Source organism: Rhodanobacter sp. FW021-MT20 (assembly GCF_041107475.1).
Classification (GTDB): Bacteria; Pseudomonadota; Gammaproteobacteria; order Xanthomonadales; family Rhodanobacteraceae; genus Rhodanobacter_A; species Rhodanobacter_A glycinis.
On sequence record NZ_JBGBPX010000016.1, the window covers coordinates 1 to 55,216 of the forward strand.

Annotated in this window: 60 protein-coding genes (1 of these 60 cut by a window edge); 37 read left to right on the forward strand and 23 right to left on the reverse strand. The window is 61.5% G+C overall.

The window, feature by feature from the left end:
- Positions 1 to 60: 60 nt before the first annotated feature.
- Complete coding sequence (locus AB7849_RS15120; RefSeq protein WP_369501249.1) at positions 61 to 432, reverse strand: single-stranded DNA-binding protein; 372 nt, start codon at positions 430 to 432, stop codon at positions 61 to 63.
- A gap of 203 nt (positions 433 to 635) precedes the next feature.
- Here AB7849_RS15120 and AB7849_RS15125 point away from each other — a divergent pair, with 203 nt between their 5' ends.
- Entirely contained in the window at positions 636 to 1,010 is a 375-nt protein-coding gene (locus AB7849_RS15125; RefSeq protein WP_369501250.1) for a single-stranded DNA-binding protein, read from the forward strand.
- 95 nt (positions 1,011 to 1,105) lie between these two features.
- On the opposite strand, the gene AB7849_RS15130 is transcribed toward AB7849_RS15125, so the two are convergent.
- The 8 genes from AB7849_RS15130 to AB7849_RS15165 all read right to left on the reverse strand — a co-directional run bounded on the left by AB7849_RS15130 (position 1,106) and on the right by AB7849_RS15165 (position 11,008).
- A complete protein-coding gene (locus AB7849_RS15130; RefSeq protein ID WP_369501251.1) occupies positions 1,106 to 2,509 on the reverse strand; it encodes an ISL3 family transposase in 1,404 nt (467 codons plus the stop codon).
- Positions 2,510 to 2,514: 5 nt separating this feature from the next.
- Positions 2,515 to 2,748 (reverse strand): hypothetical protein, encoded by a 234-nt coding sequence (locus AB7849_RS15135; protein ID WP_369501252.1) that lies wholly within the window; start codon positions 2,746 to 2,748, stop codon positions 2,515 to 2,517.
- Positions 2,749 to 2,825: 77 nt separating this feature from the next.
- Complete coding sequence (locus AB7849_RS15140; RefSeq protein WP_369501253.1) at positions 2,826 to 3,419, reverse strand: hypothetical protein; 594 nt, start codon at positions 3,417 to 3,419, stop codon at positions 2,826 to 2,828.
- Positions 3,420 to 3,515: 96 nt separating this feature from the next.
- Positions 3,516 to 3,905 carry a HepT-like ribonuclease domain-containing protein gene (locus tag AB7849_RS15145; protein ID WP_369501254.1) on the reverse strand — a complete coding sequence of 130 codons (390 nt, stop codon included), beginning with the start codon at positions 3,903 to 3,905 and terminating at the stop codon, positions 3,516 to 3,518.
- Entirely contained in the window at positions 3,902 to 4,192 is a 291-nt protein-coding gene (locus AB7849_RS15150) for a nucleotidyltransferase family protein (protein WP_369501255.1), read from the reverse strand. The genes AB7849_RS15145 and AB7849_RS15150 overlap by 4 nt, the downstream gene beginning before the upstream one ends.
- A 146-nt stretch (positions 4,193 to 4,338) precedes the next feature.
- Positions 4,339 to 4,800 (reverse strand): hypothetical protein, encoded by a 462-nt coding sequence (locus AB7849_RS15155; RefSeq protein WP_369501256.1) that lies wholly within the window; start codon positions 4,798 to 4,800, stop codon positions 4,339 to 4,341.
- A gap of 337 nt (positions 4,801 to 5,137) precedes the next feature.
- Complete coding sequence (locus tag AB7849_RS15160; protein WP_369501257.1) at positions 5,138 to 5,776, reverse strand: hypothetical protein; 639 nt, start codon at positions 5,774 to 5,776, stop codon at positions 5,138 to 5,140.
- A 297-nt stretch (positions 5,777 to 6,073) separates the two neighbouring features.
- Positions 6,074 to 11,008: a hypothetical protein gene (locus tag AB7849_RS15165; RefSeq protein ID WP_369501258.1), complete on the reverse strand. Its 4,935-nt coding sequence runs from the start codon at positions 11,006 to 11,008 to the stop codon at positions 6,074 to 6,076.
- Positions 11,009 to 11,202: 194 nt separating this feature from the next.
- Here AB7849_RS15165 and AB7849_RS15170 point away from each other — a divergent pair, with 194 nt between their 5' ends.
- The 6 genes from AB7849_RS15170 to AB7849_RS15195 all read left to right on the forward strand — a co-directional run bounded on the left by AB7849_RS15170 (position 11,203) and on the right by AB7849_RS15195 (position 14,742).
- On the forward strand, positions 11,203 to 11,484 hold the full coding sequence (locus AB7849_RS15170) for a hypothetical protein (RefSeq protein ID WP_369501259.1): 282 nt from the start codon (positions 11,203 to 11,205) through the stop codon (positions 11,482 to 11,484).
- Positions 11,485 to 11,577: 93 nt separating this feature from the next.
- Entirely contained in the window at positions 11,578 to 12,045 is a 468-nt protein-coding gene (locus AB7849_RS15175) for a hypothetical protein (RefSeq protein ID WP_369501260.1), read from the forward strand.
- 162 nt (positions 12,046 to 12,207) lie between these two features.
- The gene (locus tag AB7849_RS15180; RefSeq protein ID WP_369501262.1) at positions 12,208 to 12,387 is read left to right on the forward strand and encodes a hypothetical protein; all 180 of its coding nucleotides are present in this window, start codon (positions 12,208 to 12,210) and stop codon (positions 12,385 to 12,387) included.
- Between the two features lie 507 nt (positions 12,388 to 12,894).
- Positions 12,895 to 13,521: an antitoxin of toxin-antitoxin stability system gene (locus AB7849_RS15185; RefSeq protein WP_369501263.1), complete on the forward strand. Its 627-nt coding sequence runs from the start codon at positions 12,895 to 12,897 to the stop codon at positions 13,519 to 13,521.
- Positions 13,522 to 13,685: 164 nt separating this feature from the next.
- Complete coding sequence (locus tag AB7849_RS15190) at positions 13,686 to 14,198, forward strand: hypothetical protein (protein WP_369501264.1); 513 nt, start codon at positions 13,686 to 13,688, stop codon at positions 14,196 to 14,198.
- 157 nt (positions 14,199 to 14,355) lie between these two features.
- Positions 14,356 to 14,742, forward strand: a complete 387-nt coding sequence (locus tag AB7849_RS15195) for a hypothetical protein (protein WP_369501265.1) — start codon at positions 14,356 to 14,358, stop codon at positions 14,740 to 14,742.
- A 54-nt stretch (positions 14,743 to 14,796) separates the two neighbouring features.
- On the opposite strand, the gene AB7849_RS15200 is transcribed toward AB7849_RS15195, so the two are convergent.
- From AB7849_RS15200 to AB7849_RS15245, 10 genes are all read right to left on the reverse strand, one after another.
- The gene (locus AB7849_RS15200) at positions 14,797 to 14,943 is read right to left on the reverse strand and encodes a hypothetical protein (RefSeq protein WP_369501266.1); all 147 of its coding nucleotides are present in this window, start codon (positions 14,941 to 14,943) and stop codon (positions 14,797 to 14,799) included.
- A gap of 439 nt (positions 14,944 to 15,382) precedes the next feature.
- Entirely contained in the window at positions 15,383 to 15,523 is a 141-nt protein-coding gene (locus AB7849_RS15205; RefSeq protein WP_369501267.1) for a hypothetical protein, read from the reverse strand.
- A 121-nt stretch (positions 15,524 to 15,644) separates the two neighbouring features.
- Positions 15,645 to 15,845, reverse strand: a complete 201-nt coding sequence (locus AB7849_RS15210) for a hypothetical protein (RefSeq protein WP_369501268.1) — start codon at positions 15,843 to 15,845, stop codon at positions 15,645 to 15,647.
- Positions 15,846 to 15,855: 10 nt separating this feature from the next.
- A complete protein-coding gene (locus tag AB7849_RS15215; RefSeq protein WP_369501269.1) occupies positions 15,856 to 16,404 on the reverse strand; it encodes a hypothetical protein in 549 nt (182 codons plus the stop codon).
- Positions 16,405 to 16,592: 188 nt separating this feature from the next.
- A complete protein-coding gene (locus tag AB7849_RS15220; RefSeq protein WP_369501270.1) occupies positions 16,593 to 16,784 on the reverse strand; it encodes a hypothetical protein in 192 nt (63 codons plus the stop codon).
- Positions 16,777 to 17,061, reverse strand: coding sequence for a hypothetical protein (locus AB7849_RS15225; protein WP_369501271.1), 285 nt, complete (start codon positions 17,059 to 17,061; stop codon positions 16,777 to 16,779). Before AB7849_RS15225 ends, AB7849_RS15220 begins: the two co-directional genes overlap by 8 nt.
- Before the next feature lie 136 nt (positions 17,062 to 17,197).
- Positions 17,198 to 17,887, reverse strand: a complete 690-nt coding sequence (locus tag AB7849_RS15230; protein WP_369501272.1) for a hypothetical protein — start codon at positions 17,885 to 17,887, stop codon at positions 17,198 to 17,200.
- A gap of 180 nt (positions 17,888 to 18,067) precedes the next feature.
- On the reverse strand, positions 18,068 to 18,940 hold the full coding sequence (locus tag AB7849_RS15235) for a hypothetical protein (RefSeq protein ID WP_369501273.1): 873 nt from the start codon (positions 18,938 to 18,940) through the stop codon (positions 18,068 to 18,070).
- Positions 18,941 to 18,948: 8 nt separating this feature from the next.
- On the reverse strand, positions 18,949 to 19,167 hold the full coding sequence (locus AB7849_RS15240; protein WP_369501274.1) for a hypothetical protein: 219 nt from the start codon (positions 19,165 to 19,167) through the stop codon (positions 18,949 to 18,951).
- A gap of 2 nt (positions 19,168 to 19,169) precedes the next feature.
- Positions 19,170 to 20,126 (reverse strand): hypothetical protein, encoded by a 957-nt coding sequence (locus AB7849_RS15245; RefSeq protein ID WP_369501275.1) that lies wholly within the window; start codon positions 20,124 to 20,126, stop codon positions 19,170 to 19,172.
- Between the two features lie 461 nt (positions 20,127 to 20,587).
- Between AB7849_RS15245 and AB7849_RS15250 the strand changes: the two genes are divergently transcribed.
- Positions 20,588 to 21,301, forward strand: a complete 714-nt coding sequence (locus AB7849_RS15250) for a hypothetical protein (RefSeq protein ID WP_369501276.1) — start codon at positions 20,588 to 20,590, stop codon at positions 21,299 to 21,301.
- Between the two features lie 475 nt (positions 21,302 to 21,776).
- Positions 21,777 to 22,130 carry a hypothetical protein gene (locus AB7849_RS15255; protein ID WP_369501277.1) on the forward strand — a complete coding sequence of 118 codons (354 nt, stop codon included), beginning with the start codon at positions 21,777 to 21,779 and terminating at the stop codon, positions 22,128 to 22,130.
- Here AB7849_RS15255 and AB7849_RS15260 read toward each other — a convergent pair.
- On the reverse strand, positions 22,101 to 22,574 hold the full coding sequence (locus tag AB7849_RS15260; protein ID WP_369501278.1) for a hypothetical protein: 474 nt from the start codon (positions 22,572 to 22,574) through the stop codon (positions 22,101 to 22,103). The two genes, AB7849_RS15255 and AB7849_RS15260, sit on opposite strands and share 30 nt — an antisense overlap.
- 507 nt (positions 22,575 to 23,081) lie before the next feature.
- Here AB7849_RS15260 and AB7849_RS15265 point away from each other — a divergent pair.
- The 7 genes from AB7849_RS15265 (at position 23,082) to AB7849_RS15295 (ending at position 28,969) form a co-directional block, all read left to right on the forward strand.
- Positions 23,082 to 23,387: a hypothetical protein gene (locus tag AB7849_RS15265; protein ID WP_369501279.1), complete on the forward strand. Its 306-nt coding sequence runs from the start codon at positions 23,082 to 23,084 to the stop codon at positions 23,385 to 23,387.
- A 1,688-nt stretch (positions 23,388 to 25,075) separates the two neighbouring features.
- Positions 25,076 to 25,213: a hypothetical protein gene (locus tag AB7849_RS15270; RefSeq protein ID WP_369501281.1), complete on the forward strand. Its 138-nt coding sequence runs from the start codon at positions 25,076 to 25,078 to the stop codon at positions 25,211 to 25,213.
- Positions 25,214 to 25,377: 164 nt separating this feature from the next.
- Positions 25,378 to 26,289, forward strand: coding sequence for a hypothetical protein (locus AB7849_RS15275; RefSeq protein ID WP_369501283.1), 912 nt, complete (start codon positions 25,378 to 25,380; stop codon positions 26,287 to 26,289).
- A 14-nt stretch (positions 26,290 to 26,303) separates the two neighbouring features.
- The gene (locus tag AB7849_RS15280) at positions 26,304 to 27,146 is read left to right on the forward strand and encodes a hypothetical protein (RefSeq protein WP_369501284.1); all 843 of its coding nucleotides are present in this window, start codon (positions 26,304 to 26,306) and stop codon (positions 27,144 to 27,146) included.
- Positions 27,143 to 28,096 carry a hypothetical protein gene (locus AB7849_RS15285; RefSeq protein WP_369501285.1) on the forward strand — a complete coding sequence of 318 codons (954 nt, stop codon included), beginning with the start codon at positions 27,143 to 27,145 and terminating at the stop codon, positions 28,094 to 28,096. The genes AB7849_RS15280 and AB7849_RS15285 overlap by 4 nt, the downstream gene beginning before the upstream one ends.
- Positions 28,093 to 28,698, forward strand: a complete 606-nt coding sequence (locus tag AB7849_RS15290) for a hypothetical protein (protein ID WP_369501286.1) — start codon at positions 28,093 to 28,095, stop codon at positions 28,696 to 28,698. Before AB7849_RS15285 ends, AB7849_RS15290 begins: the two co-directional genes overlap by 4 nt.
- A 10-nt stretch (positions 28,699 to 28,708) precedes the next feature.
- A complete protein-coding gene (locus AB7849_RS15295) occupies positions 28,709 to 28,969 on the forward strand; it encodes a hypothetical protein (RefSeq protein WP_369501287.1) in 261 nt (86 codons plus the stop codon).
- Positions 28,970 to 29,010: 41 nt separating this feature from the next.
- On the opposite strand, the gene AB7849_RS15300 is transcribed toward AB7849_RS15295, so the two are convergent.
- Positions 29,011 to 30,009: a hypothetical protein gene (locus AB7849_RS15300; RefSeq protein WP_369501288.1), complete on the reverse strand. Its 999-nt coding sequence runs from the start codon at positions 30,007 to 30,009 to the stop codon at positions 29,011 to 29,013.
- Between the two features lie 136 nt (positions 30,010 to 30,145).
- On the opposite strand from AB7849_RS15300, the gene AB7849_RS15305 reads away from it, so the two are divergent.
- The gene (locus AB7849_RS15305; RefSeq protein ID WP_369501289.1) at positions 30,146 to 31,012 is read left to right on the forward strand and encodes a hypothetical protein; all 867 of its coding nucleotides are present in this window, start codon (positions 30,146 to 30,148) and stop codon (positions 31,010 to 31,012) included.
- 639 nt (positions 31,013 to 31,651) lie between these two features.
- A complete protein-coding gene (locus AB7849_RS15310) occupies positions 31,652 to 32,272 on the forward strand; it encodes a bactofilin family protein (RefSeq protein ID WP_369501290.1) in 621 nt (206 codons plus the stop codon).
- A 57-nt stretch (positions 32,273 to 32,329) separates the two neighbouring features.
- Here AB7849_RS15310 and AB7849_RS15315 read toward each other — a convergent pair whose 3' ends face one another.
- Positions 32,330 to 34,408, reverse strand: a complete 2,079-nt coding sequence (locus tag AB7849_RS15315; RefSeq protein WP_369501291.1) for a hypothetical protein — start codon at positions 34,406 to 34,408, stop codon at positions 32,330 to 32,332.
- A 44-nt stretch (positions 34,409 to 34,452) separates the two neighbouring features.
- Entirely contained in the window at positions 34,453 to 36,192 is a 1,740-nt protein-coding gene (locus tag AB7849_RS15320) for a type IV secretory system conjugative DNA transfer family protein (RefSeq protein ID WP_369501292.1), read from the reverse strand.
- An 87-nt stretch (positions 36,193 to 36,279) separates the two neighbouring features.
- Here AB7849_RS15320 and AB7849_RS15325 point away from each other — a divergent pair, with 87 nt between their 5' ends.
- The 19 genes in view from AB7849_RS15325 to AB7849_RS15415 are tightly spaced (at most 34 nt apart) and all read left to right on the forward strand, a layout consistent with a single transcriptional unit that may run on beyond the window.
- The gene (locus tag AB7849_RS15325) at positions 36,280 to 36,618 is read left to right on the forward strand and encodes a hypothetical protein (protein WP_369501293.1); all 339 of its coding nucleotides are present in this window, start codon (positions 36,280 to 36,282) and stop codon (positions 36,616 to 36,618) included.
- A 17-nt stretch (positions 36,619 to 36,635) separates the two neighbouring features.
- A complete protein-coding gene (locus AB7849_RS15330; RefSeq protein ID WP_369501294.1) occupies positions 36,636 to 37,115 on the forward strand; it encodes a lytic transglycosylase domain-containing protein in 480 nt (159 codons plus the stop codon).
- Positions 37,115 to 38,170 (forward strand): CpaF family protein, encoded by a 1,056-nt coding sequence (locus AB7849_RS15335; protein ID WP_369501295.1) that lies wholly within the window; start codon positions 37,115 to 37,117, stop codon positions 38,168 to 38,170. The genes AB7849_RS15330 and AB7849_RS15335 overlap by 1 nt, the downstream gene beginning before the upstream one ends.
- A complete protein-coding gene (locus tag AB7849_RS15340) occupies positions 38,170 to 38,526 on the forward strand; it encodes a hypothetical protein (RefSeq protein WP_369501296.1) in 357 nt (118 codons plus the stop codon). The genes AB7849_RS15335 and AB7849_RS15340 overlap by 1 nt, the downstream gene beginning before the upstream one ends.
- A gap of 2 nt (positions 38,527 to 38,528) precedes the next feature.
- On the forward strand, positions 38,529 to 38,846 hold the full coding sequence (locus tag AB7849_RS15345) for a VirB3 family type IV secretion system protein (RefSeq protein WP_369501297.1): 318 nt from the start codon (positions 38,529 to 38,531) through the stop codon (positions 38,844 to 38,846).
- On the forward strand, positions 38,843 to 41,377 hold the full coding sequence (locus AB7849_RS15350) for a VirB4 family type IV secretion system protein (protein WP_369501299.1): 2,535 nt from the start codon (positions 38,843 to 38,845) through the stop codon (positions 41,375 to 41,377). Before AB7849_RS15345 ends, AB7849_RS15350 begins: the two co-directional genes overlap by 4 nt.
- A 34-nt stretch (positions 41,378 to 41,411) precedes the next feature.
- Positions 41,412 to 42,260: a hypothetical protein gene (locus tag AB7849_RS15355; protein ID WP_369501300.1), complete on the forward strand. Its 849-nt coding sequence runs from the start codon at positions 41,412 to 41,414 to the stop codon at positions 42,258 to 42,260.
- The gene (locus AB7849_RS15360; protein WP_369501301.1) at positions 42,257 to 42,589 is read left to right on the forward strand and encodes a hypothetical protein; all 333 of its coding nucleotides are present in this window, start codon (positions 42,257 to 42,259) and stop codon (positions 42,587 to 42,589) included. The genes AB7849_RS15355 and AB7849_RS15360 overlap by 4 nt, the downstream gene beginning before the upstream one ends.
- 13 nt (positions 42,590 to 42,602) lie before the next feature.
- Positions 42,603 to 43,967, forward strand: coding sequence for a hypothetical protein (locus AB7849_RS15365; RefSeq protein WP_369501302.1), 1,365 nt, complete (start codon positions 42,603 to 42,605; stop codon positions 43,965 to 43,967).
- A 28-nt stretch (positions 43,968 to 43,995) separates the two neighbouring features.
- The gene (locus AB7849_RS15370; RefSeq protein WP_369501303.1) at positions 43,996 to 44,694 is read left to right on the forward strand and encodes a VirB8/TrbF family protein; all 699 of its coding nucleotides are present in this window, start codon (positions 43,996 to 43,998) and stop codon (positions 44,692 to 44,694) included.
- Positions 44,675 to 45,577, forward strand: coding sequence for a TrbG/VirB9 family P-type conjugative transfer protein (locus AB7849_RS15375; protein WP_369501304.1), 903 nt, complete (start codon positions 44,675 to 44,677; stop codon positions 45,575 to 45,577). The genes AB7849_RS15370 and AB7849_RS15375 overlap by 20 nt, the downstream gene beginning before the upstream one ends.
- Entirely contained in the window at positions 45,574 to 46,899 is a 1,326-nt protein-coding gene (locus AB7849_RS15380; RefSeq protein WP_369501305.1) for a TrbI/VirB10 family protein, read from the forward strand. The genes AB7849_RS15375 and AB7849_RS15380 overlap by 4 nt, the downstream gene beginning before the upstream one ends.
- Positions 46,896 to 47,711, forward strand: coding sequence for a hypothetical protein (locus AB7849_RS15385; RefSeq protein WP_369501306.1), 816 nt, complete (start codon positions 46,896 to 46,898; stop codon positions 47,709 to 47,711). Before AB7849_RS15380 ends, AB7849_RS15385 begins: the two co-directional genes overlap by 4 nt.
- Positions 47,708 to 48,454 (forward strand): hypothetical protein, encoded by a 747-nt coding sequence (locus AB7849_RS15390; protein WP_369501307.1) that lies wholly within the window; start codon positions 47,708 to 47,710, stop codon positions 48,452 to 48,454. Before AB7849_RS15385 ends, AB7849_RS15390 begins: the two co-directional genes overlap by 4 nt.
- Positions 48,454 to 50,187, forward strand: coding sequence for a hypothetical protein (locus AB7849_RS15395; RefSeq protein ID WP_369501308.1), 1,734 nt, complete (start codon positions 48,454 to 48,456; stop codon positions 50,185 to 50,187). The genes AB7849_RS15390 and AB7849_RS15395 overlap by 1 nt, the downstream gene beginning before the upstream one ends.
- 13 nt (positions 50,188 to 50,200) lie before the next feature.
- Positions 50,201 to 50,890, forward strand: a complete 690-nt coding sequence (locus tag AB7849_RS15400; RefSeq protein ID WP_369501309.1) for a hypothetical protein — start codon at positions 50,201 to 50,203, stop codon at positions 50,888 to 50,890.
- 3 nt (positions 50,891 to 50,893) lie between these two features.
- Positions 50,894 to 52,174, forward strand: coding sequence for a type 4b pilus protein PilO2 (pilO2, locus tag AB7849_RS15405; RefSeq protein ID WP_369501310.1), 1,281 nt, complete (start codon positions 50,894 to 50,896; stop codon positions 52,172 to 52,174).
- Positions 52,175 to 52,181: 7 nt separating this feature from the next.
- Positions 52,182 to 54,167, forward strand: a complete 1,986-nt coding sequence (locus AB7849_RS15410) for a GspE/PulE family protein (protein WP_369501311.1) — start codon at positions 52,182 to 52,184, stop codon at positions 54,165 to 54,167.
- Between the two features lie 3 nt (positions 54,168 to 54,170).
- Positions 54,171 to 55,216 carry the 5' portion of a type II secretion system F family protein gene (locus AB7849_RS15415; protein ID WP_369501312.1) on the forward strand. The gene runs 97 nt beyond the window's last position, so the window shows 1,046 of its 1,143 coding nt (coding positions 1–1,046); the start codon lies at positions 54,171 to 54,173; the stop codon falls past the right edge of the window.

Here is a 55,216-nt window from a genome sequence, read left to right on the forward strand (position 1 = left end):
AGGGTGAGCCAATGGCTCACCCTTTTTTGCATGCACGACGAATCGTGCTAACCCCTTGATTTAGAAGGGATCGCGTTCACTTTGACCGCTCGGCAGATCCTCGCCGCCTTCGGCCGGCTTGCCGCTGCCGCCCAGGAACTCGAACTCGTCGCAGACGACTTCGGAGAAGTAGCGGGTCTCGCCGTCCTTGTCGTAGGAGCCGTTGTTGATGCGGCCGGTGATCGCGAGGCTCTTGCCCTTCTTGCCGTGCTCGGCCAGCACCTCGGCGGCCTTGCCGAACGCCTTCACGGTGTGCCAGGTCGGCGGCTGCTTCTCGCCCTTGACGGGGCGGTTCGCCGTGGCCAGGCGCATCGTGGCGATCGCCGAACCACCTTCGGTGTAGCGCACTTCGACGTCGGCGCCCAGGTTGCCCACGAGATTGACCTTGTTCATTGTCTTGCTCCACATATCCCCAGGCCGAAATGGCGGGGTTCGTGGGAGAGTGCGGCCACCGCACAGGCACCGTTGTTGCGCCGTCGTAGTACGCACGTTCCACGGTAACGACACGTTACCGTGCCCCCTATGTACCGTTACCGTGTTTCGCTGGCACAATGGGATGCCGGACTCCCCCGGTCAAGCCAAGGACAATCCAACCCATGAGTGCCTCCCTTTTCGGCTCCTTCCGCCTCGGCCGCGACGCCCGCATGGTCGAAGGCCAGAACGGCAAGTTCGCGAGCCTGTCGCTTGCCTACGACACCTACGACAGCAGCAAGGGCGAACGCGTCCCGCAATGGATCGGCGCGACCCTCAACGGCACGCGTGCCGAGAACCTGATGGAGTACCTGAAGAAGGGCACCCTGGTCGAGGCGGTGATCGCCGATCCGCGTCTCGAAAGCTACACCAAGGATGGCAAGGAGACGTGGCAGCTGCAGGGCCACATCATCAAGATCGAACTCCTCGGCGGCAAGCGCGAGGACGATAAGCCGGCCGAAGGCGGCGATGCCGGCGGAGATGGAGACCGGCCGCTCTAGCGAACGACTGCATCACCAGGCGCTTTACAAGAAAGCCCGCACCAAAGGTGCGGGCTTTGCTTTTCGAGTATCCGGATTTGGCTGTGTTTGAAGCTTCACAGCCGCCCGGACTCCAGTAGCTCGATCAGTGTGGCAATGTCGGCTCCGTAGTTCTTCGGCGGGCCGGGCGGTTCCTGTGGGCGAGCGTCCCCAGGGACACCCCTGCGTGGAAAGGGAATCGCCTTTCCAAACGGCATCACACCATCCACCAAGGCGTACCCAATCATGGTCGGTTCCGCGACCTTCTGCACAGGCTCGCGTCGGCGCTCGAACTTCGGCCGGCTCAACGTGTGCTTGTGCGCGCCTTCGGTGAACAGGATCTTCGCGCGCAGCGCCTCGAAGCTGTAACCGCGGCCCAGGCGGTTCATCACCCGGATCAAGCTGTTTAGGCTCTCCGTGTAGGCATTGGTCACCGGGTGCTCGAAGTAGTTGAGGATGAAGTGGTGCCAGTTCTGGAAGGCCCGGATCAGGTCGGCATAGTAGGGGCGGATCTCGGCCGGAATGCCGTCACGCCACGCCTCGAAGCGCCGCGCGGCGTCCTCGGGCGACTTGGCCTCGTAGACCTCGAAGAAGTCCTCCTTGAGCCGGTACGCCTCGCCCAATGCCGGGTAGTTCTTCGTCCAGCCGTCGAGGTTGAGGCGTTCTTCGTCGCTCAGGTCGCGCTTGCGCTTGAGCATGACGAAACGGTCGTGCATCAGCCCGCGCCGCTGCTTCAGGGTCAGCGCGGCCCGCAGCCCTTTGCGGGCGCGCTCCATCGCATCGTTGGCCATCCGGACGACGTGGAACTTATCGATCACGATGGTGGCGTCGGGCAGCACCGCCTGCACCGCGTCGCGGTAGGGCAGCCACATGTCCATCGCCACGTACTGCACCTTGTCCCGGTTCGGCATCCGGGTCAGGTACTTCGACACCGTGTCCTTGTTGCGGTTGTGGAGCATGTCCACAATGGTGTTGTTCTGGATGTTCGACACCACGCAGCGCGGCTTGTTGATGATGTGGATTTCGTCTATCCCCATCCACTTCGGTGTCTCGAAGCGGAACCGCGCCTCCAGCTCGTTGATGTAGTCGCGGAAGATGTTCCGGATGGTCTTCTCGTCCAGGCCGGTTTCGTCGGCGATGCCGGCGAAGGTGCGCTTCAAGCTCTGCTGACCGATCCAGCGGACGAGCCGGTCGGTCATTTCGCGCTTGGCGTTGACGGCGGGCAGCGTCTCCATGAAGGTCTTGCCGCAGGACTGGCACCGCCACCGGCGCGTGTCCACGTAGATCGCCAAGCGCTTGCCGTGCGTCGGCAGGTCGCGGATGACCTGCTCGTTGCGGCCGTGGCCAGTGAGGCGATCCGCGCCGCACGCCGTGCAGGTGCTGGGCGCGTTCGAGACTTCAGCGTAGACGTGGTAGTCGTGCCCGGCTTCCTCGACCCGCCGCACGGTGAAGGCGGGGAGGTTCAGGATGTTCGTGGGCATCGGCGTCAGTGCTGTGCCGAGCGGCCCGCCTCAGCAGCCTCGTCTTCTATGAGATCAATCGCACCTTCCAATGCCTCGCGCATCGCCAGCGCTTGCGCGTAGGTCAGGGTCAGCACGAACGCGAAGCCAGCAGGCGATGGAAGCAACCCTTGCACGCTGACTTGCGGAAGTTGTCGAGGGCTGCGACAAGCAGCTGCTTGAAAGGCAATGTCGTCACGCTGCGAGCAATCGAAGTTCATGTTCAGTGCCTACAAGAAATCGCGGTGGCAGCGCCGGAAGTCGGTCATGGTTCCAGTCCTTCTTCAGTGATCGCCTTCTAGGGCACCGGCGACATCTCAAGGCGCGGTTCTGAGAGATCCAGGTAGCCAAGGTCGCCCCGGCAGACCCATTCGAGCATCACACCAGGAGGCTCGGGGCGCATGCGGAACTGAGCCAGTGCATTGTCGTATTGCGCCTCGGTCGTTGCTGAGTTCGCGAGACGTGGCTGATGGTCGATCAACCCTGCAAGGTTTGCCTCGCCCACGTCGGCAAGGAACGCGGTGACGGCGTTGCTCGGATCGATGGCTAGAACGAAAACCGACCCCAAGCCCACCATGCGTGCCAATACATCACGCACGATGGGATCGCTTGGGTTGAGCAGGACGTTGAAGTTGCCGACGTTCCGGAAGGTGAAGGCGAAGTGCACCACCTCGTAGGTGGAGGTGCCGAGCACGGAATGCCCAAACGTGAAACCGTGTTCCGTGACGGCCAGTGGCAGTGAGCATTGAGGGCGAATGGCAAGCAAGGGCAGGACGCGCCTTCGCTCCTCGATCACACCGACTGCGCAACATGCCTCAGGGTGCGCCATGAATTCGTCGACAAAGCCTTGGTTCAAGGCCAGCTTGGGGAGCAGTTTTCGAACCTTACTCATACTTGCGACGCAGGAATTCCTGCACTTTTGAAGGCATTGGCGAGTAAAGACTTACCGCTCCAGATTTGGCCCAGCGCAAGCGAGGGACGAGTCTATTCATGGTTCCATTCCTCCAACGTCGGGTTCGCTACGAAGGTTGGCTAGCGCGTCCTGAACCTGCGCGTGCAAGCCCGGAAGATCGCTCTGGATCGTCTTCCAGACGATCTCCAGATTCACCTTGAAATAGCCGTGCGCCAGGGCGTTGCGCATGTCGTTGGCCAGCGCCAATGGAAGCTCAGGGTGGGCGGCTGCAAAATCCGGGTGGACGCGTTCGATGTTGCGAGCAGCTTCGCCGATCACTTCCAGGTTGCGGATCACGGCGTCCTGAAGAAGACTGCTGGCCAAGAAGCCTACTTCGTCAACATCGTCCACGTAGGAGTGGATGCGTTCGATGGCTTCAAGGATGTGCTCCAGATAGTCGGGCAATCGCTGCGGATCGCGACTCATACGGGACTGGCCTCCGCGAGCACGGCAGCCCGGAACTTGTCCGGCAACCCATTGGGCGTCAGCACATCCACCGGCACGCCGAGCAACTTGCGCAGCTCGATGCGAATGGCGCTGATGTCAAACAGCGTCGTATCGGGTGTCGGGTCGATCAGGAGGTCGAGGTCGCTGCTGTCGGTGTCCTGGCCGCGTAGCACGGAGCCGAACACCCGCGCGTTGCGGCCACGGTGCGACTCGACCACCTGCCGGATCGCGGCTCGGTTCGAGGCCAAGGCTTCCGAGGGCTTCATCCGATCTTCTCCCACAACGAAATCCGGGTTCACTGTAGATCAACGCGCAAAAGGAAGCAACACGATAATCCGGTTTTACAGTGACGTGACGCGGGCCGGCTCAGGTGCCGGAAACACACTCAAATCCGGATACCCTGCTTTTCATATCAGGCGACGATGACCTCCATCAGGTTCGCAGTGAGTTCGACGGCGAGCAGAGTAGGCATCGAGGCCGGCATACCAGGCTGTTTGCGAGCGTCCTTGAATCCTTCCACCATGCGCTCGATCGCGTCGACCTCGATTGTCTCAGCGAAGTCGTCACCGTCCGCACCACCCTCCTCCGCCGTGTAGCCCTTCGCGTAGACGACATTGCAGCGCCCCTCGGCATCCAGAAGCTCCGGCTCCGTCGAGCACATCAGGTACACGCCGGCATCGTTGACCAGCACGAGGCGCGCCGGGATCTTCGTCGTGTCCACGTCCTCCGCCTTCGCATAGCCAGCGGCACCGAACGAACATCCAGGCTTGAGCAGCCTGGCGTCGAACAGGTCATTGACTATCGCTGCTGGCTTCGTCGCCTTGGCGTGCTCCATCATCGGAAGCACTTTCTGCAGATCGAAATTGAAACGCATGCCACTCTCCATTCCCGGCACCGTGCCGGGTTCGTCGTGGAGAAGCCCGCGGCCTATGCGCGGCTTGTTGCGCGCCTTTGCCGGCAACAGAAAACCCCGGCGCTAGAGCGCCGGGGTTGAGTACATCACCTTGCGGTGGAATCACCATCTGCCGCAGATCTGCTTGCGAGGGCTTCGCGGATCTCCCTGTGCGTCCAGTCACCCTGGTAACGACGATCCGTGGTGGTGCAGCTGTTACGCCCGAAGGGCAGCTTTTCAACGATCTGCCATTCACGCCCCCTGGCATCGCGCCATCGCGTCGCCATCGTCACAGGAACCACCTTTCCCCGGGCCACCATCAGGCCCAGCTCGTCCAGTGGGCGACCGGATAGACCTTGACGCCACCCACCTCGCGAAAGGGCACACGCGAAGCCGAGCGCACGCTGTCGATCTTGACGTAATCCCCGTTGACAACGTGGCGAGTTTCCTTGCTATTCTTCAGGAACACGTCAGGCCGCGGCACACAGTCGCCTTGCATCGAACCCGTGCTACTACTCTCCGCCGCAATTGCACGAACCCACACGCAACGCGCGGTTACCCGAGTCACTTGGTAGTAGTCGACGTTAGTCTGATCGTAGCCCCATGAAGCCTTGAGCACGTCGCCGACCACGAGCGAATGCGGCTTCTTTCGCTCGGCCGCACGGGCTGTCTTACGCTCCTCGTGCTGCTGGAGATTGGCGGCGAAGCTTGCCATCTTCTCGTCCAGCCGATCCTTCGAGCGAAAGCCGATATACCAGCTGTGCTTTGCCGAACGGCCGCAGTAGGCAATGGCCTCCCACGATCCTTCTTGCTTACTGGTGCCGAAGTAGATCTCGCCCAGCTCCTTGCCACTGCCGTTCAGCACCTTCTGCGTCTCGGTGCAACGAGACGGACGCCAGCGGTAGGGCAACTCGTTCTTCGTGTCGCTCTCGCGCTCACCCAAAACTGCACTTGCCATATCTGTCTCCTACGTTCCAGCCGGACGGCCGGATTCGGTAAGAAGTGATCCGCAGCTGCTCGGAGCGCGTTGCGCGTCCGTCGTGGATATAAGAAAACGCCCAGCTTTTCAGCCGGGCGTTTGGGGGTCAGCTTCAGCGCGACGCCTCACGGCGGGACGATCAAGCCTGGCAAGGATGCAGTTCACCAGGGGAGTGAATGAATTGCGTCCTTACGTGCGTATAACGGTAACGCATGCTTTTGGCTCGGTCAATACAAAAAGAACCCCGCCAGCATTACGCTGGCGGGGTCGGTTTCATCATGCAGCCAAGGGCTGAGCCTCGTCCTGATCCTGGTCGTCGCCGAGTCCACCTGCGGCGGACTCGAAGATGCCAAGCGCCTTGTTGACCGCCGCCTGCTGTTGCAGCAGAGCGTCCAACTTTGCGGCCCCCTCGAAGGGAGCATCCAACTGCGTGCGCAGACCAGCCAAACGCGCTTCGTCTTCGACGACATAGCCGGCGTAGTTTCGAGCAGCCTCCTCGAAGTCCGCGCCCATTCCTTCCATGGCGGCAAGGATGTATCCGCCGGTTCGGGGGATATCCCGCTTCACCGTCATCTTGCCCGCCAGCTTCAGGACGACTGCAACACCCTCGCCAGTGGATCGGCTGACCATGCTGACGCCGAAGGCGCCCCATGCACCCACCTCGGCCGAGTGACCGAGCGCGTAATGCACGGCCTTCGTTTCGACGTCAGCCCTGGCCACGGCCAAAGCCTCAGCCTTCGCTTCGCGGGTCGTCAGTGACCGCCCATCGGCCAACAACAAAGGCAACCGCATCGCATCCTGCGCTGCTGCCGCCTCCGACCGATACAGCTCCGCCAACCGTCGATTCTCATCGATGGCGTTCGGAAGCGATGCCACCTCTCTACGGACACCAGCAAGCCTTCGCTCGTGCTGGGTTCGCAGGATGGTCAACTTCGCCACTTCTGCATCCACGCCCGCCTTTTCCAGCACCAGCGGATTGCCCGACGCCAAGGCTTTCACCTCGGCATAGGACAACGCGTTCAGCTCCAGATCTTCCGCCGAACGCATGGCCCGGTCGCCGCTCATCACCTGGGCGATGAACTTCGCCTTCGTCTCCAGCGTCTGCCACATATAGGCATCGAAACTACCCTCTGTGACATAGCGGAAGATCCGCACGCCGGCGTTGGTGTTGCCACGTCGAACTATACGGCCGTCGCGTTGCTCAACATCTGCTGGGCGCCACGGGGCGTCGAGATGATGCAGTGCCACCAGCCTGGTCTGAACGTTGGTTCCCAGGCCAAGCTTCGACGTGCTGCCCAGCAATACCCGGACAACACCCTGTCGCACCGACTCGTACAGTCGCTCCTTGGCAGCATCGGTTTCATAGTCGTGAATGAACGCGATTTCGGCAGCCGGTACTCCACGCTTAACGAGCTTGGCCTTGATGTCGTCGTAGACATTGAAGCCTTTTCCCTTCGGCGTGGAAAGGTCGCAAAACACCAGCTGCGTTCCGCGATCCTTCGCCGAGTCCACCCATACCTCGTGGACTCGCTCGACACACAGGTTCACCTTGCTTCCTGTGAAGTCGCGGTACTTCGCCGAGACCAGCCGCATGTCCAACGCAGCCTTGCGGCCATCGTTGGTCACCAACAGCATGTTGTCCTCCTGCGGCTTCACCCTTCCTTCGTGGATCTTGTCGGAACGCTTGACCAGGCTCTCTACGTACTCCTTGAGCGCTGGGCTGGCTTGGGCAACCACCGCGATTAGCTCGGAACTCGGAACCGGCAGCTTCAACATCGCCGCCGTCTTCACGTCTGCCACTTCGCCAAACATGCCCAACAACTCAGGCAGATTCACGAAGCGCGCAAAGCGCTGGTTCGTCCGATACCGCGAGCCATCCGGTGCCAACTCGATCGATGTAACCACCTGGCCGAAATTGCTGGCCCACGCATCAAAGAAGGCGACGCCCGTTTCTTCCAGCGCCCGCGGCTGCAGGTAATGCTGCATGACCCACATTTCGGCCATGCTGTTCGCCACCGGTGTACCTGTGGCGAACACGACGCCGTTGTCGCATCCATGCAGCTCCTCGATGTTGCGAACCTTGAGGAGCATGTCGAAGGCGCGTTCCGCATTGCTATTCGGCAGCCCTGCCACACGCGTCATCTTCGTGACCCTGAACAGATTTTTGAACAGGTTCGCCTCATCGACGAACAAGCGATCAACCCCAAGTTGATCGAACGTCAGCACGTCGTCCTTCTTCTTGCCCTCGGCCAACCTGTTCAATCGCGCTTCCCATTGCTTCTTCGCCTTCACGAGATCCTTGTAGACCAGTCCCTCGCGCTCCGAGCCCACCATCTCCGCGACGATCTCGGCGATCTTTGCCTCGATGTAGTCTTCGATGAACTCCGGCGCGAGCTTGATCCGCTCGAACATCGCGTGCGTCACAATCACCGCATCCCAGTCCCCCGTCGCAATCCGCGACATCAATGTCCTGCGCTTATCACCCTGGAAATCAGCCTTCCCGGCCACGAGGATGTTTGCGCTCGGATACGAACAAAGGAACTCGGTACCGAACTGCTCCAGCATGTGGTTTGGCACCACATACATCGGCTTGCGGGCCTTTCCCAGTCGACGAAGCTCCATGCCTGCACAGACCATGGTCAGTGTCTTGCCGGCCCCAACAACATGCCCAAGCAACGTGTTGCGTTCCCCTGCAACGATCCGCCAGATGCCATTCAATTGATGCGCGCTGGGCTTATGCCAGTACGAATACCCTGGCAGCGTCAGGTGCGATCCATCCGGCTCCCACGTCACGTGGCAGTTGAAGGTATCGTTGTAGATGCGCACCAGGCGATCCGCACGATCCCTGTCCTGCCACAACCATTCAAGGAACGCTGCCTTCAAGGCTTCCTGCCGCTCACGCGCCTCGATGGTTGCCTCGGTGTTGGTGACGTACTTTCCATCGTCCGTCTTGTCCCTGATCGTCGGCGCCTGCTGATTCATCGCCTGCTCCACAAGGGTGAAGGCGTCGATCCGCTTTGTGCCGTATTTCAGAGCACCCACACCCGATGGCCGGGCACGGACATACCGGTTTATCGTTACCTCGAAGCTCCCCGAATTGGCAGAGCGGATTACCTTTGCTTGGCTCTCCCCCAGGCACTCCTGTATCCATGCCTCGTAGTCCGCCAGGGGAATCCATGGCGATCCAAGGGTTGCGCCGATTTCACTGGGAACCAGATCCACCGGAAGCACAGCCTGGAGCGCAGCCACATTCGCTGCGTATTCCTGACCGGCGGCCTCGGCCGCCAACAGCTTCATTCGCACATTGCCCGAAAGGTAACGATCCTTCGTCACGAGGCTCCCTGTTTCCGGGTCATCAAACGCCAACCCTTCCGCAAGCAACGCCTCCCGCGCACCATGTGCATCCTTTCCAACCAGCTCGCCGATCGCTTCCAGATTCAGACCACCGTAGCGATTGCTCACCACAGCCACTGCATCTGCCAGCGACTCGCACTTGCCCGCCGGCGGCAGACCGCCCGCCGTGCGTCGCGAGAACAGCGCCGCCTTCTCGACCACGCCCGTCTTGTGGTCAACCACTTCCAGTGAACGCAGAAGCGGCATGGACGGGTCATCCGCGAACGCCTGGACGTTTGCCTTGTCGCTGATCGGGCCGAACTGCCGAACGAATGCGTCATAGGCATCGTTGAGCTTGCCTCGCATACGTATCAGAGCTGCCTCGGGCACATCCTCCTGCACCTGAGCTGCAACCAGCTCCCTTGCTACATCACGCACTCCAATCAGACCAATGATGCGCTCCAGCTTCCTGCCGGAAACCTCGATCTTGCACGCCGCAGTCGCCGACGTGCGCACCCATAGCGCACCTTCCTTGGTGAGGTAGCTGCCAAGAGGCACTGCCAGATCCGGCGACACCATCATCGTCGGCTTGCTGTTGTAGCTATGCAGCTCGCCGGATGCGGTGCGGGCCTTGTAGATGTCCGAAGGGAACGCTTCCGCCTGCTTGCGGATCGCGGCCCTCAAGTCACCCGCGAAGTTCACGGTAAGTTGCCGCGTTCCCCGCATGCCACTTGTCGTGCCGAACGTACCAATCACCTTCTCTGGGTACTTGGCGAACCAGGAGTTGCACCGAAAACCCTGCGCCGTGTAACCCACGGCCGGGCCTTCAAGCCGCTCTGTCTCCATCCATCCTTGCGGGTTGGGCTCGATGCCCTGCCCAAGGCGCTGCAGCACAATGACGTCGGTAACCACCTCCGTACCGGCCACCTGGCCGAATGTAGAGCTGGGAAGGCGGAACGCACCGACCAACCTTGCCTTCCTGGCCAGGTACTGCCGCACCGTCGTGTTGACCGCATCCATGGTGTACGCGCTGGTGACGAAAGCCACCAGGCCGCCCGGACGCACCACTTCCAGCGCTTTCGCGAAGAAGTAATTGTGGATCGAGAAGCGCGAGTACGTTTTGGCTTTGGACTCCACGACCCGATAGTCACCGAAAGGCACGTTGCTGATCGCAAGGTCGTAGAACCCGTCGACCAGTGGGGCCGCCTCGAAGCCACAAGCATGCACCTGCACACCGAACTCGCCGTAAAGCTTGTCCGTGATGCCCGCCGAAACCGAATCGATCTCGATGGCGGTGATTGCAGACTCCTTGGCGATCTCCTCCGGCATGCCGCCGATGAAGAACCCCGTGCCTGCCGATGGCTCAATGATGCGACCACCCTTGAAGCCCACGTGACGCAGCAACTCCCACATGACATCGATCACTTCGCTAGGCGTGTAGTGAGCGTTGTTCACGCTGTTTCGCACGCTCTCCCGTTCGCCGTCGTTCAACAGCGCATCCAGCTTCTCGATGCGCCGCACCCAGTCTTTGTCCTGGCTGGCGAACTTCTGACCGAGCGATCCCCAGCCCGAGTAGGCGTTGAGTACCGCACGCTCATCAAGGGAAGGATTGCGACCTTCCGCCTGAAGCGCCTTCAACAATTCGATGGCCTTCACGTTGGCATCGAATTTCGCGACCTCGCCACTCGGAACCGAGACTGCGAGACGCGGCCACACAGCCCTTTCCAACCCATGCCTGGAAGGTGCCACGACTTCGATCACCGCACGCGCCAGGGGCGCCTGCGGCAGCTCGATGATCTCCGCCGGCACTACCGGCGTGGTCATCGAAAACAGCTCGAACTGCAGCGGCGCCTCTGCCGCACGTACACGGTGTGCCATGAATATCTCCACGATTAGCTGCCAATGGGCAAGCCTTCGTGGAGAGGCGCTCTTTCCGTAGGGTCAATGGCGTTGCGCTCCCGTGCCAGCAGCGGCCTGACGCCCGGCACGAGCGCGCAACGAGCCTGGCTCCTCCTTGGTCGCGCTCCTCGCATGAAGGACGGCCGGCGCCGTCCATTGCTGGGAGCACTACCATGAGCAAACCTCAGTTTTTCGTCGGGCGGTTCAAAGAAGTGCAGGAAAAGCACGTCGCGCATGGCGACGTGACCTTCCGTGTGGAGAATCAGCCGAATCCGGTGCACCTGCGCCGCGGCACCTGGCGCTCCAACCGTGGCTACACGATGGAGCCCATCCCCGATGGCTTCGGACTGGTTCCGAGCGCGGACGATGCCATCAAGGCCGTTGCCGGGTGGATCAACGAGCACCCCGAGGCCGGCCGCGTGTCGAACCTCACCGTGCACGCCGTCACGAGCTGACGACCGATCTACAAATCACGTCGGCTTGGGTAACATTCCAGGCCGATCCCGTTCTGCACGTAGCCGGCCAGCAGCCGGCAACAGGAAACCATCATGCCCAAGCTCACGAGCTTTGCCGACGCATTCTCCGACTGGAGTAGCGCAATCAAGCCCGGCGTCATTGCCACCTACGGCGACAACGACCAGCCCGCCCTGGACGAATCGTGGAACGACTACACCGATTCCCTCACCCGCGATCGCAGGTTCAACGGCCTGCAGTACCACTACTGTCCGTCGCTCGATGACGATATGCCGGATGACGACAAGGAGTTCCTGCTGGAACGCATGAATATCCAAGTCAGCTCCGATGGCACACAAGTCACCATCAAGCGGGGAAGCGAGTCGGTGACCTTGCCGGTGCAGATCGAAGGGCCGCTGTCCTCGGAAGACATCTTCCAGGAAGTCATCGATATCCTGGACGACGACGACGATCCCCGACACGAGGAAATCACCAACAAGATCGGCACGGTGATCTCGCGCAAAGACCTCGACGACCTCATCGAGGTTTTCAACGACCTCTGACGCCTCCGCATCGGGGCCGACATACCGAACCCAGCTTCCATCAAGGAGGCTGGGTTTTCTTTTGCCATGCTCACCTGAGAAAGCCGCGCAACAGCCGAATGTGGCGCGGCACGCACTTCTTCCACGAAGTCAGCGTGGTGCTGACACTGTGTGGAGAACGCCATGTTCTATCGGATCTCGAAAGCCTTCGTCAATGTGGGCTTCGCCCTCCTGAAAGCAACGTTCTTGGGCACCGCAGGTGCTCTTGCTGGGTTCTCCAGCGCTTTCGCGTCCTCCATCAAGGAGGATTTCGAGCCGGCCCAACAGCCTGCTCGCAAGAACGCCTCGCCGCGCAAGCGGTAAGGCTCATCGCATCGGAGTGAGCACTGCTCACTCACGGATTCTTCGGAATCCAATGCCGAAACCCCCGATCATTCGATCGGGGGTTTTCCTTTTTCAGCAAGAAAGGTGACACCAGCGCGCAACAACCGCGCGGCAGGGCCGCTTCCACCTACCTCACGAAGGTGCTGCTGCGATTCGCGCACCCCTCCCGGCGCTCGGCGCCCACCACCAGCATCGCGACTGAGCGAGCTGTGTGTCGACGAAGGTGGCCACCGCAAGGCGGTCACCCTGGCAGAGACAACCGCATCTATCGCTCCTGATGGGCATTTGCCCCGGACGATTCGATCGGCCCTGTGCCGTTACTGCGGAGGCGCCTCTGGCGACCCCGGTAACCCCATGTCCTAAGCCCCGACCAGACGGCCGGGGCTTTCCTTTTGCCCGCCACCAATCCAGCGCAACACGATCGCTCGTGACGCAACGCCACCTCTCCACGAAGCCGGCACGTCTGCCGGCACCATGGAGTTGAACATGCGTACTCTGACCATCGAGAAAACTGTCTACCCCTTCGAGGAACTCAGCAGCAAGGCGAAGGCCCGGGTGTGTGACTGGTACAGGGAAGGTCTCGACGACTTCGCTGACTTCACCATCGAAGACTTTCGCCAGGTGTGCGAGCTGATCGGCATCGATCTCCGCACGCGCAACGTGAAGCTCATGAACGGCAGCACGCGTCCCGAGCCGTGTGTTTACTGGCAGCTCGCCTACTCGCAGGGCGATGGCGCGAGCTTCGAGGGCACTTACACCTACCGCAAGGGCGCATCCAAGGCAATCCGGCAACATGCCCCACAGGACACCCGGCTCCATGCCATCGTGGACGCTCTGCAGGCCGTACAGGCCCGCTGGTTCTACAAGCTGTCCGCTAACTGCCGGGATTCCCGCTGCTGCCTGCTTGTCGACGTCGAGCACGCCGACGACCAATACCGTTCGATCGACAGGAACACCGAGCGGGAAATCAGCGACCAGCTGGATCGCCTTGCAAGCTGGCTGTATGAGCAGCTGCGCTCAGAGTACGAGCACCAGACCAGCGAGGAGACCGTCGCCGAGATGTGCGAGTCCAACGACTGGGAGTTCGATGAGTCCGGGCGGATTCATCGCTGACGCCAGCACACGGGCTCACCTTCACTGCACCAACCCCGACCAGCGCAAGCTGGCCGGGGTTTCACTTTTGCACCATGCCACTGCGGTGCAACGTTCCGATGCGTCGCCGGCGGACTCCTTTCCGGCGAAGTCGGCACGTCTGCCGTCATGGGATGCAGAAACCAATGAACGCCCAAGCCACAAACCACAATGACCGTGTGCAGTCGATCGAACAGGAACGCCTGGCCAATATCGCCATCGCGAACCACAATAGCTTCGCGCAGCGCCTCGAACGCATAGCGAGGGGCCATGCCTACTATGAAACCGTCCTTCGGATCGCTCTCGCGGCACCGGGCCTGGACGATGCCGAACGCGCAGCTCTGCAGCGCCGCCTGGATGGTCTGAGCTGCAGTACCGACCATCTCCGACTCCAAGACGTTGCATTCAAGCTCCGAGCCTACAAGCCCCGTCTTGGTGATCTGGCCACCGCAATCGTGAGCGGCGGTGGAGAGTACGAACACGATGAGCCCGGCTTTGAAGCCTACGATGCCCAATTCGCCGGCTCTTACACCAACTACCACATCTGCCCGCCCGGACTGACCTTGGAGATGGTCGATTTCGAGTACCTGGATGCTGCCAATGTCCAGATCGAGCATGCAGACAACGCATGCACCATCTTCGCCGAGCAGCACTTCTAGGACATACCACCAGCCGCGCCGCGGCATACACCCACCAACCCCGACCAGCGCAAGCTGGCCGGGGTTTTCCTTCTGGTGACAGCACGCAACGCGCTTTCGTCGTCTCGGGTTCCGCCTCCGAACAAAGGCTGGTGGTCAGCCTACGGCGGAGTGGAAGATGGAAACTGGAAGCATCGTTTTCGGCCCCCTCCCCTGCGGAGACGGGCGCGGCCTGGCCACCCATCCCGGGTTGGTTGTGGCGATCGTAGGAAAAGTTGCCCTGGTTGTTGTGGGCACCTCACAACATCTGCCCACCCATCCTCTGGAGGGGCAGCTTGTTGTTGGGCCTGACCGCGCAACGGCAGAGGAATGGGCGGCAACAGGACTGGATAAGCCCACGCAGTTCGACGGCATTGGCGGCACCGTTGCTGTCGTGCGCATTGATCGCGCTCGCATCATAGGCACCGTGAACGCGAAACAGGCGTGGTGGCGTGCGGCTCGCGCGGTTGGGCGTGCCGCCATGATGACCTGGGCCAAGAAGGCCGCAGCCAAGATGCCTCACTAAGGCGTCCATGCAAAAACCCCGACGTGCGCAAGCAGGTCGGGGTTCCTTTATGCCTCAGTCGGCGCGGAACCCTTGTTCCGCTTCCATTCTCACGAGGCGGAGTGTCATTTCCACCTCCGCCGCGGCAAAGGCCATGCCGATCACCTCGTCCGCCTGGTCACCCAGCTCGTCCATCAGATCCAGCACACTTTGATCGAGCATCTCGCCTCTCCTGCAGTTCATCGTCACCACTCCTGCGGCCACGCCGCGGGTGGATCATGAAGAAGGCACCTTGTGGCTGCATTGTACCCCCCTTTATTCATGCCGCCATACAACTGCAATAGGTGTATACGTTATACTTGTCGAATCGACTCTATACCGGCATGGCGACCCAAGGAAGTTCATACATGGGGCAACCCGCTCTGTCGATCGACGAAGCTGTGCGCACACTCACCAGCCGCGGCTACCACAACCTATCGGCACGCCAGGTGGCCTCGATCCTCTGGCCCGGCACCAGGCGGGACGCACAAGTCACCGCCCTCGCGTCCGCGATCGCCAGTCGCCTGGCCAGGCCCCGCAGCCCGCGTAGATCCGCGCTCAACCCGTAGCCCATACGACAAAGCCCCGACCAGTTGGTCGGGGCTTCACTATGCATGCTGGCTCAGTTGAGCAGGTAAGGCGGCAGGGCTTGTTCGGCGGCTTCCTTGTCCGGGAAGTAGCCGGACAATCGCGAGCCTGGCTCCTCGAATCCGTCCTCCACCCACATCGTGCCGATGTAGTAGCCGGCGGCCGAGCGGAGCACGCGGGGCTCCGTGTAGTGACCTTCCATTTTCCGAACCTCTCTCGGTACCCATCACAGGATGGGCTTCATGCGAAAGAGTGATCGGAACCCGATCCACGCCCGTTGCGCGTGCGTGTCTGCCTCAGTCCTCAGCCGGCGCCTGGTTCACCCGCACGTACCGATCCCCTTGCCGCTCTGCGACGAAACAGCCGTCGCCGGTGGTGCGCTGGTAATGCTGTCGCGCCGCCGACAGTGTGTTGTGCGTCTTCAGGATGGTGTAGCCAGTTCGGCACGAGAGCGCCTTGGGATCTGTCCAGCAGACCGCGAATTTACGCATCCTCATCACGCTCTCCTTACCCGTTCCAGGTTGCGACATCAGCGTCGCCACGCAGCATGCCGAGAAGGGTCAGCTCCTCGATCGCACACCCCCATTCTTCGGCACACTCCCTCATAGCCGCTTGCTCCGCTTCTTCCTCCGTGTCGCAGGCAATCGACGTCACGAAGGTCGCCCCCCTGCCACTAGCGTTCTGCACGAACACGAGGAACCGTTCAGTTGTGCCCTCCGGCTTCGTGGTCAGTCCACGCGTGGCCACTTCGGCACCGATGACGTCGTAGTCGTCGCCGGCGGCGTAGAGTTCCATGCCCAGCTTGTACCCCTCGGGCGTCGGATCGCCATGCGCGTGCGATGCCACGAACTCGGCGAACTGCACCGGACAGAACGCCGCTCGCAGCGCGCCGTCTATCACGGCACCGCGCTCCACCATCTCGTCGACGAACGCCTGCGGCGCCATCAGACCATACCTGGCCATCAGCCTGCCGAGATCCTCGGCGGCAATGTCCCCTGATTCCACTCGCCCCTCGATGTAGCTCCGAAGCGATTGTTCCAACCCAAGCGTATCCATCAAGCTCTCCTGCACGTGAGCAGTACAGCACTGCCCTTCAAGGAGGAGTGCCTTTTGGCTCCACCCATTCTTGTTGCGCGAGCGTGTGCAAGAGCCGTGGTCGCGGCATAGTCGATGCGCAATGAAAGACCCCGGCACTTTCGTGCCGGGGTCTTCGTGTTCTCTATCTTCGCTTCCGCTTGGGGAGCTTACTTGTGCGCGACGGGCCGGTCAGCTTTTGCACGGGCCTCGGTCATTGCATCGTCGAGGCTTTTGGTGACTTTCCGGGCGACGGCACGGCCGCCGCGGGCGGCGACCAAGAGAGGCGCGACGAACTCGTAGGGGGCTTCGCGGAGCCCCTTGACGAACCGCTGCTTGATGATGGTCAGGGTTTTAGCCATTGCTGTTCTCCTTGATCTCCTTGACCGCACGTACAACGGAGACCCAAAGCAGGTACATGAACAATACCACGTCCGTCAAGAGGAGGATATCCCCGAACCCTTCCAGCGCGTAAACCAGCAACACGCTGGGGGCAAACGGACGCACCCAGCCGATCAGCAACTCGACCAGCCATTCGATGCCCAGAATCGCCAGCCCGCCCAGCACGAACACAATCACGTGAGCGATCAGCTCCACCATCGGCCCGATGGTCTTTTGAAATGCAGTCTTGAACGACATGGAACTCCTCTCATCCGTACATGGGAAGCACCGCACTTCCCTTCCCTGCTGAGCGCAGAAGCACTGTAGCTCCCGTTGTTGCGCGAGCGTATAAAAAAAGACCCGCATGTGCGGGTCTTTTGTTCATTGCTGCCGATCAGCCCTTGGGAGTGCAGGGCTCGACCAACTCCGCCTCACCCCTGCCGCACACCTTGCAGAGGCCAAGCGTGATGTCGCCGTTGCGATCCTTGATGCTGTCTGGGGCGTCCTTATCACCTTTCTCGTAGAGCACATGCGTCTGTGTCGCTCTCACGATGCTCTCTGCGGCCTTCATCACCTTCCAAACCTCTGACCACCGCCACTGAGCCGGCAACGGATGGGCTCGCGAGAAGCTCGCATGGTACAGATTCGCCGCGGCCCCCATTTCGGATGTGTACTCATCCGCCCGAGTGAACAGTGGCGTGCTCGCGAGCAACGTGTGCAGCGCATCCAGTTTCTTCGCCTGGAAATCACGCTCACCACCCTTGAGGTAGTGGAACGCATCGGAGAGCGCAGCGAGGTAGCCGGGACAAACGAAATCCACCGCCATCGCCTCGTTGGTGACAACGCTTTCGCCCTGCGAGGAAGGCAACATTTCGAGCACCCACTGCAGGGCAGATGCTTGACCAGCATGCCAAGCTTTCGCGTTTTCGGTAGTCAACGGAAACGGAGCTTCATTCGGATCTGCCTCAACTGCCCTGGCAAGCGCGGCCTCGAACAGCTCCCTGGACGAATCAAGATTCCACTCACCCTTCATCGTGCGCTGAGCTGCGATCTCGATTGCAGCCTTAAAGTTGCTCGCCTTCATATCCCACTCCATCGCATAGGCAGCACAACGCCGCCTTTCGAGGCCGGGTGCCGCGACAAGCCGACCTCTCGTGTTGCGTGGACGTATAACACAAGGCCCGCGTATAGCGGGCCTTGGTCGTGAGGGTATGGCGATAACGCCACCGTACCTATCTGTCTTCTGCTTTTCCCCCACACAGAACTACTGTTTCTGCCAGTTCCTCGCCTGCTGGATGATGCGCTTCACGTCCGCGCGCTTCATGCCGCCTTCGCCTGATGTCCCACTATCGGCCAAAGGAGCTGAGGGGCTCGCCGCATCCACTTTCAACCCGGCCGGCTCGCCCGCCTGGTGATCCCGCTCCGCCATCACCGCCGCCGGCGCCGTCGATGCCGGTTCGCTAGACGGTGCTGGAGCAGCAGCTGGAGCTTGTGTCGCCGCGGCTACAGGTTCCGGCCTCTCTGCTGGTGTCGACGTCGCCTGCGCGGCACCAGCTCGTTCTGATTCAGCGGGCAACGGCATTGCTGCAGGCGCTGCAGGCACGACCACCACCGGTGCCGCCGGCGGCACCGGTACCGGAACGACCGGCATTGCCTCCACCTGCGCCACCGCCGGCGGCGCTTCTGCCTGCGCTGCAGGTGCTGCCGCGGGTTCCGCGGTGCGGCCACCCCCAGGCATCTCTCCCGCCCCCGTCGAGGCTGCCACTTTCGCCGGGAAGGCCGGTGTCCTTGCGTCGACCGCTGGCCTGGTCAACGTCGCGCCGGTCGCGGCCGGCAGATCACCGCCGGCGCCGTCATACGCACCAGGTTCCCGATGTACGGGCTTGATGGGGTGTTCCGCGTGCCCAGCGCCCCGCGCCGGCGCTTCGGCATCGCTCACCAAGTCGTGCTTCCAGTACCCCGGAACCACCTCGCCGCGTGCCACCGCGGCGACGTATTCGCTTGCCATTTCAGCCACTGCACCGAGGCGTTGATTCCAGACCCATTCCCGCACGTCGGCGTCTTTGGCCGAGTACGAGAATCGGACGTTCACACGATCCGGCATTGCCTTCGGCGATCGCACGAGTCCTCGCGCCATGGCGACTCCTAACCGTTCTTCGGGTTGACGGCGGAGGCGATGCTATCCAGCGCCCCGGCGCGCCGCAGTTGTTCCAGCCCGCGCCGGATGATCTCCGGCATGTCGTTGGGGTGCTCCCACAGCCACTTGGCCAGCTCGCGGTACTCACGACCTTCCCGCGAGTCGATCACCACGGTGAAGCGGAAGCTATCCGGCACAGGGCCGGTGCGTGCATAGGTCAGGGCCATCGTCAGTCCCCCGCCTCCTGCCCGAACAGGAACAGGCCGTTGGCCACCACGTAACGCGGATCGGCCGGGATCTTCGCCATCTTCCAGCGCTTGCGCAGCGCGTCGGACACCAGTGAGGCGCCGCCACCCACCACCAGCAGGTCATCGGCCGTGTGGATCACGGTGCCGAATACGCGCATCGCACCATCCACGATGGAGTCGGTCATGGCCTCGATCGCGATAGCCACCTGCTTGGTCACATCCCGCACCTGGCCGTCGTACTTGATGGAGCCGGTGCTGAGGATGGCATTGCACTGGCGCATGTCCAAGTCCATGCCCATCACGGACAACTCGCGCTTCAGGACTTCCGCGGCCAACGACACGCCCTGGATCGACTGCGATCCGGTTTCCGACCACTGGCCACTCTCGATGGCACCGAAGTCGGTCGTGTAATAGCCGATGTCCACGATGGCTGCCGTGTTGCCCAAGGACTCGCCCCCGTTCGCGACGGCGGCGTCCAGCCAGGCACCCATAGGCTGCGGCAAGACGCTGATCCTTTCCTCCGGGATCTGCAGGGTCAGCGCAGCGATCTCGCGCAGGCGCTTCCACTGGCGACCGTACAGGCGGCTCGGCAGGCCCAGCGTCAGCACGGGTTCGATCTCGCCAGTGGCCTTCACTGCCTTGTCGTAGCCCGCCTTCAGCAGCGCCTTGTGCTCGGCCGTCTCGATCCAGTCGTCACGCAAGCCATCGGTCACGCGACCCATGCTCTGGGTCAGGGCCGTATTGCCCACGAACCACTGCTGACCGCCCAGCGACACCGTGTCCGCAGCTGCTCGCTCGGAGGCGCCTGGCGCCGACAGCGCGATGGCGGGCATGACCGCCGCTGGGAAAATCTCGCGGTAATCACCGGCCACGACCTTCACGGCCGAGTGGCCAATGTCCTGCCCGATCGCCGCCCTCTTACTCACGTTCTTTGCCATGGAGTCCTCTCGTTGTGGTGGGTGGTTGGAACGCCGCCGAAGCCGCGCACTCACGCGTTTTCGGCACCGTCCACACTGCAGAGGCTTCATGCATACATCAGAGCCCCTGATGCGCACATTAGCGCCCCTACATCACAATGTAAAGCCACTACATCAGAGCCTCCACATTGCGCATCAAAGCCTTTAATGCGCACATTAGAGCCTCTGCGCTACGCATCAGCGGCGCTACATCAGCGCCTCCGCGCTACACATCAGCGCCGCTAATGCACACATTAGCGCCTCTACATTACACATCAGAGCCTCCAAATAGGCGTTTCGCCCCGTCGATTGTTCTCCCAGCACCCCCATTGACCATCCCAACCCCGACTTTCGCCGCGAAATCGTTCCAATCCCGATAACCTCTTTGTAGTATCTTTCCCACCGACTTTCGGGCCTTAACGTTTTACGAGCTGGAGATTTCCATGTCGCAGATCGAACCCCGCCAAGAGCTTGCTGAGGGGGGCGTTACTGGGCGAAAGCCGCGAAAGGCTCGCCGGCCGAAGCGTGGTCTGGCCAAGGAGATGCCCGGGCGGGCGGAGGCGTACACCCCCGTCGCGAACCTGGCCTTGTTGGCGAAAGCCGCGCAGAGCGGCGTATTGCCTCGCGACCTGTTCGCCGGGTTCGAGCGCATCGAGTGGGCTTTGCACCAGGTGGCGTTGGCGCTATGCATCTGCCAGCCCCGCAACTCGGTGGGCACGTTCTCGGTGCGCTGGTGGCGAACGGACGGGCAGCACAGCTGGCTGCGGCGGCCGGTGCTCGTGCGGCTCCACATGCACGGGGGCGCCCTCGTGCCTCGGAAGGTGGTTGGCCGAATGCCGAAGCTGCGCGTGGATGGAGCGTTCTCGACGAATGCCGACCTGGTGCCCTCGCTGCTCGCGGAGTACAAGTCCCTCTACAATCAGTGGCTTAGCCTGCGCGATCTGGTCGCGAAGTGCATGGCGTTCGATCGCGGCATGCGGCGTTACCTGGCGAAGGCCGACCAGGCGGTGGCGCACCAGGCGGGTCTCGTGCCGGCGTTGATGCGAGCCGGCCGTGGCCGCGCCGAGGCAGCTGGCTACGACATGGCCTGGGTAGACAGGCTGCAGGAGGACGCCCTGGCTGAGGCGGCCTCATCGGCGAATGCCGTAAATGGTTAAGACGTGATCGCTGCAACAGGCGTGCTGAGGCGGCCTCATCGGCGAATGCCGTAAATGGTTATCGCATCCTCACGAGCGGGCGGCCCGTTGCCCCGGGCCGCCCGCTGCCGGCGTTCTCGCCATCACTGCGTAAATGGTTGCGAGGTCATCGCCAGGCGGCGGGGTCGCGCTTTTCGTAAATGGTTGCAGACGCGCAACCATCGGATTTGCCTATGTGACTGCGGATTCACCCCCCTTCCGCCGTCTCGATCCCTAAATGGTTGCGCCTACCTGCGTAAATGGTTGGGGCCGCGCTGCGAGCGCCCGGCCCGGGGCGACGGGCCGGGCGCGGTGGACGTATCGCCCTCGCAGCGTAAATGGTTGACCTTCTTGGCTACGTCCCCTGCGTAAATGGTTGTTGCTTGCCCCCGTTTTCACGCCTATAGTCGCCCATACGGCGTAAATGGTTGGGATGCCACCACAGGCTGATACGTAAATGGTTGACGAAATCGCTATCGCACCCCAAGAGGTGGCCAGCGAAGCGGACGCCGGCGTGAAGCCGGCGCCGCGAGTGTCGGCACCGTCGCCGCAACGCGAAGGTTTCGTGCGGATCTCACTGCACGCTCGCAGCAAGTCGACGTCCGTCTCGATGGATGCGCTGCTCTACAAGATCCTCGCGCTCAGGTTGGGCGGCGACAAAGCCGTGAAAGCCTGGGCGCAGAAGGTGGCTCGCGACATCGAAAGCCTGGAAGCCCGCGGCGTGGTGATGCCGCCGCGGGACGTGAAGGCGAGCCTGTCTCGCCTGGTGCAGCGTCAGGCGTTACGCACGCTTTGGAGCGGCGACGTCTAGCCCGGCCTCCTCGACGAAGGCTTCAAACTGCGCCGTTGTGCGGTTTGAAGCCTTCGGTTCGACCAGGCGGAATCGCTCGATCACGTCGGCGATCGCGAACAGCGTTGCCACAGGAGCCTGCTCGATCTTGAAGGCGAGACGGCCGGCGGCCGTCTCGCCGCTGGCGTCGCCGCGGTTGCGGGCTCGCTGGACGAAGGCCGGAATCATGGCCGGATCGCTGGCCCGGGTGAAGTCGACACCCGTCAGCATGCGATCGAGCGCGACCCACTCATCGGAGGTGAGGCGTTCGCGGGTAGAAAACGCCGTCTCCATCATGGCGTTGTACTTCTCCACGAGCAGGTTGAGGCGCTTCGAGACGGACGGGCCGGCGGCGCTACAGCATTGACTTTCAACGAAATCTGCGAGGGCAGGGTAGAGTGTCAGGGTGGTGCGGGCTTCGGCCATGATGCGACTCCTATGCAATGTGCGCATCTATTCTATGCCATCTTGATTCCTTGGCGCATCACAGAATCATCAACATGTCACCACCTTGAATCAGCCGCGTTTTCGCCCAAAAGGCCGGTTTTGGAGCTTATTTGTTTACTTTCATAGAGTTATACGTACCCTTGCCACTTCGCCCCTTTCCGTGAAACATCGCCGTGGAACACGTTTGCGAAAGTGTGGAGACCCTTTTCCGATGCGTTATCAGACACTTGCAGCGGTATCGGCCAGTGCGGCGGCGTGGAACATCGATTGATCTACTTAGCCACCAATCCCCGTGTTTCCCCCCCCGTGTTTCCCCCTCAGCTGCGTAACCGTTTGCCATTCCACGGTAACGCTCGCTAGAATCCGTGCTACAGGGGTTTTCGCCTTCTGGCCTGACCATCGTCAAGGCGCGCACATAGAATCCGTGGTGCAAGAGTCTTCATTCACTGACTTCCGGCCCACACACGGACAAGTAGGAGGTTACCGATGACATCGAGCCCAATCCGACCCAAGACCTCAGCTTCCTCGTCCTCCTCGCGTCAACAGCGCCGCTTGAAGCACCTGACGCAAGATCCGAACGGCCCGCAGATGCGCCGCCTCGATCTGCTGATCTCGAAGGAAACCTATGCCGACTTCGAGCGCATCATGGACGAGACCAACCTGCGCCGACGCGAAGCCATCGACCTCTTGATCGGCGAGTTCGTACAGCGCATGGAGGCCGAGGCAGCTGCGGCCCGCAAGGGTGGCAAAACCGCCGCCGGCGCCGGCGGCAAGACGCGCAAACGCGCCTAACGCTGCACGTCAACAGGTGCCGGCGCTTCGATAGCGCCCAAGAAGCCGAGTGTGCCCCAAGCACGCTCGGCTTCGCTGTTTTCGCCACCTGGTCGACGGCGCCGTGATCGCCATGACGTAGCCAGGGCGGAGCTGCAGCTGCCCGATCCCAGCCCGCACGCCCACTGCCCAGCTTCGCCCTGGCGTTGGAGCTGGTGGCCGGTGCTGGCCAGCCACACTGTCTGCAGATCCAGCCAGGTGCCGGCGGCGAGATCCGCAAGGGCAGGGCAGGGAAGTCGGCCGCTTGCAGCCAGGGGTTTGCTCTTGGCGCCGAAGGCGCCTCTCAGGTGCGGCAGCACCTCTCGGCGCGCAAGCGCCTCTCCGCTTTTCCAGGCTTTTCCCATGGCGCGGCACGCGCCTCTCGTTCGGGGCGACAGCCCCGTCTCCCTTCGTGCTCGCCAGAGCACGTCCCCTGCGCCCGAATGGGCGTTTCAGACCCGACCAGAACGGAGCCGCCAGGCGGAGTGGCGGGAGGGGGTTATGCCTTGCGTTGATTGCGTAGCACCCGCCCGGTGAGGCGTGTAGCACCCGCCCGGCGAGGCTTTCTGCTCGCGCCACCCGTTGCTTGCACACCTTGCCGCGGTTCACGTCGCAAAACGGCCTAAATGTGGACGGTGCATCGACTCAATGCGGAACCTAAAACGACGAACGGCGGATGCAAGGCGGACGTTTGGCGGATAGACGGCGGACTGCTGCTGGATTTCTTGAGGACAGAGTGCGGACAGGCGTGTTTCGTCGTCTTAGGTTCCGTTTTTTCTCATTTCTTAACTTTTCGTTTCCTTATATGAACAATCTTCGCAAATATTCGTCGTCTTAGGTTCCGAATTGACCATTTGAGAACACTCGGAGCGCAGCGAGGCGTCCCTAGGAGCGGCGCGGACGCCCGGAACAGGGGCGAGCCGTTTCGTAGTCATGGGTTCCGCCCCTTCGTCGTCTTAGGTTCCGCTCTTTCGTCGTTTTAGGTTCCGCCCTTCGTCGTTTTAGGTTCCGCGCCGGAGTGGCTTTCGTAGTGAACTTTTCCTTTTCTTTTCAACGTGATACAACACGAACACGGCGCGACTCTTAGTGCTGGGCTATTACAAGAGCTTCAAGTACAAGAGCTACAACTAGAAAAGAAGCAGTACACGAGCGAGAGCGGCGCACGCGCGACGGGCTGAACTGGGCAGAGAGGAAGAAATTTGACCGCTCGCCCTGTTTTTGTATTTCGCGAGACCGAGTGTTGCCGTCTAATGGAGTCAGGACGAACGGAGGAACACCATGCAGGCCCCAATCTCGAAGGCGACAACGAACGTCACCTTTCTCGCGAACGCACCTATCGCGCAGCGTAGCTGTGCATGTGGCAAAGTCCGTGCTGTGGGGTCGCGTGCAGCGAAAGCCTTCATGGGCGGCTGCGATCCCTACCACCGTGAACCCTGTGCTGATTGCGGCTGCCAGGTGGACGTGACGGAGAAAGCTGGGCACCAAGTCCAACCCCTCCATTCGCGCCCATCGAGCCGTTACGCGGACGATGAGTGCTCAGTCTGTGGAGCTATTGCCGACACCTACATCGACGGTGGCCTTGACGGGTGTGCTGTTCGCGTTCCTATTTGCCTCGACTGCGCATGCGCGATCGACGGTGCATGACCCGCTACATACTTTGGAGGTGTGCTATGCCAACCTGGATGCTAATCGTGTTCTACATCAGCCTGCCTGGATTCGTCTGGGGTTTCGCCCGCGAGTTCCCGCGCAGCTTCTTCCGTGGATTCATGCTGGGTGCGACCGGCCGGCGCCCGCGGATTCGCCGCTAAGCGTGACCGCTTCGCCTCAGCTGATGAGCTGAGAAACTCAACGCAACGCCGCGAGGCGTGGCTATGCGACATTCGCGCTACACGGTAACGGTAAACGTGTTGCTTGCATGCGTTACACGGTTTCACTTAGCATGCGGTCAACATTCAACCGAACCGGAAGCGCGATGGAACTCTCCGACTGGGTAAATCAGGCCCGCAACATCTGCTGGTTCTCTGGGTATTCGTGGGGCGTCAGCAATGGCTACCTGATGCTCAAGCAGGCGGCGAGCGACTCCAAGATCATTCGCATCAAGGTGTCCCCTGGCTTCCGGCCACCCAGCGACAACCAGGTTGTTGAGGTGAAGTGCCACTGCTTCGCTGAGGGTGGCCGCGTCCAACTCCATGCGATTCGGATCAAGAGGGCTTCCCTGGTCGCGATGCCCCGGCGTGCGGCCATGCTCGATGCCCTGCGCAAGCACGGCTCGAATTACGACCCGTTCAAGAGTCCCCAGGCTATCCGAGAGGAGATCAAAGCCTCCCTCAAGCTGGACGATGCAACCGTTGACGCGATCATCAAGCAAGCCGGCGCTGTGCAGGGTAGGGATTCTGGCTTCGTCAACAAATTGATCCTCTCTGGCTTCGTTGGGTTTAAGGGGTTTGTGCAGCCCGAAGAAGGCGAGGAGCGCGGCCACGTCCGCCTCATGCTGCAGCAACACAGCAACCCTGATCGAGCAATTCCGATTCGTATCCTTGGCGCCGATGCGCGCTACGGCCAAGCCCTGCAGTCGAACATGCCGATCAACGTGGTGGCGGAAGCGCGCTGCTCCACCAGTGAAGCTGGTGATCCCGTCATCACCATCGTGTCCGACAAGAACAACGTCGGCCGCAGTGGGGAGCATGATTTCGAGCACAGGAAGTTCCCTGCGTGGTGGGTCGACATGCTTGCCACGATCTACGCGAAGCTCAAGCAGGGCGCGCCGGATCACGGTGATGCAAGCATCCGCGACAACGCGCAAGGCGTCCGAGTCCTGGACTCCAGTAATGGTGACGGTCTGATGGGTGACCTTGGAATCAAGGCTTCGGACTTGGCGGACTGATACCGCAGTCGCACATGCATATCGCCCTTGAAGCCGACACTCAAATCGTCCCTCTCGGGGATGATGATGATGGTCTCGATGCCACGCTGCGACTTCTGATCGAAGCTCGCGGCGGCGGCGCGCCGAACCCTGGTGGGGACGACTGGGCGCTTCCCGTTTTGGACGTATCTGCTGAGCTGAAGCATGGCAGCACATCGCGAGACCGGCTTGCCGCTGGTGATCGAGAATACGCAGATGACTGGGATGACGCCCAGGTCGAAGTCGTCTCGCAAACGGTGACCATGTGTCGTGCATTGGTCTCGGTCGCAACCCCTGCCCGCCGCCGCGAAAAGCTTGTTCAGTGGGCCTTTGGCCACGACGCAAAGATTGATGCCGCATCTGTCCGCGCCGGCCACGACACGTTCCAGATCTGCTGCATGAAGCTCGGTGTTCGCCCGTATGTTGTGCGAGCAATGATCCATCATGAGTGGTTCAAGCACGGCATTGCGTTGAAGGCGCTTCCGACAACGGCCGATCCCGTATCGGAAGGGATCTTGAGCGAAGGCTTTCTCCGTGACTTCACGTGTGGTGGGGATGTCCTCGTGGCGGCGTGGATGCACCCGTCATCCTCGATCCCGGATCTCATAAAGGCCGCATCCGACTCATCTGGCGCCAACAAGGAGCGCGTTGAAGCTGCGGTTTCCACCCTCGCACAAGCTGGTCTCATTGGCCTTCGTGATGGTTGTGCCTGGTTTACGGGGCGCAGCCCAGAATATCTGTCGGGCCGCCGCACCTCGTTCGCTCGGTCTTTCATTGAGCCTGACACCTCGATGCACGCCAATCCTGTCGACGCATGGCCGGGCTGGAGTGAGGCGTGATCGTTGATCGAGAGGCTATCCGGCGCGGCGACCGCCAAGCGCTTCGCCAGCTCCAAGTTGTCGTCCAGCGGGTCGCAATCGGGGTGGCGAGAAAGTACGGCCTCTATGATTCGGAAGACGACATTGCCCAAGAAGCAATGCTCGCGACGCTTCGCGCGACGAGCGTTCCTCGCCAGGACGAGGCCCTTATCCACATTGAAGGTTTCATCAAGGAGGCGGCGCGCCGCCTCGCGTTATCGCACATGCGGAACAGGTCGCGAACCGTCTCTGTCGAAAGCGACGATGAGTTCGATGCCAATGCGGATATTCGTCATGATGCAACACTCGAAGCCGTCCAGGAGTTCCAGGAGCGGGCTGCGATTGAACGTGCCTTGGCGCTGCGACCATCCGTCGTATCAAGTGCGGTCGTCACTGAACCCGCGCCGGAACGAGCCCACCGAAAACCGAAACGCGCCCGGCCGCCAGAACGCGTCAAGAAGCGAACAACGACCACCAACAACGAACTCAAACCGAACTCCGATGGTGGTCGAGTGACGGCGGTGCGCCGCATGCTTGGCTTGACCCAGGCTCAGTTCGCGAACCACCTACAAATCAGCATCCACACGCTGCGGAACTACGAGTACGGCGTGGTTAAAAAGGTGCCTGCTACCACGATGGCGAAGGTCAAGAACGCGAAAGCGCGCGGTCTCGCTACTGGCTACACAGCAAGGCAACAACCGTTCCTTAAAAAGGCCCGGGGGTGGATGAAGGATCTAGGGCTCCGTCGCAACGATTACTCTGGTCTCGCTGCAGCCCTAGGGTTCAATCGCTCGACGGTCTGGCGTTGGTTCGCCAACGACGTCGTGCCGGCTCGCCGCATCATTGATACTGCTGACGCTTATGTGTCAGAGCTGGTCTCGCGCAGGGCGGAGCACGATGCGGCGTCCCGTCATGGAGGTGGATCGACATGAGGCTGCCCATTTGGACTCGGATAGCATCCCAGGCCGCGGCGGCTATCGGCATGCTGTTGCTTGGCATCGTCACCTGCATCGTGGCTTTCAGTCATCAAGTGGGTGGCTCCTGGTTGATCCTCGCTGTTGCGTATGCGGCAGCACTTGTTTGGTACGGCATTCGCGAACTTCGCATCGCTGCAAGTCGTGGGCATGGTGTCGAAGTGGAGAGGAGGGCCTTCAAGGATGCTGTGAGCGCGTGCGGTCGACGCGGCCTCGTAGCTACGAGAGGTGCCTTCAAGCCCGGAATAGGGGACGTCGACCTCATCGTGTCACGCATCGTTGGGCGCGACACGAAACATCCAGAACAACCTTGGCGCGTCGCTGTTGAAATTAAGTCCTACAAGGTCTTCTCGCGGCGGGACGTCCGCTTAATTTCCGCAGCGGAGCAGGTGAGACGGGCCGCGCAATCCTTGAGCACCGATCGCGTGCTCCTGTGGTTACCAAACGCTACGCCTTCTCTCTTGCAATCTATCATCGGCACCTCGTGTGCGGGTGTGACGGTTATCCTGGGCGAAGCTTCGCGACTGGCGCGCAAGGCCGATCTTATGCTGCAGAGGTAAGGAGAGTCCCGTGGCGGCGTTCATTGCATACCTGGTGCTCGGCTCCATCGTCGTCATCCTGCTATCGTTCTTCCCTGTTGGGAGATCCCTCCTGTCAGTGATCTTCAAGGGGGCATTCAAGCTGGTGACGGTTCTTGGCTCCGCTCTGGCGTCGTTCCTCCACAAGTTTGCCGGTAGCATCTACCGATCACATGCTGTGCTGTTCCGAAACTTCTTCCCACGGAACTCCGTCATGCCGACCGTTGCGCGAAAAACCACGCGCCGCTTATAAAAAAACCCCAACCGATTGGTTGGGGTTTGCACATTTCAGGCTCAGGCCGCAGCGCACCTGCTTGGCAGTCGGTCGCACCAATCACCGGCTGTAGCCGCAAGCCTCTCCAGCTCCACTCTGAAGCCGGCAACTTTGAAGCATGCTTCAGCACGGCCGATGTTCCGATCCTCTCGCACGGAAATCTTCGCAGTGTCGATGGCTGGAAACCTGTCGTTCAGCCAGGCAATCCATGTGCCTCTCATCGAATCTGCGCCGCACTCGCCTATCAGGACGTCGGTCGGCTCCTGCGAGCCGGCTTGCGAGTAAGCGAGCATTTCCATCCCACTAGCAAGCATCACGACACGCTGCGGAACAAAGCCGGCACCGACGCTTGCGATTGGCGTCATTGCTCGGCCTACCTGTATGGCCTTCGGCGTTCCACGAATTTCAGTGATCGCGCGAAATTCGCAAGCCGAAGCGTCCGCGGTTAGAAACACCAACGGAAGCCTGGCGACAGGAATCATCCCCGACCGCACGACACCGGCCCTCTCCAGCGTGGCTCGACCCACGTTATCGAACAGCCATCTTTCGCCCGCCTCTGGAGAGCATGGCAGCGTGCGCAGCCAGCCCTCCCCAAACGCCCGTTTGATTCGACTTGCGTCGACTCCCCGGCGCACCAGGTACGCCTCGACCTCGGGATCAAGAACGTCGCGAGCTGCGATCGTTCTCGCGATCTCGGCGCACGCATCGGAATCCACTGGCGCAGTGCGTTGCTGACTCCTAATCATCCGCATGTCGGGCCGCTTCGTCATAGTTGCGATGACAGACCGCGCGGCCTTGATGGGCGGGAGATTTCTTGCCTTGGCCACGAAATCGACAACCGTGCCTCCAGATCGGCAAGCGGTGCACCGCCACTTCCATACGCCGTCGAAACCGAGCGTGATCGCCACAGTGTGTCCCTTGCAGCAAGGAGAGCGAAACTCGCCGCTCTCCCGATAGCCCAGGTACTCAACCAGGCTCGGCAAGGATGCAGCTTTAGCCTCGCTAAACACGTCGAACATGCTTGTCGCCTCCTCTCGTAAACAAAGGGTTCGAGGCGAAGCGCAGCTGGTTACCGGGGTCGCGTGTTGCGTGACTTACCCACCGTGTTACTATCTTCTGTAGCGTTACCGTTAAACGCATGAAAGGTCAGAACCAATGCCGCGCAATAGCGAGTTAAACGTTGCCGATCTGTCTGGTGAGGCCGCCATCACCGGCGAAATCCCAACCTTCGACCTCGATCACGACGTGGGTGCCAATGCCTCCGGGTTTGTCGATGACGCGCACGTCATCGACGTCGAGGTAACACCTGCCAAACCTGTGAAGCGCAAGAGGGTTGGACTCATTCTTGGCCTCGCCCTTGTTGCGTGTGTAGTCGTGATCGCTGCCTACCTCCATAGCGGCAAGAAGAAGTCTGCATTGGCGGAAAACCCAGATCTTGCGTCCATCATCAAGGAAGCGAAATCAGTGCCGCCCCTTGCGGGCCGCACAATCGATTCCTTGCCGCCGGCGAGCAAAGCGATGGCTCTTGCGAAGACTGCGCCGGCGACCGGTGCGCCGAAAGCAATCGAACCACCTGCTGCAGCCACTTCGAGCCCTACGAAAGCGGCGCCGATCGCCATGCGTAGCGCCGCCGCTGCGATCGCGAGTTCCGTCCCGTCGCCCGCGGCGGCACCTCACGAAGCGGTGGAGCTGCATGTGTCAGCCCAGCGAGACAATGGGCAGGGTGTGGTGTCTAAAGCCAAGTACGATGCACTGGTCACACAACGGGACAGTATTGCCAAGCAACGAGACGACGCGCTCCTCAAGCTCCACACGCTCGAATCGACCGAGGCTGCCGCAAAGAACGCTCACCCCGTTGAAAAGGAAGTTGTGCGGGTTCCCGTCCATGAGCGCTCCGTCTTCACGGTGAAGGCGGTGCTCGCAGATGGAGTCGTGTTGCAAGACTCGGCCGGAAAGGCTGTTGTCGCGCCGACTGGTGCTCGTGTCCTGGTGGACGGCAAATTCATGGAGCTGACACGATGAAGGCGGCGGCCTTGGTTGGTCTCGGCTTGCTGCTCAGTCCCGTTCTTGCTCGTGCCCAACAGGCGTCCGGCAGCATCGACATGGGATCTTCGAGGTGTGGCGTCACACTCTCTCAGGCCAGCCCCGAATCATGCTCCGATCGTATAGACGTCTCCCTTGCCATCGGGTCGGATGCGGTGGGTCGCCGTGGAGCCATCTTTATTGCGCTCCTTCCGCTGTCGCCAAGCGGCGGCCCTCTATCCAACGATGGCGGCTACGCCACTCAATCGGGTTGGACTGTATCCCCGATCCCAACCCCTTACGCAGTCGGCGTGCTGCCCCAGTCTTGGGCGCGAAGCCTCCTTGTGCCCGGAGGAATCTGCCGGGCGGCTGCCGAACACGGCGTCGCTGGGCCGGTGAGCCTCGGACTGTTCGCTGGCTACGGTGTCGTACCGCCTCAGTCGTCAGAATCGAGTAGCGGTTTCACACGGAAGCGTGCCGAAGCAGTACAAGAAGCAGAGGCATCGGGAGACCCAAATGTCATTGCCTACGTGAAGCGCATGATCGCCATGCCTGCAAGCGATCAGCTCGATGGGGAGCGAGCAGCAGCCAGCATGCTCCAGGCGAAAACCGTGTGGAAACTATCTGAGGTCAACTGCCATGGCTAACCTGCTCGCGCTCATCATGCCGAAGCGCACGGCGACGAAAACAGTCACCCACGCGCCACCGATGGCTGGAAAGCAAGCCTCGCGTCAGAGCAACCACCTTGCAATCAAAACGGTGATCGCCGCGGGCGCTGTCGTCGAGGGCGACCTTCGTCTCAACGAGAACATCATTATCAACGGCGTGGTTCAGGGCGACGTTATTGCTGACGGCTGCCTGGTGCTCATCAAGGAAACGGGCTTGGTCACTGGGGTGGTGCGAGCAGCCAAGGTTTATCTCGCCGGTGAAGTTAGAGGTGGCGTGCTGGCAAAGTTTCTCAGGCTTTTCCCAACGGCGAGAGTAACGGGCAGCATTAGCACCCACAGCATCGTTGTCGACATGGGGGCGTCGCTTCACTGCTCCGATATATCATCTGGTGGAGTCACCGTAGACCAACAGCAAGCGGCTGCACCAGCGGCGCGTGGCACTGGTGTGCGTTCACCTGAAGAATCCGGCAGCGAATCCAGCCCTGTTGCTGTTACGCCCATCGCAACTCGGCGCATGCAAGCCGCTGGCGGCGTCGATCACAGCCGGAGCGAGCACGGCATCGGTACATCCGCATTGGCCGAAGGCTTCTAGCCCACATCAAGCATGCTCGATAGAAGACGCCCACACTAGCCTGTGGGCGTCTTCGTTTTAGGGGCTTGGGGCCGGGATGCTGCAGTCTCTTGGGACGGGAAAGATCACCACTGCCGGCTTGCCGCTCGGGGTTCGCATCATCTGCACAGAAGACACGTCCAACCCGCCTGCTGTTGCCGCCTCCACGACTGAAAGAAGACCAAGAAAGGCGCCTTCGTTTTTCGACTTCTTGACGACAGCAAGCGTGGCGCCAGGATGCTCCTTGTCTGGCGCGAACTCGATGTCAGAAGGGAAGGCTTCGATAAACTCGCGAAAGGCGAATTCCAGCGACGCCTCGCCGGCTCCTTCCGCGGAATGAGATCCGACGCTCGTATCCCCGAACTCGACTGGTTCGTCGTTGCCCACAAGGCCGCCGGCACCAGTGTCTGTAGAGGCCGATGCGACGCCATCATCGATCGCGGTAGCGCCATCAGCAGAGTTCTGTGCTTCCTCTGGCGCGACAGATGTACCCTCCGCCTTCCTCTTGTGTGCACTGCCAGCCCCCCAAAGCGGCCGAACGATCTCCATCGGCTGGTCATCAGGGAGGCGCTTCGTCGTGGCCAGGATCGAATCCTGCACAAGGAATATCCCGCCGATTGTGCTTTTCGGGCCGCGTACCACGAATAGCGCTCGCTGCGGAGCAAGCTCATCTCCGTTCCAGTCGACCTTCAGGAGGCCGCGCCCATGAAGCTGCGCCAGGAGCCGCGTGCTAAACGGGCTCGCATTTCCGTTTCGGTCATTTGCTCCAACGCCGAGCACATCGGTGAAGTACGTAGCCTCATCCATCTTCGCCAACTGTGCCACCTGGTGCTTCACTGCTTCATCGATCAACCAGAGAAAGCCGCCATACTTCCACCCAATCCGCTTTGCTCTGTCCGGCACGCGAGCGCCAATCGCTGATGGATCTGCAAGCATTCGGAACAGGAGGCTCAGTTCCGCCTGCGCTCCGTCCGATTCCACTGGCGGCTCGCCAGAGATCCGATCAGCTGGTGCAACCGCCACCCCTGAAGCTGGCGACTCTTGCGACTTCGCCGCGGGCCGTTGCTGAACACCCTTGCCGATCTGGCTAGGCGTCTCAATCTCGGATGAGGAGGTTGTGCTGTAGACCTCGGCGTCATCGGCGTAGGAATCGCCGTATGAATCGGGTGTGTTACCACCCTCGGCCTTTCCTGTGGCGACGTCAGCGGCGATCAGCAGCTCGGTCAACGAGCGCATGCGATCAGTGATGCCGTCGCCGTTATGGATCGAGCCTGCGTGGTGGTAGTAGCCCACCGCCAGCAGTAGCGCTCGACGGTCGGAATAGGGCAGGGACATGATCTCGGTGATCGAGCGAAGCGCAATGGCGCCCTCTGTATCGTGGTTTGGCTGTACTTCGCGCACCAGGTCAGTGCGGCCATGCTTCTGCCCAGTTGGGCGATAGCAGACCAGCTTTCCGAAGTCGTGCGCGAAGCCGGTCAGGGCCAGGAGTCCGAGATCCGGCCGGCGAAATGCATGGAAGCTTCCATCCGTGTCGCGCAGCTTCACTCGCACGCGACCACGCTTATCGCGCTGGCCTGTATACCTCCACGTCCTCGCCATGTGCATGATGCAGTCGGCAACTGCGATCGAGTGCTCAAACAGCGTTCGTCCTCCGTGGCCACCCGGAACCGGGGATGCTGGCAAAGCGGGTGCGCTCGCCATGGCCAGCGCTACCGCATCGAGCGCAGCTGCGTGCGCCGGAAACTCTCGCGAGATAAGCGCCCACCATGGCCGCTTATGAAGGGCAGCCAGGAACGATTCTGCGACCTTGCCGTCCGCTCTACCCCATGCGTGCCCTGGAGACGGAACCTCGCCAAGAGACGTGCGAAGGCCGCGAACCTCCGAGCCGCCCTTTGTGATTTCTTCCTGCTTTGCGAGAAAAAGTGCTCTTACGCCGAGTGTCCCAGCTGCGCCCAACGAGCAACCCACAAGCAGAGAGGCTAGCGTCACGGGATAGTCCATCGCGAGCCACACAATGCCCGTCCATCCATAAGCGATGGACGAAACAACATAGAGCAACGCATACCAGAAGCTGAAAACGATCAGGGATGACTTGATGATTGGATTCTTGACGATCATGGTCTAGGCGCTACGAAGTGGGGAAGATGAAACGGGGCCTTCGATCAAGCAGCAAGGAACTCATCCGATCGCTCGAACAATTTCAACCCACGTGCAAACCGGCGCCGCGGCCTGTTCAAGTGGAACGGGCCAATCGAATTCAGGAAGTCTTTCGAGAACGTGATGCGCGGCGTTCGCACGTTGTAGACCTTGGCTCCGTCAAAGGTGACGATGCACTCGCCTTTGCCAAGCTTCATCAGGTCATGCGCGGGAATCTTGTAGTCTTCCTTCAGAGATTCGCTGTAACCAATGTTGTTGTTCTTCGTGGCGCCATCGGTCGCGCCCTTTGCCAAGCGTTCATTCACCGTTGACTCTTTCTGCGAGTCGCTAGTGGAGGCGGAAACGCTGTACTGCGTTTGCATCTCCTTGCCGATCATGTCGGCCATCCACTCGGCGGTGTCTGGCTCGCCCGGCTTGAAAAAGATCTTCGTCAGCGTGTTGCCGGCAACCATCGCTCGCAGCTCCTCGCCGAGCACTTCGAGATTCGCCCTTGTCTGGAAGGCTGGCATCATTACGAGGCGCGCAGAGCGAGACTGCTCGAACATGCGTGACCATGCCTCTGTCACGTAGCTTCCGGCTTCGTCGTAGAAACCGAGGTAGGGGCGCTTCGGTCGCTGATCCTCTGGCAGGGACTGGATAAACGCGATCGCCGACCGGAAGTCCGCGACTGCGAGCTTCGCCAGCGCGGTGGCCGCTTCCGACTTGCCCATCGTTGGAAGCATGAAGTAAACGATCTTCCCCTGCATGACCGCATCCTTGATGCGCACATCAGGGTCGTAGCTATTCATCACCTGGCCGAACTGGCCTGAGCCGAACTGCGCTAGGCGTGAACCGAGGCCGCCGAACATCTTGCGAAGGTTGTCCACGCTGACCTTGCTCTGCCCGGTAGCCCGGTCGAACTGCTTGAACTGATCGAGGAACAACGAAAGGGCTGCGGCTTCCTTGTCCTTTCCCATCACCACCAATTCGTTTTCGAGCCAGGCCAGGGCCTTGCTGCTCGTAAGGAGCACGCGCAGATCGGCGAAATTAAACGCGTTCCCTGTCGCCTGCACAGCGGCAACCAAGGTGTTGATCGCTATGGTCGCGCTCTGGCGGAAGTAGTCGGCACCAGCATTCGACTCGGCGGTCGGGATAAGGCTGATGCAGCGTGCCGCGATTTCATCAGGGTCGCCGTCAAGAAGCGGGTTGTACGTGTTGCTCATGCTCGGATCGCCGGGATTGACCACCAGCAGATCATCTTCGCGACCACACCAGGCGAGCATTTGGCGCAGCTTCTCAAGGTTTCCCGGATCGAGTTTGCCGTCGATCCACATCAGTCCGCCGCCGGCAGCTATCTGCTGAAACATCACCCACTCGCCGAGCACCGTTTTACCAACGCCCGACTGGCCGACGATCATTGCGTGCCGCATCCATTCGCCGATCGGGATCTTCAGTGCCTCGCCTGTATCGGCCACGTAGCCGAGGTGTACGAACCCATCTGGGTCAACCGGCGGCAGTTGGGACGAATTGATCTTCAGTCCCTCCTCTCCACCCTCGAACGCGTCGATACGGAGAACCTCTCCGATCCGCTTCCCGAACCACCCGCCTCCCAGTGCGGCGATCACTGATGCCGAGAGAATTCCGACCGGCCCGGCGCCCAGGAGAGGGGGGAGGGTAAGCATTCCGCCGCCAATGACGGCGCTCAGCGCAACAGCATCCTTGGTGCCGCCGAGCTGGAGGTTCCGCAGGTCGCTAAAGGAGATCATGGGTTACCGTTATACGCGTTGAATGGTGTGTTATACGATGCTACCCTCTGCGTTGCCGGTTGTCGCCATTGACGTGACTATAACGCTATGTCCAAACACTTCACTTTTTCGCTTTTCGGCCTTGCTTTCATCGTCTTTTTCGTTTGGATCATCGTTGCCGGCTCGCCCCTGGAGCGAATCAACCGCGGTTGTTCGCCGATCGTGTGGGGCGGCAAGGTCGCGTCCTCGGTCACAGACATCTTCAGCGACAGCGCTGCGCAGAAGGTGTGGCATGGAACCGCTTACACCTTCCAGGGCTGCCGCTTCGCGGCATTCAAGACCTTCTACCAGTCGGAATATCAGCGCCTGCAAGCCGAACGAGCCAGGGAGGCGGCCAATACACGCCCTGCGGGACACAAGGTTGACGTGGAGGCCAGTGCAAAGTGAGTCCTTGGCGCGCCGCCATGATTGGGGTCGTTTGGTTCACGCTGGCTGCGCCGGTGTGTGCTGCTGCGCTACGTGGTCGCGCATCTCCGAGCCACCGTTATGACGCGTGCTTCGCTTCAGTCGGACGCTACTACGGGGTGAATCCCTTCCTCTTGAAGGCGATTGCCGAGAAGGAATCCCGGCTCAACTCCCGCGCCATCCACAGGAATAGCGATGGGTCGGTTGACGTCGGACTGATGCAAATCGACTCGTTCTGGTTCCCGCGCCTGGCGAGTGTCGGCATCGCGCCTTCCATGCTTCTCACCAAGCCGTGCCTGAATGTCGCCGTGGGAGCGAAGATCCTCAAAGGGAACCTCGTTCAGTACGGCGTCACCTGGACGGCGATCGGCGCTTACAACGCCAAGACCCCATGGAAACGAAAGCTGTATGCCGCCGGTGTCGCGCGCAACCTCGTGGCTGAACTGGAGGCGGCGCAGCATGCGCCGGCAGGCGACTAATGGCCGAAATCAAGGTTGAGAAACTGGCGCTGAGCCAATTCCGCTCGCATCTGAAGGCGATTTCGACCTTCATGGACGATCCTGCCGTCCAGGAAATCATGGTCAACCGCCCCGGCGAGGTGTGGATCGAGAAGCAGGGCGAGATGCGGCGAGTCGAGGTCGACGAGATCTCACAAGTCAATCTCCGAACGGCCATCGCCGCCCTCGCTGGTGCTAACGACAGAAGCATCGAGCCGGTGCTGGACTGCCGTATGCCTGGCTTCCGAATCGCGGCGGCTCTCGCACCTGTTGGCATTCATGGCCCAGCCATCTGCATCCGCAAGCACGGCAACACGGTGCGTACCCTTGACGACTACTTGCCGTCTTTCGTTTGGGGTCGCGCCAAAGACGCCAAGGGCAATGACGCCGCCCCCGATCTTCGATCCGGCACCCCGGAAAGCATCCGCGACTACGTGCGGTGGCTCGTGCGCACGCGCCGCTCGGTGCTGATCGCTGGGGGGACAAGCTCCGGCAAAACCACCTTCCTCAACGGGTACGTTCGCGAAATTCCAGCGGACGAAAGACTCATCACCATCGAAGACACGGCTGAGTTGAAAGTCGTGACCCCGAACTACGTGAGCCTCGAAACAAACCCGACTGCCAACGTCGGCATACGCGAGCTGGTGAGGCTCTCATTGCGGTTTCGGCCGGATCGCATCGTCGTGGGTGAGGTGCGTGGAGGCGAGTGCTACGACCTCCTTGATGCGATGAACACCGGTCACGAGGGCGGCGCGACGACGCTCCACGCCAATTCTCCAATCGATGCGCTTGCGCGCCTGGAGAGCATGGTTCGCATGTCTGGCTCCGCCGCAAACCTTCCTCTCGCCGCCTTACGCCGGCAGATCGCCAGCGCTTTCGCGGCGGTGATCTATTGCAAGCACCGAGGGGCTGTCCGCGGCCCAGAGCAAATCATGGAGATCCACGGAGCCACGGATGAGGGGTACGTAACCCGAACTGTGTTTGATGCAACCACCGACAAACCAACCACCGATGACAATCGAAGGGAGTCTGCCTAATGAACCACATCACCAATCGTCTCAAGGCCCTCAAGGCCCGCTGCAACGTCGAGGCGAGGAACTACCTTACACGCCGTCTCGCGCCGGCCGTCGCCCTGGCGACCATCTCGATCGACAACGCTTACGCCCAGTCCTTCGGCACCGGCATGGGCGGCGCCATCTGCGCGTTCAAGAACTCGCCCATGCCGACCATCATTGCGGCGGTTGCCATCATCGCCATCGCCGTGATGCTGATCCTCAACGAGGGCAAGGGGCTGGGCAGCTGGGTAGTTAAGGTCATCATCGGTGTAGGCATCATCGCCTCCATCGGTAGCATCGTGACCATTCTGGTGCCGAACGGTACGTTGGGCTGCTGACCATGGCCGCAACGCGTCGCATCAGCAAGGTCTACCAGGTGCTGGCGCGCCCGAAACTCGTAGCGGGTGTCGACTTCAAGTTCCTTGTGCTCAATGGCGCGATCTGCGCAATCGCGCTGATCGTCGTCAAGTTCTACTGGTGGGCGATACCCACCTGGATCATTCACAAGGTTCTGCAGGCGATCGCACGCAAAGACGCGTTGCTGCGCCCAATCTTCATGACGTACTCACGTCAGACCGACCACTACGAACCCTGGCCTACAACAGACGGCACGCGCGGCATGCGCCCGCGTGACCTTGGACGTGGAGCAATGCGATGAGCGATGCCCGCTCGATTCAGGAACTCTTGCCGTGGCTGGTGCCTATCACCAGCAGCATCATCGGCTGCAAGGATTCCGGCCTCCTGGCCATGTTCGAGTATTCCGGGCTCGATGCCGATGGCGCGCCGGACTCGGCCGTGGCGCAGCTCGAACACATGATGGACACGGCTAATCGCACCTGGCGCAATCAGCCCGTTTCGATCTGGTGGACGGTGCGTCGCGAGCGCACCAACGATTACCCCTCCGCCGTCATGCCAGATCCGATCTCGCAGATGATCGATGACGAACACCGGGAACAGTTCCTCGCCGAGGGCGGTTTCATCAACCGGTATTTCGTCTCCGTTCTTTGGATGCCCGAGCGATCCACCAACGCCGTGATCGATCGCATCGGCGCGTACATGGCTGATGGACTCAACCCCATTGCGGCCACCATCCGGGGCATCAAGAGCGCGATGGCGTCGAAGGAGTCGTTTGCGTGGGGCGCTGCCGAACTCGAACTCGCCATTGAAACCTTCGAGGGTCGGCTTGCGCAATTTTCAGGAACCCTTGGCACGCTTGGACTGCGCCGGCTGCACGGAGACTCCTTCGTTGGGGCGCTGTGGGGCCTAGCCAATCCAGGCATGCCTTCCGCGAAGAAGGCGGCTGGTCATGACGGCCGCTACCTCGACGGGCTTCTTCCTGAGCGTCCTCTTGAAGTCACGCGCGACACCCTGGTCTTCGGCGATAGCGAAGTCGAAAGCGGGCGCACGTACCTGTCCGCCATTTCGCTCAAGGAGTACCCGGACAACTACTTCGCTGGCCTGTTCGATGCGCTGTTGACCCAGCCTATTGAAGCCGTCTTCTCCCTTGCGTTCCGCGTCTCCAGTAACTCGCAGGTGCAGAGCGAGATTACGTCCGCCAAACGAGCGGCTAACCTGACGAAATTCTCCGTGAAATCGCTTGTCGTGGGCGCGTTCAAGCCGGGCGGAGTGGATGAGGAGTCGGCTGATCCTGCGAAGCAAGAGCAGCTCGATGATGCGTTGATCGCACAAGGCGAGCTTTCGGCTGGGCGGCGCTACTGGGGTTGGATGAACGCGACGCTATGCTACGTCTCGCCTGACCCCGATGCGTTGAAGATCGCGACTGACGAAGCGTTGCGCGCCCTCCATGGCTCGCAGGTGGCGGGGGCGGTGCGGGAGACCATTCACCTGCTCTCCGCGTGGACTGTGACCCTGCCTGGCGCCTGGGAGGAATGTCGTCGCTGGTACGTCATGTCCGACGCAAACATGTCCGACGCCGCACCAATTCTGTCGATCGCGCCTGGCGAGCGCTGGAACACGCACTTCTCCACGAAGATCTACGGAAAGCGGCAGCCGGCACTCACTGTGCTGCAAACCGAATACTCCGTGCCGTTCTACTTCAACTGGAACGTTGGCCAAATCGCGCACGCTTTCGTCGTTGGCCCGACGCGCTCTGGCAAGTCGGCAGGCATGAATTTCCTCATGTCTCAATTCAGGAAGTACCCCGGCGCAAAGCTCATCATTTTCGATCGCGACCGGTCGTGCCGCATACCAACCCTTCTGCAGGGTGGCCAGCACATCGACATCCGATCGGGCGGGAAGATTCGCCTAAACCCCTATTCCCTGCTCGACCAGCGTCAGCACTGGACGTTCCTCGCCGATTTCACCGAGTACCTCATTTGCTCCATGGGTCACACCCTAACCGCAGAGGACTCGAAAAGCGTCTGGCTGGCTATCGAGGGCATGGCCGCCGATACCGATCCAGACAATCGCCGCCTGATGGGCCTATACAACCTGCTCCCGGCACATCTCCGCGTGCAGCTCTCTCCATGGATCGAGGGCGGCCGGTACGGCGAATACTTCGATCACGTAGAGGACTCGTTCTCGCTATCGGATTTCACCTGCATCGAGATGGGGCACGTCATGCAGGACGCTCGCCTCGCTACAGCGGTGATGGACTACGCGTTCTACCGGACGGAACTGGCGGTGCGAAACGCCGACGCTTCGGTTCTCTATCCGTCGTTCGTATACATCGAGGAAGCATCCTTCCTGATGAAGGTTCCTCAATTCTCTCAGCGCCTGGTTGGCTGGCTCAAGACTCTTGCAAAGCTCAATGCCGGCATCGTGCTCGCCACCCAGTCTCCCGAGGACTTCATGGAGGATGAAGCCAAGACGGTATTTGCAGCACTTCGCGACAACATTCCGACGCGCATCTATTTGCCGAATCCTGCCGCGATGTCCGAGGGGCTGCACGATCTGTACGTGAAGACCTTCCAGCTTCTCCCTGAGCAGGTGCAGCGAATCGCCTCGGCGATTCCGAAGCGTAACTACTTCATCACCCGGCCAGGCATGGCCCGAATGGTGACGATGGAGCTGACCCCAAACCAGATCAACGCCCTTCGGTCAGAGGCGGATGCCCAGCGCATCCTCGACGAATGTTGGAGGGATGGCGAAGCACCGGCCGGCTGGCAGCAGGAATACATGCGGCGCGTCACCGCATGGGGCGAGTCGAGCGCGCAACAAGCAGCCTGATCGCGAACAACATCACCACGATGGAGGGAAGGGAATGAACATCGAACGCAACGCCTGGCGGCCACTTGCCGCAGCAATCATCACTGTCGCTATCGCGCTATCGGCTCAGCCGTCTGCGCAGGCGACCGCCGTCATCGGCGCAACGGAGCCGACGCAGATCCTCAACAACATCGAGCTGGTTGCCCAGTACCAGAACGATGTGGATCGCGCACTCACACAGGTGCGTCAGTACACGGCTCTCGCCCAGCAGCTCAAGAACATGCCCGACTCCGTAAAGCAGCAACTCGGCTACTCGGCCGAGCAGCTCAAGAACTTCAACGATTTCAACATCAGCGATGCCATGCAGCTGCAATCCGCTTTGGAGCAGTCTCGCCAAGCAACGAGCGTCATCAAGCAGGCAGACGGAGATGCCTACAAGACGCTGGGCGTTCTCAAGGCTCAGGGGACGAACATGACCGTCGAACAGTACGAGTCGGGCATGGCCGTTCTGGCACAAGAACACGCCGACACCTACGGCAAGGAGCTTGCCTCGTACAAGCAGGCGATCAGTGACCAGCAGCAAGCCTCGGAGCAGATCGCGCAGATCGACCAGAACGCACCGAACATCACCTCCGAAGTCGGCGGCCTGCAGAGTGTGATCCACACCAACGCGATCCTCAGCAGGCAGCTTGCAACCATCAACACCACGCTGAGCAAAAACGCGATGGTGACGGCACAATCGGCGCAGGATGCTGCAAGCAAGATCGCTGATGAGCGGCTAAACAAGAAGTGTTCGGCCGCTGCAACGGCGCAGCTGTTCGGCGCCCCTGATCCGTCCATGTGGCAGGGATGTGAGCGCAACACCAGCGCCACTGGAACCGTCCAGCAAGTGGGCGGCCAGTGAGCTTCGAGGCTGACTTCGCGGCCACCCGCGCCGTGATCCACCGGAAGATGGTGGATCTCGGCGTTGTCCTGGCCCTCGCGATCGCTGGCACGCGCCTTTGGCGGCCCTGCGCACGCTATCTCGTTGCCTATGTTGCGACCGGCTTGCCGCCACAGGGCGGCATGAGACGGCCTGGGCGACTCGCTCTCGCACGCGTGCAGCTCGCCCTCGGTGTTTTCGCGATCCTCTACCAGGCGCCGGTGCTGACGCTATTCGGGCTCTTGGTCTTTCTCTACTGGATCGCCGTTGCCGTGTTGTGGCTTGCCGATCTGATTCGCCCGCTGATCTAACCAGGACGTTGACATGACCCGCACCCGGTACAAGGCGATCATCCAGCTGCTGCTTTTTGCAGCCATCCTACTCATGCCCGCGATTGCCGCCGCTTCACCGGTCGATGGCGGGATGACCCAACTTGCGGACGTCGGGAACAAGTTCCTCTCGGCCGTAGAAAATACCTTCACCAGCATCGCCACGGTGTTGGCTGGTACGACCTTCTTCAGCATCCTCGCGGCGTGTGTCGCGCTGCGCATCTTGGCGATCGTCATTCCAGCCTTGGCCGACAGCAACGGAAGCAGCTTTGGCCCAGAGGCGGTGAAGCTAATTGTCACGGTCGGGATTTTGACCACCATGGCGCACGAGTGGGCCGGTGGCGACTTCAACATCTACCAGCACATCTGGTCGGGAACCGATGATCTACTCCAAAAGGTTGTCGGTGCGTCGATAGGCTCCAAGCCAAGCATCCCGTCGAGCGGCAATCCTTTGCCTTCGATCGGTAGCTGGCTTATCAGCTCCTGCATCCACAACATCGTCAGCAGCTACGACGGCATGGTTGCCTTTCTGTCTCCGCCGGGCGGCCTGTCCTTTTGGAAGTGGGCGGAGGCTTTCTTCACCGCGAACAACGGTGCGGCGATCCTGGTGATCCTGGTCATGCTAATCACCGCGCTGCTGGTTGCCTACGTCTACGGCCTCATCATTCTCGACTTCATCATGTCCTGGGCGCATGTCGCCGTAGCCATGACCTTCGGGCCGCTTGTTCTGGCCTTCTATCCGATCAAGCCGGACTGGGGGAAGACGGTTCTCACGGAGGTTGCATCGGGAATCATGACGTTCCTCGCCACTGCGGCCATCGTTGTCGTTGCGAACAACTTCATCAATGTTGCGACCGATGCCCTCAACACCATCGGTGTTCAGTACACCGCCGGCAGCCTCGCCAATTCATCGACGGGCGGCATCGTCATCGCTCTTGGTGCCTACGCTTTCATCATCTTCCTGATTGGCAAGTCGGTCAGCGTCGTCAACAAGGTTGCGGCTGCCCTGGTCGGAGGACGCGACCACTTCAGTCCGATGCGTGGCACCGGTGCCGCACTTGCCGCCGGCATGGTCGGTGGCATGAGTGCGGCGGGCGTGAAGATGGCCAACAGTGGCTCGAAGGGCGCCGGTGGTGCCGTAGCAAAAGGCGCCGGCACAGCCGCCGGCGCCGCCGCTGGTGCCGTCGCTGGAGCGATGAATCTCGCCACCGGCCACACCGCCGGAAAGCTGGCCTCTCTTAGGGCGCAGCGCAGCCAGCGCGCCGCCGCCACGGCCGCTTCCAATGCGGCCCGCAATGCAGGGACGCCGAACGTCGGAAGTGGAAATGGCAGCAGTAGCAACTGGACGCTGAAACCATGATCGAAATCGGTCGTAAAGGAAACTCTCAATGAATGCCACCAAGCAGAATGCTCGCGCCGTCGCGCAGGGCAAGATGAATAGTCCTCCGCCCGGCGTGAGTGTCGCCGGGATGCAAAAGTACCTGAGTGCTTTCGAGGCTCCGCGGATCGGCAACCGCCGCTTACTCGCCGCTCTCGTAGCCATCTCGATGGTGGCTGCGCTGCAGGCATTCGGCATCTTTCGGATGCTGCCGTTGCACGAGCGCATCCCTTACTTCGTCACGGTTGATCCCAACACTGCGGCGGTATCCGTCAGCAACAAGGTTGCCGAGAAGTACACGCCGAGCCAGGCGAGTGAGCGCTACTTCCTCAACAAGTGGGTGACGGATCTCCTGACGATTGATCCGCGAGTGCGGGAGCGTCTTCCCAACACCTACGCCATGCTGCGAGGGGCGGCGCTATCCGAGTGGAACGCCTTCATCTTCAACAACTACAAGCCCCTGGAGCAACTCCGCAAAAACGAGTCGCTCCGCATCTACCCGACAGTGGATGCCATCGGCTTCATCGACGACGAATCGGCCGCTATTCGCGTGACTTTGCATAGCGCTGACGGTACGACGGTACGTCATTTGCTCGTTACCGTTAAATTCGCTATTCTCCCGCCACAAACCGATGCGGATGTATACCGTAATCCCATTGGATTGTGGATTACGCATTTCGAGGTGACCGATGAATCGACCCAGCCGTAGCCTGCCGCGATACCTCTGCCTCGCCGCATTGCTGGGGCTTGTTGCCGGCGTGCCGTCGATATCCTGTGCCCGAGGCGTCGCTCAGCGTCGGGTGTCGGCACAGTCCGCGGAAAACGAGGGCGCCTTCTTGCAAACGGGCGGCATGGTGGACGCCACGCCGGTCATCAACAACAGCCGGATGGTCTCCTACACCTGGTCGTCGTCCCGCTCGTATGCCGTTCGATCGCTCGCGGGCATGAATACGGACATTGAGGTTCCCTCGGGCGAGAAGCTCTACGGCTTCTATCTCTCCAATGCCTCCGACTGGTCGTTCGAGGTCACCAAAGACCAGAAGCGGGTGCTCATCAAGCCTGCGCAGCCCGGCCTCTACAACACGGCGCTGATGGTGACCAACAAGCGGAGCTATCAGCTGACGCTGATCTCCGTTGCACCGAATGCTCTCTGGTTCCAGCGCGTCGAATGGCGCATCCCCACCGACACTCAGGCCGGCGGAAACGGGGTCTATATCTCGCCGTCCGCGCCATACGCCAACGCTGGCACGGCAGTCGGCGGAAATAGCCAGGCCCGGGCGGCGGCAGCGGTTCCGCCCCTGTCGGTTGATCCGTCGAAGATCTACACCCGCTACGAGGTATCTGGTCGCGCCGCCTTTAAGCCGCTCGATGTGTTCGATGACGGCGTGCGCACGTGGATGCGCTTTCCCGAGGGCATGCAGGACATGCCTGCGATCTTCGCCATCACGGATGGCAAGCTCGATGTGGTCGACTATTCAGTCGCGGATGGCTACGTCATCGTTCCGCGCGTTGCCGCCAAGTTCGTGCTGAGCCTCAATGGCGCGAAAGTAAAGATCGAGCGCGGCTGCAACCCAGAGCGGTGCTTGAAGTGAGCGGCCCTGCGACGAAACCGCCGGTCAACAGGAAGGTGGCGATCTATATCGTCGCCATGATCGGCGCACTCGTTTTGATCTCCGTGCTCGTTGCGGTCACCAAGAACAACCCGCAAAGACAGCGAGCGATCGCCAAGGCTGCCGCAGAGCGTGCGGCGGTGAAGGCGCTGCCGGCTGGGACGGAGCAGGGCGGCAAAGAAGCCATTACCCGAGGGCTCAACAGCTTCGACGCCAAGTCGCTTTACGCAAGCCCGATCGGCTCCCTTGGCACAGGCAGTAACGAATCAAGCCCTTCGAGCAAGAAGCAGGGCACTGACGCGTTGCCGCCCGTGGATGCGAATACGCTCGCCCAGCTCGATCAAGCCTTCAAGGCCGCATCCAAGCCGGACGCGGGTACGAGCGGCATCGTTGGCTCTGGCGGGCTTGCCAGTGGGGTGGTCGGCGGATCGCTGCCCGCGGCTTCGGTGGGCGGCTCCAAGACTCCCCCTGGCACCTATGAAGCGTATCCAGGCCAAAAGCCGGGTGCGGTGATGAACGCTGCGCAGGCGACCGGGATGGAGCCGACCGCACCAGCGGCAGATGCCTCCCAGAAGCGCTCCTTGACGTATCCCGTGGTCGAGCCGTTGTCCGCCCCGGACGGCATGCTGATTGCCAAAGGCACGCTGATTCGCGCGGTGCTTTCCACCAAGATCGATACGCGCAACGCAGGCAACGTGACGGCGACCGTTACGCAGGACGTCTACGACAGCCTGCGCCAGTCGCAGCTGCTCATCCCGAAGGGGAGTCGGCTGCTCGGCAGCTACGGCACCAAGGTTTCCCCTGGCCTGCCTCGCATCCCGGTGCAATTCACGCGCCTTGAGCTACCCGATGGTCGCATCGTCGATCTCGGCAAAGCCGATGCCGTGAACTACGCCGGCGCAACCGGCATCGACGGGAAGTACCACTCGAACATCCTTCGTGCGCTTGGCCCTTCGCTTGTCGTCGCCCTCATCGGCACTGCCGTCGACAACATGCAGAAGCCGAAGAACACCGCCACGTCCGCCGCCGGTACGACAGTGCAGTCGCCGTCCGTGGCGGAGCAGCTTGCGCCGCAGGTGAACTCGGAAGTCATGAGCCGCTATTCGGCGGCGCAGCCCTACTTCATCGTCAATGCAGGGACGCAGTTCAAGGTGGAGATGCAATCCGATGTCGTCATTCCGGGTGGCGCAACCCCGCGCTACCCAACCTACGGCGAAACGAACCCGGTCGCGAAGCAGGCCGCGCAAGGCGCGTCCGACACGCATCAATCGGGCGTATGGGAAGCAGGAGTCAGCGCGCAGTGAAACGCTTTCGTCTCAGTGTCGCCCTCGTGGCGGCCTTCATCGCAATGCCCGCGTTCGCGCACAAAACACCGGACGTCGACAGCGACTACCGCGTCACGGGCGATCCCCAGGCGGCGCCCGTGCAGGTGTTCCGCCTGGATGGCACGCTGTATCTGCAGCTGCGCGACACGCATGCGGTTCCTGCGCCGATTGGGGTCAACGGCCCGATCGCCTACCGGATCTATGGGCCGTACATGCTCCTTCCGGCGGTTTCGGAGGTGACGCTGCACTATGGCAACTCGACGGCTTACGTCACGTCGCTCGATGACGGCTCCTCGTACAACTCCGCGGCGATGGCTTCGCAGGCCCAGACCACCATGTCGGCACCCGTCGACGCCGCAAATCCAGCCTCGATGCCCGTCAACGCTCCGGTTTATCGATCCACTTATTCCGCGCCTTCTTACACCCCGCACTTTCGGCCTGTCGCTGCTGTCCCGCAGAGCGTAGCCGCTGCGCCGCCTGTTTCGTCGGATGCAGTCACCGGAACGATATCGCGTCCGGGCGCCCCGGCTGCCGCATCGGGCTTCGCAAACGTCACCTCGACCTCCTCGCCGGTGGGCGAGGTGACTGGCCCATCCGCGGACTATCTCGCGCTGCTTGCGAAAGCCAAGGCGGAGCGCCGCGGCCTGGTGCTCATCGTCGCGGACGGAACCGTTGCCGGCGCAACGACAGCCGACAAGGCAATGCAGGCGTGCATGAGTCACGGCATGGCCTGCCAAGTGCAATACAAGGGCGCCCTGAAAGGGCAACTCAAACTGGAGACAGCGCAATGATGAAGTGGCAGATGCTTGCCGCCGCGGCCACTCTTTTTGCCGCCATGGGTGCAGCGCATGCTGCCTGCCCGCCTCTTTCCGTCTACAGGGTCGCCGGCGTGACCATCACGGACGGGACGCTCGATCAGGCGGCCAAGATCCTCATGGCCGACACGGCCTGGCGCGTCGATGCCACTCCGGCCGCCTCGAAGCTTCGTGTCTCGCTGAACGATGTCGGTGGGCCGCTCGACAAGGTGCTTGCGGCCACGTTGCACGAAGCGGGCGGCACCGCCGGCTTCGCGGTTGCCTCGACGCAGGATACGCAGCAGTGCGTGGTGCACGTCAACGTGACGGCACTGGCTCCGCCGCCCAGTCCCATGCCTCCAGCCAAGGCGGGCAGGGAAGTGGAGCATATCGTCCCCGTCGTGACCAATCCGGGCCATCCCGCCACCGCATTTGCGGTGACCGAAACCAAGTCTGTCCCCTCTGCGAAGGGCTACATCATTCCGGCGGGCACCATGATTTCGGAGGGTCTCGCCAAGTATGTGCAGCGCTTCGGCTGGAGCCTTCGCTGGCTTGTGGGGCCTGACTATCGACTCGATGCGCCTTTCCCCATACCCGCGGGCTCCATGAAGGCCGGCGTGACCTACGTGGTTCGCGCCTACCAGTTGCAAGGCGGTCTGCTCGGCGATGTGCCGCGTTTCGCCGACCCGAATCGAATTGTGGTTATCCAGCCGGCGACCGCCGCCAAAGGGGCTCCGTAATGAAGAACGTCCTCACGCTCCGCTTGTCGGTGCTTGTCGCATCGCTGGTTGCACTGGCTGGCTGCGGCACGATGCAGCAGATCAACAAGCAATCGCTGGATCAATTCCACGCGACCAATGGTGCACTCGATGCGACGCTGGCCTCCCGGCCGTCGCCGACCACCCCGGTGATGCCGATCGACTCCGACGTGCCCTACGTCAACGTCGTGCCCGTGGTGCACACCAACAACTTGCCACCGGTTTTCGACCAGGCTGCAAGCCTCAACGCGCCGGCCGGCCCTGCATGGCAGACCCTGCAGACGCTGCAGCAAGTCATCGGCATGTCGGTGAATGCCGACGATGACGTGCTCGACGGAAGTCACGGCTCCACTGCGGCGCCGGCCGCGCCGAATCTCGATGCCACCTTGGCGCCGCCGCCCGCCGGCGCAACGAGCGGTGGCGACACCGGGGCGCGTCCCCAGGCTCGCCTTCCGGCAATTGCGCGGCAGGACACGACGAAGGGCTTGATTGGCTACGTCGCCGGGCTGCTCGATGCCACCTGGAAATACAACGCCCAGACACACTCCATCCACATCTTCCGGTACGAGACGCGCGTTATGCATATCGCGGCCGTCCCGGGCGATGCCACCACGGATACCAGCGTTGAATCCGGCCAAACCCAGCAGATCCAGGGCGGGCAGGGCCAAACCGTCAGCGTTGGCCAGAGCCCGAGCAAGACGGCGTTTAGCGGCAAGCTCGATGTGTGGAAGTCCATCGTCGAGAACGTCAAGCCGATGCTCTCGCCGACAGGCACGCTGGAAGTCAACCAGCCCATGGCGTCGATCACCGTCCGTGATCGCTGGGATCGCGTCGAGGCGGTGGCGAAGTACATCGATCAGATGAACAACGCGCTCCACGCCCAGGTGGAGGTGAACGTCAAGATCTACCGCATCCAGACCAACAACACCGACAACCGCGGTATCAACTGGAATCTCCTCTACAACACCCTCGGCCAGGCCGCGACGAACTTCGGCGTGTCGATTGCTACTCCGCAGCCCACGGCAACGGGCCTGGCGTCGCTCATCCTGAATTCGCCCACCAAGAATCCGACCGGATCGCCATCCCTGTTCTCCGGCTCGCAGTTCTTCCTCAATGCGCTGTCCTCGCTCGGCAAGGTGAGCATCGTCACGAATGCGACGGTCGATACCGTCAACAACATGCCCGCACCCTTCAAGGTCGTGCACAGCGTGGCCTATGTGGCCAGCACCACGTCGCTTTACACCAACGGACAAAGCTCGGGTCAGAACGGTGTCGTGGGTGCTGGTGCGACGCTGCAGCCGGGGCAGGTAGAGACGGGCTTCGACATGCAGGTACTCCCATCCGTGCAGCCGGACGGGCACCTGCTGCTACTGCAGACGATGCTCTCGGTGTCGACGCTCGACAGCATGGCGACCTTCACCAGCGGCGGCAACAGCGTCCAGCAGCCCAACGTCAGTGCTCGCCAGTTCCTCAATCGCTCCTGGCTGAAGTCTGGCCAATCGCTGGTGCTGGCCGGCTTCCAGGACACCGAGGCGGACAACACCACCGCATCTCCCCTCGACAAGAGCATGTGGGCGCTCGGCGGCAATCGCACCGTGAGCAACACCAAAGACGAAATCGTGGTGGTCATCACGCCGGTCGTAACCCAGGCCGAAACCACGCTCGACGGCCCCGCTGCCGTGTCCCAGCGCGACATGACGGCATCCAGCTACTGACGGAGACGTAACGATGAAGACCATGCAATCCCTCCCGAAGTGGCGATTGGCTCCGCTCGCCGGCCTGGTGGCGATGCTGGTGGCCAGCGCGGCCGTCGCCGCCAACAGCAGCAAACCGTCGCCTGCCGCCAGTGCACCCGCCAACGTCGCGCCGAAGCCTGTGGCTGCGGCGCCTGCTACGGCGCCGAGCACGCCGCCGTGGGCGATACCTCCCGTTACTGGCCAGGACGCATCGACCCAGAGTTCGGCATCCATTCCGACCGATGATGACGCCTACAACCACCTGATCGCGCAACTGGACAAAGAGCACTACGTGCTCACGCTCGAAAGCCAGAACGCAGACCTCAAGAAGAAGATCGCCGATGCCCAGGGCGCGAGCTTGCCGGCACCGTCCGTCATCGTGGCGCCGCCGGCGAGCATGACGCCGCAGAGCGGTGTCCCTGGCGCCCCTGCGCGTGGCGGCGTGTCGTCCATTACGTTCCCCGATCCGACTGCGCCGGCGCCGGTTGCTGCCACGTTGCGCCTGGTGTCGGTACTTGGGATCGGCGGAAGCTATCAGGCCAACGTGCTCGACCATGGTGTGGACAACATCGTCCACACGGGAAGCACTCTCTCCGATGGCTGGCACGTGGAGCAGATTGCGCCGTCGACGGTTGAGCTGGTGCGTGGTCGCCGTCATCGCATCCTGCACGTGGAACCCTGATCTATGCGGATCGAGACTGTCGGGAAGCGACACTACGCATTCGGCCTGACGTGGGCAGACAGCTCGCGGAAGCCGGGCAAGGCAGAGTTGCAAGCGCTGCGAAAGCAGCTCGATCCCACCGGTCGGGCTCGGTACTACACCTGTACCTGCCACACAGGCAATCGGTTCGTTCTTGCAGGCGGCATCAACACGACGCGTGTGCGCGGCAAGATCTACAGCTTCGCCGCATCGCTCGCGGCGCGGCAGCCCGATGGCCTCTACGTGGTGCAGGTGGATGCCGACAACTTGTGGTTCGTGCTGATCCGCAACGGCCTGGTCATTCCTGAAACCGATGTGATCGACACCACCGAAAAGGTGCTGCGGAGCATCGAGTTCTATCGCCGAACGCTCAACCTCGACGCTTCAAGCATCTTCGCCGGCGATGGCGTCGAGATCGTCGACGCCCAGCTTTTCAATGCGGAGCAGGCGGTGCTTGGGTTGCGAAACCCTGTCGCGCTTCGCCTGGTGTCGTCGAAGCCAGCAATGATGCCTTTGGCCATCGGTGTTGTCGGGCTGGTGTTGGTCGGTGCCGGCGTCAAGCTATATCGCAAGCACAAGGCCGCTCAGTCACAGCAGCAGCTCACCGAACAGCAGCGTCTACAGAAGATCCAGGCGTACCGCCAAGCGGCGCAGGGGGCGCTCTCGAACTACGCGAGAGATCCGCAGTGGATCACTCGGGCACTGGAGAAGGCCCGCAACCGCCTGCCGCCGTTCCTGGCTGGCTGGACGCTGCAAAAGGTGGACTGCGACCTTTCTGGGTGCAATGGCGATTACGTCCACGGTACCGGCTTGGTCTTCTACGCGGTCGCTCCCTTTCAGGCGCGCTTCCGTGGCCAGCTCTCGATCCATCCAGACTCCAATGGACTGCGCGTGCACGTGCCGTTGTCCGTGCCTGTTGTCGTGGCGAGCGACAGCCTGCTGCACAACCCGCCGCCGGTGAGCAATCCATCGCTCATCGACTGGATCGGCCTCTCTCCGCTCCATGTTGCAGGGCTGAGTGACCGTCCGGCAGGTGTCGCAAAGAACCTTGCACTCGCCGCCGGCGCCACCACGGTCGGCTACCCCTCTTTCGTGACGGAGACCGTCTTGCTGAAAGGCAATGCGCCAATTGCAGTGAGTCTGCCGTCCGTCCTGCACTGGGCAAGCCCTGCCGGCTTCCGCGTCACGCACCTCACGTGGATGACGGGCTATGGCAGCTCGGCTGCGGAGTCGTGGCAGATCACCGCAATGCGTTTCCACCGCTGAGGACACCATGGGCTTATTCAACCGCACCGCCAAGGATGACGCCGCCGCAGCTGCGGCCATTGCGCCTACGGCGAATCGACCTGCCGTCAGGGCGGTCAGTCCAGCGCCCGTTCCGCCGCCCCAAGAGCGCCTTACCGGCGTCCTCGCCGATCTGGTCAATGGCGGCCACCTGACGGTGGAGCGCGCAATGGAGGTGCGCACGACGGCGGAAACCTCGGGCTATCCCGAGCACGAAGTTGTGCTCCAGCGCGAATGGGCTCCCAAAGGCGAGGTATACGCGGCCATCGAGCGGTTGCCATCGGCGCAGCGCCTGAGCGTCATTATCCAGAGCGTCAGGGATCTGCCGGAGTGGAGCGTGATCCTCAATGACGCGGGCGGCCCTTTGGGCTTCACCGAGCGTGACCCGACCGTTCTCGCGTTGGGTGTCGCTGAGGATCTGGCTCGCGCAAAAGCGGCGGGCGAGCGGCAGCGGTGTTTCCTTGCCGCAACCCCGGAAGCGATGCAGAGCAACAGCTACCTCTCGCTAGTCGGGCGTCTCAACAAGGGCGGGTACGAAATTCGCGCTCAACTGGAGCTTGATAGCCAGGCTATCGCCGATGTTGCGTGGGCGGTCTGGGATCAGCGTCGCGGCGTCGGCGCGGCAAGCAAGCGCGCCGCGACCGTCCGAACGCTGTCCGACACGCAGCACCTATTCGATCGGATTGGCCAGGAGGCATACGCCCTCGGCGCTTCGGATATCCATCTCCTCGCCAAAGGAGGCGAGGGCTCCGTGCTATTCCGCATCGACGGCGACGTGGTGCGCCAGTCGTATGACCTTACCGCCGATGACATAGAGGCACTCGCGGGAACGATCTACGACACGCTGACGGAGAAGGGTTCAACCAAGGATGGCTTCTCGAAGATTTCAACGCAGGATGGCTCGGTGGATCGTTCCTACGACCACTGCCGCCTGCGATTCCGCTACAGCGGCATGCCCGTCGAGCCGAACGGCTACCGGGTTGCCATGCGCGTCATCCCGATCGGCACCCACGCCGTTCCGAAGACTCTCCCGCAACTTGGCTATGCACGAAGCCAGTGCCGCATGCTGGACGGAGCATTCAATCGCGCGAGCGGACTGATCCTGTTCTCGGGAACTACCGGGTCGGGCAAGTCCTTCACCATGAGCAACCGCTCATCGATCCTGGTGCGCGAACGCCCGACGAAGGTCATGCTGACCGTCGAAGATCCCGTGGAATACATCATCCAGGGCGCGCATCAAACACAGGTGCGCAAGAGGGAGGGCGAAACAACGCAACAGGCGTTGCATCGCACGCTCGCCACGATCATGCGCCAAGACCCCGACATCCTGATGTGCGGAGAAATCCGTGATCTCGCCACGGCGGACTTCGCACTGCAGGCCGTGCGCTCAGGGCACCTGATGCTCTCGACAGTCCATGCAGGCGCGGCGCCTACGTGTTACGACCGCCTCGCCGGTCTGGGCGTTCCACGCCTTGATCTGTCGACCATGGATCTCGTGTCCGCCTTCGCATTCCAGGCCCTGGTGCAAACCCTCTGCCCGGTATGCCGTATTCCCGCCAGTGAATACAAGCTGTCGAAGGATGAGAGCATCATTGGCCTGATGGGGCGTCTGCAATGGGCGCTCGACAAGGAGCGTATCCCCGGCGCCTCACAACATGGCGACGGCCTCGACGGGATCTATTTCCGCAATCCCAATCCATCGTGCTCGCACTGCAGGAATCGCGGCATCACGGGCCGCACGGTATGCGCCGAGGTCTTTGAACCCACGGCCGAGATGCTTCCCATGGTGGCCAAGGGCGATTCTTTCGGCATCTGGGAAGCGTGGCGCGCTCAGATCAACAAGCACGATCCGTCCGATATGACGGGGCGCAGGGCTATGGAGCACGCCATGTGGAAGATGGCCCAGGGTGACGTCGACCCGCGTCAAGTCGAAAGCGAATTTCGGCTGCTCGATGCCCCCCTGTTCAAGGACTGACCCATGGCCATTCTCTCTGCCACCACGAACCCAAGCGCAGCTCCTGTATCCAGCGATCCCGCATCGTGGATGGAGCGGCTCAGGAGCTTCTACGACAAGCTCTCGTTTCCGCTCGAAGTTCGGGCCGAGTTCTACCGGGCGATGGCCGACTTTGCAGCTGCCGGCATCAAGCCGTTCGCGGCGATCGAGGAGCTTTGCAATGTCGCCCGCATTCGTTGGTCGAAGAAAAAGCTGGTGAAGGTCTACGAGGATGTGATGACCACGATGGCCACTGGCGCTGAGGGCGAAGGCTTGCCCATGGCTTTGACCCGCTGGATACCGCCGGCCGAGTCCGTGATGCTGCTCGGCGCGCAGGCGGCTGGCCCGGATACGTTGAATGCGACGTTCGGTGAACTCGGCCAACTTCTGAGCAGGCAGGCCGAGGCGAGGAAAAAGCTCAAGAAGGCCATCTGGGTGAACGTCGGCAACCTCGGCGTCATGATCGCCGTGATGATCGAAGTGATCGCGACGATGGTTCCTGTCGTCGACAAAAGCGCGACTCCCGAAGCGGCGGCTCGAATGCCTTTCGCCATGGCCTACTTCGGCACAGCCGAGTGGATTCTTCACAACGGTGTTTTCCTCATCGTTGGCTTCCTCGCCTTTTGCGGCGGCCTCGCCTGGGCGATGCCGAACTGGTGGGGGGAGCGTCGGCGCTTCTTCGATCAGTGGATTCCGCCTTTCAACATCTACCAGCGGCTGCAGACGACCCTGTTCCTGTCGACGTCGGCGGCCATGTTGCGCGCCAATATCACCCTCAACACCATCATCGACAACATGCAGCAGCACAGCTCGCGTTGGATGCAGTTTCATCTGCACACCATGAAGGACTCGCTGGCCGCTGGCGATGGTGAAGTAGGGGCTCTGGCACTCGGCCCGTTGCCGAATGACACCGCAGACAGCCTCCGTGTCTACAAGCTGATCCCCCAGTTCAAGGACGTGATGACACGGCTATCCGAGGACAACTTCAAGCGCTACGAGCGCTCAATCGCCTTGATCTCGGATTTCCTGAG

Excerpts from the sequence above, each read along its gene's own strand:
- AB7849_RS15355 (WP_369501300.1), top strand. The coding sequence starts at position 41,412 with ATGAACATCGAACGCAACGCCTGGCGGCCACTTGCCGCAGCAATCATC.
- AB7849_RS15320 (WP_369501292.1), bottom strand. The coding sequence starts at position 36,192 with ATGATCTCCTTTAGCGACCTGCGGAACCTCCAGCTCGGCGGCACCAAG.
- AB7849_RS15230 (WP_369501272.1), bottom strand. The coding sequence starts at position 17,887 with ATGAAGGCGAGCAACTTTAAGGCTGCAATCGAGATCGCAGCTCAGCGC.
- AB7849_RS15195 (WP_369501265.1), top strand. The coding sequence starts at position 14,356 with ATGGAAACTGGAAGCATCGTTTTCGGCCCCCTCCCCTGCGGAGACGGG.
- AB7849_RS15310 (WP_369501290.1), top strand. The coding sequence starts at position 31,652 with ATGGCTAACCTGCTCGCGCTCATCATGCCGAAGCGCACGGCGACGAAA.
- AB7849_RS15375 (WP_369501304.1), top strand. The coding sequence starts at position 44,675 with ATGAATCGACCCAGCCGTAGCCTGCCGCGATACCTCTGCCTCGCCGCA.
- AB7849_RS15235 (WP_369501273.1), bottom strand. The coding sequence starts at position 18,940 with ATGGCGCGAGGACTCGTGCGATCGCCGAAGGCAATGCCGGATCGTGTG.
- AB7849_RS15220 (WP_369501270.1), bottom strand. The coding sequence starts at position 16,784 with ATGGCTAAAACCCTGACCATCATCAAGCAGCGGTTCGTCAAGGGGCTC.
- AB7849_RS15290 (WP_369501286.1), top strand. The coding sequence starts at position 28,093 with ATGAGGCTGCCCATTTGGACTCGGATAGCATCCCAGGCCGCGGCGGCT.
- pilO2 (WP_369501310.1), top strand. The coding sequence starts at position 50,894 with ATGCGGATCGAGACTGTCGGGAAGCGACACTACGCATTCGGCCTGACG.
- AB7849_RS15135 (WP_369501252.1), bottom strand. The coding sequence starts at position 2,748 with ATGAACTTCGATTGCTCGCAGCGTGACGACATTGCCTTTCAAGCAGCT.
- AB7849_RS15180 (WP_369501262.1), top strand. The coding sequence starts at position 12,208 with ATGTTCTATCGGATCTCGAAAGCCTTCGTCAATGTGGGCTTCGCCCTC.
- AB7849_RS15275 (WP_369501283.1), top strand. The coding sequence starts at position 25,378 with ATGGAACTCTCCGACTGGGTAAATCAGGCCCGCAACATCTGCTGGTTC.
- AB7849_RS15365 (WP_369501302.1), top strand. The coding sequence starts at position 42,603 with ATGACCCGCACCCGGTACAAGGCGATCATCCAGCTGCTGCTTTTTGCA.
- AB7849_RS15280 (WP_369501284.1), top strand. The coding sequence starts at position 26,304 with ATGCATATCGCCCTTGAAGCCGACACTCAAATCGTCCCTCTCGGGGAT.
- AB7849_RS15165 (WP_369501258.1), bottom strand. The coding sequence starts at position 11,008 with ATGGCACACCGTGTACGTGCGGCAGAGGCGCCGCTGCAGTTCGAGCTG.
- AB7849_RS15390 (WP_369501307.1), top strand. The coding sequence starts at position 47,708 with ATGATGAAGTGGCAGATGCTTGCCGCCGCGGCCACTCTTTTTGCCGCC.
- AB7849_RS15400 (WP_369501309.1), top strand. The coding sequence starts at position 50,201 with ATGAAGACCATGCAATCCCTCCCGAAGTGGCGATTGGCTCCGCTCGCC.
- AB7849_RS15120 (WP_369501249.1), bottom strand. The coding sequence starts at position 432 with ATGAACAAGGTCAATCTCGTGGGCAACCTGGGCGCCGACGTCGAAGTG.
- AB7849_RS15190 (WP_369501264.1), top strand. The coding sequence starts at position 13,686 with ATGAACGCCCAAGCCACAAACCACAATGACCGTGTGCAGTCGATCGAA.
- AB7849_RS15315 (WP_369501291.1), bottom strand. The coding sequence starts at position 34,408 with ATGATCGTCAAGAATCCAATCATCAAGTCATCCCTGATCGTTTTCAGC.
- AB7849_RS15395 (WP_369501308.1), top strand. The coding sequence starts at position 48,454 with ATGAAGAACGTCCTCACGCTCCGCTTGTCGGTGCTTGTCGCATCGCTG.
- AB7849_RS15335 (WP_369501295.1), top strand. The coding sequence starts at position 37,115 with ATGGCCGAAATCAAGGTTGAGAAACTGGCGCTGAGCCAATTCCGCTCG.
- AB7849_RS15370 (WP_369501303.1), top strand. The coding sequence starts at position 43,996 with ATGAATGCCACCAAGCAGAATGCTCGCGCCGTCGCGCAGGGCAAGATG.
- AB7849_RS15185 (WP_369501263.1), top strand. The coding sequence starts at position 12,895 with ATGCGTACTCTGACCATCGAGAAAACTGTCTACCCCTTCGAGGAACTC.
- AB7849_RS15325 (WP_369501293.1), top strand. The coding sequence starts at position 36,280 with ATGTCCAAACACTTCACTTTTTCGCTTTTCGGCCTTGCTTTCATCGTC.
- AB7849_RS15150 (WP_369501255.1), bottom strand. The coding sequence starts at position 4,192 with ATGAAGCCCTCGGAAGCCTTGGCCTCGAACCGAGCCGCGATCCGGCAG.
- AB7849_RS15160 (WP_369501257.1), bottom strand. The coding sequence starts at position 5,776 with ATGGCAAGTGCAGTTTTGGGTGAGCGCGAGAGCGACACGAAGAACGAG.
- AB7849_RS15240 (WP_369501274.1), bottom strand. The coding sequence starts at position 19,167 with ATGGCCCTGACCTATGCACGCACCGGCCCTGTGCCGGATAGCTTCCGC.
- AB7849_RS15145 (WP_369501254.1), bottom strand. The coding sequence starts at position 3,905 with ATGAGTCGCGATCCGCAGCGATTGCCCGACTATCTGGAGCACATCCTT.
- AB7849_RS15345 (WP_369501297.1), top strand. The coding sequence starts at position 38,529 with ATGGCCGCAACGCGTCGCATCAGCAAGGTCTACCAGGTGCTGGCGCGC.
- AB7849_RS15175 (WP_369501260.1), top strand. The coding sequence starts at position 11,578 with ATGCCCAAGCTCACGAGCTTTGCCGACGCATTCTCCGACTGGAGTAGC.
- AB7849_RS15215 (WP_369501269.1), bottom strand. The coding sequence starts at position 16,404 with ATGGATACGCTTGGGTTGGAACAATCGCTTCGGAGCTACATCGAGGGG.
- AB7849_RS15265 (WP_369501279.1), top strand. The coding sequence starts at position 23,082 with ATGACATCGAGCCCAATCCGACCCAAGACCTCAGCTTCCTCGTCCTCC.
- AB7849_RS15155 (WP_369501256.1), bottom strand. The coding sequence starts at position 4,800 with ATGCGTTTCAATTTCGATCTGCAGAAAGTGCTTCCGATGATGGAGCAC.
- AB7849_RS15330 (WP_369501294.1), top strand. The coding sequence starts at position 36,636 with ATGATTGGGGTCGTTTGGTTCACGCTGGCTGCGCCGGTGTGTGCTGCT.
- AB7849_RS15130 (WP_369501251.1), bottom strand. The coding sequence starts at position 2,509 with ATGCCCACGAACATCCTGAACCTCCCCGCCTTCACCGTGCGGCGGGTC.
- AB7849_RS15250 (WP_369501276.1), top strand. The coding sequence starts at position 20,588 with ATGTCGCAGATCGAACCCCGCCAAGAGCTTGCTGAGGGGGGCGTTACT.
- AB7849_RS15255 (WP_369501277.1), top strand. The coding sequence starts at position 21,777 with ATGGTTGACGAAATCGCTATCGCACCCCAAGAGGTGGCCAGCGAAGCG.
- AB7849_RS15140 (WP_369501253.1), bottom strand. The coding sequence starts at position 3,419 with ATGAGTAAGGTTCGAAAACTGCTCCCCAAGCTGGCCTTGAACCAAGGC.
- AB7849_RS15305 (WP_369501289.1), top strand. The coding sequence starts at position 30,146 with ATGCCGCGCAATAGCGAGTTAAACGTTGCCGATCTGTCTGGTGAGGCC.
- AB7849_RS15270 (WP_369501281.1), top strand. The coding sequence starts at position 25,076 with ATGCCAACCTGGATGCTAATCGTGTTCTACATCAGCCTGCCTGGATTC.
- AB7849_RS15260 (WP_369501278.1), bottom strand. The coding sequence starts at position 22,574 with ATGGCCGAAGCCCGCACCACCCTGACACTCTACCCTGCCCTCGCAGAT.
- AB7849_RS15225 (WP_369501271.1), bottom strand. The coding sequence starts at position 17,061 with ATGTCGTTCAAGACTGCATTTCAAAAGACCATCGGGCCGATGGTGGAG.
- AB7849_RS15410 (WP_369501311.1), top strand. The coding sequence starts at position 52,182 with ATGGGCTTATTCAACCGCACCGCCAAGGATGACGCCGCCGCAGCTGCG.
- AB7849_RS15125 (WP_369501250.1), top strand. The coding sequence starts at position 636 with ATGAGTGCCTCCCTTTTCGGCTCCTTCCGCCTCGGCCGCGACGCCCGC.
- AB7849_RS15300 (WP_369501288.1), bottom strand. The coding sequence starts at position 30,009 with ATGTTCGACGTGTTTAGCGAGGCTAAAGCTGCATCCTTGCCGAGCCTG.
- AB7849_RS15350 (WP_369501299.1), top strand. The coding sequence starts at position 38,843 with ATGAGCGATGCCCGCTCGATTCAGGAACTCTTGCCGTGGCTGGTGCCT.
- AB7849_RS15210 (WP_369501268.1), bottom strand. The coding sequence starts at position 15,845 with ATGAGGATGCGTAAATTCGCGGTCTGCTGGACAGATCCCAAGGCGCTC.
- AB7849_RS15245 (WP_369501275.1), bottom strand. The coding sequence starts at position 20,126 with ATGGCAAAGAACGTGAGTAAGAGGGCGGCGATCGGGCAGGACATTGGC.
- AB7849_RS15340 (WP_369501296.1), top strand. The coding sequence starts at position 38,170 with ATGAACCACATCACCAATCGTCTCAAGGCCCTCAAGGCCCGCTGCAAC.
- AB7849_RS15200 (WP_369501266.1), bottom strand. The coding sequence starts at position 14,943 with ATGCTCGATCAAAGTGTGCTGGATCTGATGGACGAGCTGGGTGACCAG.
- AB7849_RS15170 (WP_369501259.1), top strand. The coding sequence starts at position 11,203 with ATGAGCAAACCTCAGTTTTTCGTCGGGCGGTTCAAAGAAGTGCAGGAA.